General features: G+C 41.9%; 45 protein-coding genes, 3 tRNA genes and 1 other annotated feature (1 of these 49 running past the window's edge). Of the genes, 19 read left to right on the forward strand and 29 right to left on the reverse strand.

Features of this window, described 5'->3' with window-relative positions:
• Positions 1-735: 735 nt before the first annotated feature.
• The 5 genes from rsmA to RMY00_RS26025 all read left to right on the forward strand — a co-directional run bounded on the left by rsmA (position 736) and on the right by RMY00_RS26025 (position 4170).
• Positions 736-1560: a 16S rRNA (adenine(1518)-N(6)/adenine(1519)-N(6))-dimethyltransferase RsmA gene (rsmA, locus tag RMY00_RS26005; RefSeq protein ID WP_322650312.1), complete on the forward strand. Its 825-nt coding sequence runs from the start codon at positions 736-738 to the stop codon at positions 1558-1560.
• Between the two features lie 67 nt (positions 1561-1627).
• Positions 1628-2581, forward strand: a complete 954-nt coding sequence (ispE, locus tag RMY00_RS26010; protein ID WP_322650313.1) for a 4-(cytidine 5'-diphospho)-2-C-methyl-D-erythritol kinase — start codon at positions 1628-1630, stop codon at positions 2579-2581.
• An 83-nt stretch (positions 2582-2664) separates the two neighbouring features.
• On the forward strand, positions 2665-2994 hold the full coding sequence (locus RMY00_RS26015) for a DUF3082 domain-containing protein (RefSeq protein ID WP_322650314.1): 330 nt from the start codon (positions 2665-2667) through the stop codon (positions 2992-2994).
• Between the two features lie 330 nt (positions 2995-3324).
• Entirely contained in the window at positions 3325-3930 is a 606-nt protein-coding gene (locus tag RMY00_RS26020) for a sporulation/spore germination protein (RefSeq protein WP_322650315.1), read from the forward strand.
• 168 nt (positions 3931-4098) lie between these two features.
• Positions 4099-4170: transfer RNA gene (locus RMY00_RS26025), tRNA-Gly, on the forward strand.
• A gap of 1028 nt (positions 4171-5198) precedes the next feature.
• Here RMY00_RS26025 and RMY00_RS26030 read toward each other — a convergent pair.
• Complete coding sequence (locus RMY00_RS26030; RefSeq protein ID WP_322650316.1) at positions 5199-5684, reverse strand: IS982 family transposase; 486 nt, start codon at positions 5682-5684, stop codon at positions 5199-5201.
• A 254-nt stretch (positions 5685-5938) separates the two neighbouring features.
• Between RMY00_RS26030 and RMY00_RS26035 the strand changes: the two genes are divergently transcribed.
• The 3 genes from RMY00_RS26035 (at position 5939) to RMY00_RS26045 (ending at position 7689) form a co-directional block, all read left to right on the forward strand.
• Entirely contained in the window at positions 5939-6826 is an 888-nt protein-coding gene (locus RMY00_RS26035) for a class I SAM-dependent methyltransferase (RefSeq protein ID WP_322650317.1), read from the forward strand.
• Positions 6823-7551 (forward strand): HAD family phosphatase, encoded by a 729-nt coding sequence (locus RMY00_RS26040; protein WP_322650318.1) that lies wholly within the window; start codon positions 6823-6825, stop codon positions 7549-7551. Before RMY00_RS26035 ends, RMY00_RS26040 begins: the two co-directional genes overlap by 4 nt.
• A gap of 65 nt (positions 7552-7616) precedes the next feature.
• A tRNA-Ala gene (locus tag RMY00_RS26045) sits at positions 7617-7689 on the forward strand.
• Positions 7690-7807: 118 nt separating this feature from the next.
• On the opposite strand, the gene rplL is transcribed toward RMY00_RS26045, so the two are convergent.
• The 8 genes from rplL to rplS all read right to left on the reverse strand — a co-directional run bounded on the left by rplL (position 7808) and on the right by rplS (position 12076).
• A complete protein-coding gene (gene rplL / locus RMY00_RS26050) occupies positions 7808-8203 on the reverse strand; it encodes a 50S ribosomal protein L7/L12 (protein WP_322650319.1) in 396 nt (131 codons plus the stop codon).
• Between the two features lie 89 nt (positions 8204-8292).
• A complete protein-coding gene (rplJ, locus tag RMY00_RS26055; protein WP_322650320.1) occupies positions 8293-8877 on the reverse strand; it encodes a 50S ribosomal protein L10 in 585 nt (194 codons plus the stop codon).
• 63 nt (positions 8878-8940) lie between these two features.
• Positions 8941-9110: a sequence feature (ribosomal protein L10 leader region), on the reverse strand.
• Positions 9111-9179: 69 nt separating this feature from the next.
• Positions 9180-9893, reverse strand: a complete 714-nt coding sequence (gene rplA, locus RMY00_RS26060) for a 50S ribosomal protein L1 (protein ID WP_322650321.1) — start codon at positions 9891-9893, stop codon at positions 9180-9182.
• Positions 9894-10021: 128 nt separating this feature from the next.
• Positions 10022-10447 (reverse strand): 50S ribosomal protein L11, encoded by a 426-nt coding sequence (gene rplK / locus RMY00_RS26065; RefSeq protein ID WP_100898684.1) that lies wholly within the window; start codon positions 10445-10447, stop codon positions 10022-10024.
• A 6-nt stretch (positions 10448-10453) separates the two neighbouring features.
• On the reverse strand, positions 10454-11095 hold the full coding sequence (nusG, locus tag RMY00_RS26070) for a transcription termination/antitermination protein NusG (RefSeq protein WP_322650322.1): 642 nt from the start codon (positions 11093-11095) through the stop codon (positions 10454-10456).
• Positions 11095-11316: a preprotein translocase subunit SecE gene (secE, locus tag RMY00_RS26075; RefSeq protein ID WP_104904953.1), complete on the reverse strand. Its 222-nt coding sequence runs from the start codon at positions 11314-11316 to the stop codon at positions 11095-11097. Before secE ends, nusG begins: the two co-directional genes overlap by 1 nt.
• Positions 11317-11496: 180 nt before the next feature.
• A tRNA-Trp gene (locus RMY00_RS26080) sits at positions 11497-11569 on the reverse strand.
• A gap of 144 nt (positions 11570-11713) precedes the next feature.
• A complete protein-coding gene (gene rplS, locus RMY00_RS26085; protein WP_322650323.1) occupies positions 11714-12076 on the reverse strand; it encodes a 50S ribosomal protein L19 in 363 nt (120 codons plus the stop codon).
• A gap of 154 nt (positions 12077-12230) precedes the next feature.
• On the opposite strand from rplS, the gene RMY00_RS26090 reads away from it, so the two are divergent.
• Positions 12231-13175, forward strand: a complete 945-nt coding sequence (locus tag RMY00_RS26090) for a glycosyltransferase family 2 protein (RefSeq protein WP_322650324.1) — start codon at positions 12231-12233, stop codon at positions 13173-13175.
• A 227-nt stretch (positions 13176-13402) separates the two neighbouring features.
• Here the strand turns inward: RMY00_RS26090 and RMY00_RS26095 are convergent, their stop codons facing one another.
• Positions 13403-17668, reverse strand: a complete 4266-nt coding sequence (locus tag RMY00_RS26095) for a DUF4347 domain-containing protein (RefSeq protein ID WP_322650325.1) — start codon at positions 17666-17668, stop codon at positions 13403-13405.
• A 421-nt stretch (positions 17669-18089) separates the two neighbouring features.
• On the opposite strand from RMY00_RS26095, the gene RMY00_RS26100 reads away from it, so the two are divergent.
• Entirely contained in the window at positions 18090-19157 is a 1068-nt protein-coding gene (locus RMY00_RS26100) for a glycosyltransferase family 4 protein (protein ID WP_322650326.1), read from the forward strand.
• Here the strand turns inward: RMY00_RS26100 and RMY00_RS26105 are convergent.
• The 3 genes from RMY00_RS26105 to RMY00_RS26115 all read right to left on the reverse strand — a co-directional run bounded on the left by RMY00_RS26105 (position 19154) and on the right by RMY00_RS26115 (position 25040).
• Positions 19154-19816 (reverse strand): hypothetical protein, encoded by a 663-nt coding sequence (locus RMY00_RS26105; protein WP_322650327.1) that lies wholly within the window; start codon positions 19814-19816, stop codon positions 19154-19156. The genes RMY00_RS26100 and RMY00_RS26105 overlap by 4 nt on opposite strands.
• A gap of 375 nt (positions 19817-20191) precedes the next feature.
• Complete coding sequence (locus RMY00_RS26110) at positions 20192-23482, reverse strand: efflux RND transporter permease subunit (RefSeq protein WP_322650328.1); 3291 nt, start codon at positions 23480-23482, stop codon at positions 20192-20194.
• Between the two features lie 253 nt (positions 23483-23735).
• Positions 23736-25040 (reverse strand): efflux RND transporter periplasmic adaptor subunit, encoded by a 1305-nt coding sequence (locus RMY00_RS26115; protein ID WP_416212106.1) that lies wholly within the window; start codon positions 25038-25040, stop codon positions 23736-23738.
• A gap of 842 nt (positions 25041-25882) precedes the next feature.
• Here RMY00_RS26115 and RMY00_RS26120 point away from each other — a divergent pair.
• The 4 genes from RMY00_RS26120 (at position 25883) to RMY00_RS26135 (ending at position 30356) form a co-directional block, all read left to right on the forward strand.
• Positions 25883-26422: a phycobiliprotein lyase gene (locus tag RMY00_RS26120; RefSeq protein WP_322650330.1), complete on the forward strand. Its 540-nt coding sequence runs from the start codon at positions 25883-25885 to the stop codon at positions 26420-26422.
• A gap of 245 nt (positions 26423-26667) precedes the next feature.
• Entirely contained in the window at positions 26668-26985 is a 318-nt protein-coding gene (locus RMY00_RS26125) for an RNA-binding protein (RefSeq protein ID WP_322650331.1), read from the forward strand.
• Between the two features lie 895 nt (positions 26986-27880).
• Entirely contained in the window at positions 27881-28714 is an 834-nt protein-coding gene (locus RMY00_RS26130) for a CHAT domain-containing protein (RefSeq protein ID WP_322650332.1), read from the forward strand.
• A gap of 22 nt (positions 28715-28736) precedes the next feature.
• On the forward strand, positions 28737-30356 hold the full coding sequence (locus tag RMY00_RS26135; protein ID WP_322650333.1) for a hypothetical protein: 1620 nt from the start codon (positions 28737-28739) through the stop codon (positions 30354-30356).
• 86 nt (positions 30357-30442) lie between these two features.
• Here the strand turns inward: RMY00_RS26135 and RMY00_RS26140 are convergent, their stop codons facing one another.
• The 3 genes from RMY00_RS26140 to RMY00_RS26150 form a co-directional block, all read right to left on the reverse strand.
• Complete coding sequence (locus RMY00_RS26140) at positions 30443-31858, reverse strand: extracellular solute-binding protein (protein ID WP_322650334.1); 1416 nt, start codon at positions 31856-31858, stop codon at positions 30443-30445.
• Positions 31859-32174: 316 nt separating this feature from the next.
• Positions 32175-33887, reverse strand: a complete 1713-nt coding sequence (locus tag RMY00_RS26145) for a diflavin flavoprotein (protein WP_322650335.1) — start codon at positions 33885-33887, stop codon at positions 32175-32177.
• Between the two features lie 152 nt (positions 33888-34039).
• Entirely contained in the window at positions 34040-35764 is a 1725-nt protein-coding gene (locus RMY00_RS26150; RefSeq protein WP_322650336.1) for a diflavin flavoprotein, read from the reverse strand.
• A gap of 110 nt (positions 35765-35874) precedes the next feature.
• On the opposite strand from RMY00_RS26150, the gene RMY00_RS26155 reads away from it, so the two are divergent.
• Positions 35875-36693: a pantothenate kinase gene (locus RMY00_RS26155; RefSeq protein WP_322650337.1), complete on the forward strand. Its 819-nt coding sequence runs from the start codon at positions 35875-35877 to the stop codon at positions 36691-36693.
• A 26-nt stretch (positions 36694-36719) separates the two neighbouring features.
• Here the strand turns inward: RMY00_RS26155 and RMY00_RS26160 are convergent, their stop codons facing one another.
• The 4 genes from RMY00_RS26160 to RMY00_RS26175 form a co-directional block, all read right to left on the reverse strand.
• Positions 36720-38174, reverse strand: coding sequence for an amidohydrolase (locus tag RMY00_RS26160; protein ID WP_322650338.1), 1455 nt, complete (start codon positions 38172-38174; stop codon positions 36720-36722).
• A 436-nt stretch (positions 38175-38610) separates the two neighbouring features.
• On the reverse strand, positions 38611-39165 hold the full coding sequence (locus tag RMY00_RS26165) for a PEP-CTERM sorting domain-containing protein (RefSeq protein WP_322650339.1): 555 nt from the start codon (positions 39163-39165) through the stop codon (positions 38611-38613).
• A 154-nt stretch (positions 39166-39319) separates the two neighbouring features.
• Positions 39320-40132 (reverse strand): alpha/beta hydrolase, encoded by an 813-nt coding sequence (locus tag RMY00_RS26170; RefSeq protein WP_322650340.1) that lies wholly within the window; start codon positions 40130-40132, stop codon positions 39320-39322.
• 192 nt (positions 40133-40324) lie between these two features.
• On the reverse strand, positions 40325-40819 hold the full coding sequence (locus RMY00_RS26175) for an NUDIX hydrolase (RefSeq protein WP_322650341.1): 495 nt from the start codon (positions 40817-40819) through the stop codon (positions 40325-40327).
• 804 nt (positions 40820-41623) lie between these two features.
• On the opposite strand from RMY00_RS26175, the gene RMY00_RS26180 reads away from it, so the two are divergent.
• Positions 41624-41788 (forward strand): hypothetical protein, encoded by a 165-nt coding sequence (locus RMY00_RS26180; RefSeq protein WP_167407613.1) that lies wholly within the window; start codon positions 41624-41626, stop codon positions 41786-41788.
• A gap of 268 nt (positions 41789-42056) precedes the next feature.
• On the opposite strand, the gene argH is transcribed toward RMY00_RS26180, so the two are convergent.
• From argH to trmD, 7 genes are all read right to left on the reverse strand, one after another.
• Positions 42057-43442 carry an argininosuccinate lyase gene (gene argH, locus RMY00_RS26185; protein ID WP_322650342.1) on the reverse strand — a complete coding sequence of 462 codons (1386 nt, stop codon included), beginning with the start codon at positions 43440-43442 and terminating at the stop codon, positions 42057-42059.
• Positions 43443-43533: 91 nt separating this feature from the next.
• Positions 43534-43743: a hypothetical protein gene (locus RMY00_RS26190; protein WP_322650343.1), complete on the reverse strand. Its 210-nt coding sequence runs from the start codon at positions 43741-43743 to the stop codon at positions 43534-43536.
• Between the two features lie 106 nt (positions 43744-43849).
• The gene (gene larB / locus RMY00_RS26195) at positions 43850-44638 is read right to left on the reverse strand and encodes a nickel pincer cofactor biosynthesis protein LarB (protein WP_322650344.1); all 789 of its coding nucleotides are present in this window, start codon (positions 44636-44638) and stop codon (positions 43850-43852) included.
• A 72-nt stretch (positions 44639-44710) separates the two neighbouring features.
• Positions 44711-46528, reverse strand: a complete 1818-nt coding sequence (locus RMY00_RS26200; protein ID WP_322650345.1) for an ABC transporter substrate-binding protein — start codon at positions 46526-46528, stop codon at positions 44711-44713.
• Positions 46529-46708: 180 nt separating this feature from the next.
• The gene (locus tag RMY00_RS26205) at positions 46709-48508 is read right to left on the reverse strand and encodes an ABC transporter substrate-binding protein (RefSeq protein ID WP_322650346.1); all 1800 of its coding nucleotides are present in this window, start codon (positions 48506-48508) and stop codon (positions 46709-46711) included.
• Between the two features lie 5 nt (positions 48509-48513).
• Positions 48514-48996, reverse strand: coding sequence for a 2-C-methyl-D-erythritol 2,4-cyclodiphosphate synthase (gene ispF / locus RMY00_RS26210; protein WP_322650347.1), 483 nt, complete (start codon positions 48994-48996; stop codon positions 48514-48516).
• Between the two features lie 17 nt (positions 48997-49013).
• Positions 49014-49787, reverse strand: coding sequence for a tRNA (guanosine(37)-N1)-methyltransferase TrmD (gene trmD, locus RMY00_RS26215; RefSeq protein ID WP_322650348.1), 774 nt, complete (start codon positions 49785-49787; stop codon positions 49014-49016).
• A gap of 584 nt (positions 49788-50371) precedes the next feature.
• On the opposite strand from trmD, the gene RMY00_RS26220 reads away from it, so the two are divergent.
• Complete coding sequence (locus RMY00_RS26220; protein ID WP_100898664.1) at positions 50372-51235, forward strand: cyanophycinase; 864 nt, start codon at positions 50372-50374, stop codon at positions 51233-51235.
• Between the two features lie 412 nt (positions 51236-51647).
• The gene (gene cphA, locus RMY00_RS26225) at positions 51648-54353 is read left to right on the forward strand and encodes a cyanophycin synthetase (RefSeq protein WP_322650398.1); all 2706 of its coding nucleotides are present in this window, start codon (positions 51648-51650) and stop codon (positions 54351-54353) included.
• 45 nt (positions 54354-54398) lie between these two features.
• Here cphA and tatA read toward each other — a convergent pair whose 3' ends face one another.
• Entirely contained in the window at positions 54399-54572 is a 174-nt protein-coding gene (gene tatA / locus RMY00_RS26230; protein ID WP_100902930.1) for a twin-arginine translocase TatA/TatE family subunit, read from the reverse strand.
• A gap of 475 nt (positions 54573-55047) precedes the next feature.
• Between tatA and RMY00_RS26235 the strand changes: the two genes are divergently transcribed.
• Entirely contained in the window at positions 55048-56103 is a 1056-nt protein-coding gene (locus RMY00_RS26235) for an NAD(P)-dependent alcohol dehydrogenase (RefSeq protein ID WP_322650349.1), read from the forward strand.
• 239 nt (positions 56104-56342) lie between these two features.
• Here RMY00_RS26235 and RMY00_RS26240 read toward each other — a convergent pair whose 3' ends face one another.
• A protein-coding gene (locus RMY00_RS26240) for a serine/threonine-protein kinase (RefSeq protein WP_322650350.1) crosses the window boundary here: on the reverse strand, positions 56343-57671 show its 3' portion. 117 nt of this gene lie beyond the right edge of the window; only the last 1329 of its 1446 coding nucleotides appear in the window; the start codon falls outside the window, past its right edge — the gene reads right to left on this strand; the stop codon is at positions 56343-56345.

Genomic DNA, 57671 nt, shown 5'->3' on the forward strand with positions numbered 1-57671 from the left:
GTGTTAAGCATACCGCCAGCGTTCATCCTGAGCCAGGATCAAACTCTCCGTTTTGTTGTGTTTCGAGTTTGTGGCTCCGAAAAAAATATTTCCCGGAATCCTAGTTCTTAATTTTGACTATCCTTTTGAGAAATCCCAAAAGTAAAATCTTTTGACGAGGATTGGTTTTTTCTTAAGCTTTCAAAGTATTATTTTTTTCAGGTTCAGCGGTGGTTGGCTGTCTTTCGCTTTTCCACTTAACTAGAATAACTAGTCATCCCCTAGTTTGTCAAGGGGTAAATTTATTTTTTTTCTAAAAGGGCAAATCGTTTGACTGGACTTGCTTTCAGGTTAATGAGTTAAGCAACAGAAGCAAGTAGCTAAACCTGACTGTGTGAATAATGGATGTTGCTTGTCTCTAAATAGGATCTGATGCAGGTTGAGTGATTATAGTAATGATTATAAAAAACGGCAGGAGGTAGTCTTGCTGGAGCGATTTGTCCTAAATCCAAATACTCAAACTAACGATATATATGTAAGAGCATAGTTGTTGCAGAGCTTGCGGTTTAAGACTTCCATTCTATAGGTGACGTTTATTGTATGGGACATTTACGCGATCACCACCGTTACGTTCACGGAGTGTTTGGAAGAGAAGATAGGCGTTACAGTGAGTCTAGCGCTGTATGTAGAGGGACTTAAAAATTTATAATGAGTTTTTGAGAAAAAGCTAAAAACTAGACTAGGCAAAAAATACAGATGATCCGACCTCGTAAGGTCTTTGCTCAACATTGGCTCAAAAGTGAAAAGGCGCTCGACGCAATTATTAAAGCAGCAGACTGTACAAAAAGCGATCACGCCCTGGAAATTGGTCCGGGAACCGGGATTCTGACTCGTCGTTTATTACCTTTAGTGCAATCTCTAGTTGCAGTTGAAATAGACCGCAACTTATGCCAACTGTTGTCAAAGCAGCTTGGTAAGACTGAAAATTTTTTACTGCTGCAAGGCGATTTTCTTACTCTAGATTTACCATCTTATCTGGCAGCCTTTCCTAATTTCCACAAGCCGAATAAGATAGTAGCCAATATTCCTTACAACATTACAGGGCCAATCATTGAGAAACTACTGGGTACGATCGCTAACCCCAATCCCGAACCATTTGATTCAATAGTGTTGCTGGTACAAAAAGAAGTAGCAGAAAGATTATATGCTAAACCAGGCTCAAAAACCTTTGGGGCGTTGAGTGTGCGGGTACAGTATTTGGCGGAGTGTGAGTTAATCTGCACAGTACCAGCGGCCGCATTCCATCCACCGCCAAAAGTCGATTCAGCAGTGGTGCGGTTGCATCCCCGGAAAATAGAAATACCAGCGCTTAATCCCCGACAATTAGAGAATTTCTTAAGGTTGGGGTTTAGTTCCAAGCGCAAAATGTTACGAAATAATTTGCAATCAGTTATAGAACGTGATCGCTTGAGCCACTTACTGGAACAATTAAAAATAAATCCCCAAGCTAGAGCCGAAGACCTCGGTGTTCAGCAATGGGTAATTCTAGCAAACGAATTGGGAGTGGGAAGTAGGGAGTAGGAATAAGGCAAATTTTTTCCCATTCTCGATTTCCCATTCCCTATTCTCCATTCCTCATTCCTAGAAAATGCATTCCTACAGCCTAATTGCCCCTGCCAAAATCAACTTGTATCTGGAAATCATTGGCGATCGCCCCGATGGCTATCATGAGTTAGTCATGATACTTCAAAGTATTGGACTTGTAGACCAAGTTGATGTGCGTTCCATCAGCACTGATAGCATCCGTGTCCACTGCAACCACCCACAAGTACCGACAGATAAAAGTAATCTGGCTTACCGTGCAGCAGAATTAATGGTGATGCAATTTCCCGAAGCCTTCGCTCAATATGGGGGTGTGGAGATTAGCATAAACAAGCAAATTCCTGTAGCGGCTGGGTTGGCTGGAGGTTCGACAAATGCAGCAGCTGTGTTGCTAGGGATAGATTTATTATGGAAATTGGGATTAACTCAGCCAGAATTAGAGGAGTTGGGAGGTACACTTGGTTCAGATGTACCGTTTTGTGTAGCGGGTGGAACTGCGATCGCGACAGGTAGGGGTGATCAACTTTCTCCCCTGCCGAGTTTAGATAATATATACATAATATTGGGGAAATACCGCAGTCTGGAAGTTTCCACGCCTTGGGCATACAAAACCTATCGAGAGCAGTTTGGTGATTCTTATATTAGAGATAGCGAAAACTTGGCAGCGCGTGCTAATGCAGTTCATTCAGGAGCAATGGTAAAAGCTGTCGTGGATAAAGATTCGGGAGAAATTGCCCAAAAACTGCACAATGATTTGGAGCGCGTGGTATTGCCAGCCTATCCCCAAGTATTACGACTGCGAGAAATTTTTGCAAATCAAGAAGGCGTTTTAGGAACAATGATGTCTGGCTCTGGGCCAACAGTATTTGCTCTTTTTGAGTCTCAACAGCAGGCAGAACTAGTTTTGCTGCAAATGAGAGAAGCAATTATTGATGAGGACTTAGAATTGTTTGTAACTCGAACAATCACACATGGAATTAAAGTGATATCGTCTGTTTAAATAATTTTTTTGTTAATAAAACATAAGGGATAGACATGAATTATTCCTAATGAGCCAATCCAAAATATAAAATCCAAAATCCTATGAGTGATCAAAATTTAACACCACAAACAGATACTAAAATACAGGCAACAGCAAGTCCTTTACGCTGTTTAACTGGGGCTATGATTTCTGGAGGAATGGGATATGCAATGTATTCGCTGATGATTGCGATCGCTACAAATTTTGCTACTAAACCTCTTCATTCAATTAATCCATTAGTAATTAAGATTTCTTCTGCTGTTAGGACTCTGGTTGTTGGTGTAGTTGCTTTAGGAAGCGGAATATTTGGTATAGTAGCAATTGGTTTGTTGGCTTTGGGAGTGCAATTATTAGTGCAGGAGTTGAGCAAGCAGAAAAGTAGTGAAAACTAGTAATTTGCTTTTAATCAAGGTTCAGCATATTTTTGTTGCCTGCACCTCTGTTTTTTCTGTGGTTAAGCTTTTTGGAATTGGCGTAGACGCATTAGCGAAGCGGTAGCGACGTTCGCGTAGCGTTTCGTAGAGAAGGAGCGTCAGCCGCTGGTTGCCAGAGATCGCTCATTGAACAGCTGATGTTGTAATTTTGGTGTATGGTATAGCCCTTAACTTGAACAGTTTTCGGGTTGACACTTTATAAACTGGCTCAATATTCATAAATTTATGTGGAATTGATACCAGCTACACTGAAGTTGATAGCAGCAACATCATTATATAAGCAAAATTATGAGTATAACCAAGAGATATTTTTTACCCTTTATTTTTGTGACAATTGTTGTCAGCCTCAGCAGTTGTAGTTCTAACCCTACCGCTCGTAATATTAACAGTCGAACGCCATCCTTTACCACAACACCCACGAATAAAGCATCATCTCAGACTCCCAGCCAAATTCCTAGCGTAGCTCAATTAAGAGAAAAATCTTCTAATCAAGAATTTCCTAAGGAAAATACGCCTTCCTCATCAACTCCTAAAGCTGCCACTAGCAAAACTACCAACGTCACGATGTATACAAGTGATACCCAATGTCAAGAACTCATTCCACAAAAGGTTTCAGTACCAGATGAGGAACCAGTAACAAATGTAGTAAGTAAAATTTTAGAAAAACGAGATACAAGCGACTTTAGCTTGTCTGGGTATCGTGTCAACATCAAAAATGGCATTGCTACAGTTGATTTGCGAATATCCCCTAATTCAAAGCGACAAATAGCTTCTCTTTCTAGTTGTGAACAGTTTGCTTTATTTGGCAGCCTCCGCAAAACCCTAACAAGTAATGCTCAATGGAATATTAAAGAGGTTCGCTTCACCTCGCTCGGTGAGGACATTATTCTTTAGTTAAATATAGTAGTCAGTCTTGTCATTAGCTAGCTAAAAGATTTCCAATATGAATAGCCGCAAGACTTATGTATCAGCACTTGCAAAAACAGTGAATGTTTTAGTCAGTTTCAAACAGCTGTAAATAGTGGTATTATTGATTTTAGCCCTAGTTTATAGTGGTAATTTGCGGGTGTAATTCAGTGGTAGAATGTCACCTTCCCATGGTGAACGTCGTGGGTTCGAGTCCCATCGCCCGCTTTAAAATTGCTGTACATTTGCAGATTATATGTCGCGATTCGCAAATTAGTGTCGTTTTTCGCAAGTTAATGTCGATCGGGCTATTTTTTAGAGTCAATTTAATTATGCTAGTTTTTTGCAAATTAATGTCGTATTAGATTATGCTCTAATTAGCACACTAGCTTCTATATTAAACTTAATTAAACTTGCTCACCAATATTCTGCTAAACCAAGTTTCAATGGGTAAATTTTCCTACTCCGTTCTCAGGACTACCCTTACCCATTAAACATAATTATGATGAAGCAACTAATCAGTGAAAGTAACTGGTAGCATATTGTCTTTACAAGAAAATACTCATTTATTTCAACCTTCCATTAGCCAGTATGGATTTTGACACTTTATATGATTTCCAGAATAAAAATTACCACTCAACATCATTCCATCGTAGAAGAGAACGGCTGTTGGCTCTTTTAATCGGTAAATTCTTTCTTGTAAATCACCTTAGTATTGGGAAGATGACATTCCTTTTAACCCTCTTAAACAACTTTTAGACGAGATGCTTCTTGAGCATCAATAGCTAGTACTAATTGGAACAGACGCAAATACTTTAAACCCACCCCTAGCCAGGATGGTTATTGAAACCACAAATGCCCAGCACCCAACGCTGTTTGTTTTAGAGAGCCTTTCAACCCACCCCTAGCCGGGATGGTTGTTGAAACTCTTACTTCCCTCACTTATTTCAAATGTTCAGCTAACTTTCAACCCACCCCTAGTGTACATTTGCAAATTAGGTCGTTTTTCGTAAATTAGTGACGGTTAGGCTATTTTCCAGGATCAATTGAATTAACGTGAGTTAGTGGGACTTAGACAAAAAGTAGCCCAAAAAAAACATCAAACGTATATACAGAGAGACTTTGACATCGTTTTGCCTAGTTTATTGATATATCTGGGTTTCAAGGATTTTTAAGCCTTTGGTGTATTTCTCTTGCCCTGCATGGGTTTGAGGCTTGTTTCTACCTCAAAAATGTTTAAGTCCCGTTAGACGGAACTAAAAAATGGTAGGAGGTAGTGCAGGTAAATCATTTGGGTAAATGTCAATCGAGGGTTTTTTAGGCAAGTAGGTATAAGCAGCTAAACCAGCCATAAAATTAACTAAAAAGTTAAATGGGCTACGATGATAAAAGTGTTCGATTTGACATATATTTTTCAGATGGTCATTGATCGATTCAATTACAGCACGTTTGTGTAACAAAATCTTATCAATCAGTTTTATTAAACGATTTTTCATTTTCTTCTTAGATTTTGTAACTAACTGCAACCCTCGCTCATATAACTCCTCAAATAGTTTTTGAGAGATGTATCCTCTATCACCAAATAATTTATCAATTAAGTCTTTAGTCATATCTGGGACTGGTTTTCGGTCATCCACATTCGCTGGAGTTATTGAAAATGCAAGTAATTCTCCGCAATCATTAATAATCAAATGTAGTTTACTTCCATTGTGCCACCCAACAGAATTTTTGCCCCATTTCACTAGTGATCTATTTTATAAGTTCTGATTGATTAGTTTGTTACCAAAACCCTGTAGAGACGCGAAATTTTGCGAGGTTAGAATGGAAACAGAGAGTTGAGCGATCGCAAGAAGTACTACTTGTAATATTGGTGTAACAAAATAAATTATAAGCGTCAACCTGACACTACAGAGTGAAAGCAGATGTTTAGCAAATGTATTAAAATTTGTAAAGAAAATTACTTTGTTTAAATATCCCCTTAGACTTCTGACACAATATGGCAGTGCGTCAAGATACAATCTGGGAACGTTTCTTATCCCCTGTAGTGCGTCTTTTGATTAATGAAGACGGGTTACGGCGTTACGCTGATAGTATTGACTGGGAGAAAGAGTGCGATCGCTATCGACGAGATGATGTGATAATTCCGGCGTACTACAGCAGTCAAAACTTTCACGGTATTACAGGCGGATATCTGAATTACAGTGCAGCAGTTAGTTACGATCCGATTACCCAATATGTTGTGCCGCCAAATGAAACTATTGTCCGTCAGGCTTTAATTGATGCCGTTAAGGTAAAACCACGACGCATACTCGATTTAGGCTGTGGTACAGGTTCCACTACTTTAATGCTAAAGCAAGCTTTTCCCGAAGCGGAAGTTATTGGTTTGGATTTATCTCCCTATATGCTGGTAAGGGCAGAAGATAAAGCTAGAAGTGCTGGCTTAGATATAGTTTGGCGACACGGGAATGCTGAAAAAACTGGTTTCAGAGATGCAACATTTGACTTAGTGACAGCTTCTTTGCTATTCCATGAAACACCAGATGCCGTCTCGCTAGCAATTCTGCAAGAAAGCTTCCGGTTGCTGGTAGCTGGAGGGCAAGTATTAATTTTAGATGGAAATCAAAAGACTCTGCGTCAGTTAGAATGGCTTAATGATGTTTTTGAGGAACCATCTATTCGTGAGTATGTTGCTGGTAGTGTAGAGGCGAATATGGGTGCAGCCGGATTTGAAGCTGTGCGATCGCACGATGTATGGTGGATCAATCAGGTAACTAGTGGCGTTAAACCAATAGCAACCGAAAATATCCGTTATTATACTCCCACATCAATAGATAATAATGATTTGGAGGGACTTGGATCTCCAGCATTTGGCATAAGGGCATGAGTTTAAAGGCAGTTCTCTTTGATTTTAATGGTGTCATCATTAACGATGAGCCAATCCACCTGCAACTGATAGATGAGATTCTCATTCAAGAAAATCTCCAACCCCAGCGGGTGAGTGAGCGTCAAGCTTCTTTAGGGCGCACTGACCGCGCTTGTTTTGGGCAACTACTTGCTAATCGTGGTAGAGTAGGCGATGAAAACTATTTAACTCAGTTGCTGTACCGCAAAGCCCAAGCCTATGTGGTGGAACTAGAGAAAATCGAAAAACTGCCTTTATATCCAGGCGTAGAAGACTTAATATTTCAGGTGCGATCGCGGAATCTGAAACTAGGATTAGTTAGTGGCGCGATTCGCCAAGAAATAAAATTGGTACTCAATCGAGCTAAACTAGCCGAACATTTTAAAATTATCGTCGCAGGTGATGACATTACTACCAGTAAACCAGAACCCGACGGTTATCTACTGGCAGTGAAACGCCTAAATAAAGAATATCCTGAATTGAATCTGCAACCACACGAGTGTCTGGCAATTGAAGATACTCCAGCCGGGATCGAAGCGGCGAAGCGATCGCACATGCAAGTTGTTGGTGTAGCGAATACTTACCCATTCCACATGCTCCAGCGCTGCTGTAACTGGACTGTTGATTATCTCAGTGATTTGGAACTCGAACGGGTACAGAAGATTTATTCTCAAAAACAGCCTCAGCCATCGGCAACTGAATGTTAGAATACTCTATGGTGATAGTGTATTGAGTTAATGAGTAATATTACTCTTGACTTCGCAGAAATTTTGGGGAATTAGCTCAGTTGGTAGAGCGCTGCGATCGCACCGCAGAGGCCATCGGTTCAAATCCGTTATTCTCCATTTGTACATGTACATTGTAGTTCTACTGGTTGACTGAAAATCATACTTAATTTGACTAAAAACAAAAAAGGAGCCTAACTTAGGCTCCTTAATAATAAAACTGGTAATAAAATTGTGACTACTTAATAGTCACCTTACCACCAGCTTCTTCGATGCGCTTCTTCGCATCTTCAGCAGCATCCTTAGCAAGACCTTCTTTAACTGCCTTGGGCGCAGCTTCTACTAAGTCTTTTGCTTCTTTCAGACCTAAACCGGTCAATTCCCGGACAATCTTCAGCACGGCAATCTTCTTATCAGCTGGGACTGATTCAAGAATCACTTCAAACTCGGTTTGCTCAACAGCTTCCTCAGCAGGAGCAGCACCACCACCACCGCCAGGCATCATCATCATGCCACCGACGGGTGCAGCAGCACTTACGCCAAAAGCTTCTTCAATTTGCTTGACTAACTCAGAAGCTTCCAACAAAGAAAGGGTTTTTAGTTGTTCTAAAATTTGATCGGTTGCAGCAGACATTGATATAACTCCTGTAATTTTGATTATTTATTAGTCATTAGTCTTTAACTATGGACTTTTGACTTTTGACTGATGAACTACAAAGTCGTCTACTCAGCAGCAGTTTCGGTGCTGCTATCAGCTTCAGTAGCGGTTTCACCACTACCACCACTTTGCTCTTGGTCAGACACAGCCTGCAAAGCACGAGCCAGTGAACCAGGGACTTCGTTGATACCCACAGCAATCTTGGTAGCCAAGGCGTTGATAGCTCCAGCGATTTGTGCAATGAGTTGCTCTTTAGATGGCAAGTCTCCTAGAGCTTTAACATCCGGTTCTTTGAGTAGACGACCTTCCATGACACCGCCACGAAGTTCTGTCTTCTTAGTGGCTTTTTGGAAGTCTTGGTAAGCCTTAATTGCAGATGAAAAATCTTCTTTGACTAACAAAAAGGCTGAAGAACCTTTGAGTAGTTCTGACAATGGCTGCCATTTTTCCTCGTCTCTAATAGCAATACCCATCAAAGTATTTTTAGTGACTTTGCAGACAGCGCCACTCGGACGTAGCCGCCGCCGTAAATCGCTAATTTCAGCAACTGTCAGTCCCTGATACTCTATTACTAGTGCCAGACTTGATTTACTCAAAGTTTCTTTGAGGTCAGCTACTATCTCTTTTTTATTTTCTAGTGTTCTACCCATTCCAATCTCACCTCCTTAAAATAATCGGGGAAGTGCCCTACTTGTACGTTTCTTCTAAATCTGAACCCAAACAACAAACCCCAGCTAATCTAGCCGGGGTCGAGTATTAAGACTCTTGACGCCATAGTTATCACACCTTTAAGGGTGGTAATTTCTGACTATTAGAGTTTTAACCTCGGCAGGATATTTAAGCTATTAGCACCTGCTGTCTCCGGCTTTGCCTATTTAATTTTGTCATTTGTCCTTTGTCCTTTGTTTTTGTCTTTACAAATGACAAATAATTAATGACTAATGACTCAAAACTAACCTGCTTCGCTCAGTTTTAAATCTCGTAGGGCGGTAACATCAATTTTAATTGATGGCCCCATTGTGGCTGACACATAAAATGTGCGCCAATAACGACCCTTAGCTCCTGAAGGACGGTTACGGTCAATCGTCTCCTGCAATGCCTTCAGGTTGACTAGCAAATCTTCCGGCGAGAATGTTGTCTTACCAAACATAACATGGACAATGCCAGTTCGGTCAGCTCGGAATTCTAGTTTACCAGCTTTGAATTCTGCGATCGCACTTCCTAAATCAAATGTTACGGTTCCACCTTTAGGCGACGGCATTAAACCACGCGGCCCAAGCAACTTACCCAGCTTTGCCACCTGTGGCATCACATCGGGTGTGGCAATCAGCTTGTCAAAATCCATTCTACCTTTTTGGATTTCGTCAATCAGTTCTTCAGAACCGACTATATCAGCACCAGCGTTGCTTGCTTCGTTGACTTTTTCGCCTCTGGCTATCACCGCCACCCGGACGATTTGTCCTGTACCTTTGGGCAGTGCTACCGTTGTCCGCAACTGTTGGTCTGTATACTTAGGGTCAATTCCCAACCGGACATGCGCTTCCGCAGCTTCGGTAAATTTAGCTGTTGCTGTCTCTTTGAGAAGGGCTAAAGCCTCTAAAGGATGATAATCTTTAGCTTCTACTTTTGCTTGCAGTCCTTGCAAACGACGCGATATTTTTGGCATTTTTCTCTCCTGGGGTAATTCCGAAGCCTTGCCTCTCCCCCGATAATTTATTATTTGTCGTTTGTCATTTGTCCTTTGTCCTTTGTTAGTCGTTTATTTTCTCCTAACCAATGACTAATGACTAATGACTAATCCGTGATTGTTACACCCATATTTTTAGCCGTTCCTGCCACAATCTTCATTGCCGCGTCTATGTCGTTGGCATTGAGGTCGGGGAGTTTCGTTTGGGCTATTTCTTGCAATTGGGCTTTGCTAATTGACCCAACCTTCTTTTTGTTGGGTTCATTCGACCCTTTTTCAACTTTCGCCGCTTTGCGAATCAGCACTGATGCTGGTGGCGTTTTGAGGACAAATGTAAAACTCCGGTCTTCAAAAACCGAGATTTCTACAGGTATCACCATTCCAGCTTGGTCTGCTGTTTTGGCGTTGTACTCTTTGCAGAACATCATGATGTTAACGCCATGTTGACCCAAGGCGGGCCCAACTGGCGGTGCTGGGTTGGCTTTTCCAGCATTCAGGGCCAGTTTAATGACCGCCACTACTTTCTTCGCCATTTGTATTTAACTCTGTTTCTCTACCTGATTAAATTCCAGTTCTACTGGTGTATCCCTGCCGAAAATTGAGAGCAAGGCTTTAAGTTTACTCCGTTCTGGAGAAACTTCAATTACCTCGCCTTCAAAATCTTTAAATGGGCCAGAAAGCACCATTATCTTATCACCAGTAGCCATGTCAATTTTAAGAACCGGCTCTTGTTCGCTGGTTTGTTTGAATATGCGTTCGACTTCTGAAGAACTCAGTGGTATGGGGTTCACATGACCGCGACCCTTACTGCTACCACGCTTTTGTTCTGCACCAACAAAATTAATTACATGGGAGGTATTTCGTACTACCTGCCAGGTATCATCATCCATCATCATCCGCACCAGCACATAGCCAGGGAAAACTTTTTCTTCTGTATGCTGGCGACTACCATCTTTGCGGATTTTCACCGCCGGCGTTTGTGGAATTTCTACCTGAACAATTTTGTCGGCTACATCAAAAGTTTGAATGCGTTGCTCTAAGTTAGTCTTTACACGCTTTTCACAGCCTGAGGCTACTTGCACTGCATACCAGCGTGCTTCTTTTGACGCTGCTTCTGCTGTTTCTCCTGTTTCCTCCGACTGGAACGTGGAGTTGCGAGGTTCGTCTGTTGCAAAAGTCATCAGAACACCTGTTGTGCTGCCCAACGAAACAATCCATCGACCAAGTATATCAAAGATGCGGAGAGTGCAACCATTAACAAAACAGCTGCGGATTCACTCACTATCTGTTTCCGACTGGGCCAAACTACTTTTTCAAGTTCTTCTTTGGTTCCCTGTATGAAGTTGTTGAAGCTAAACCCATTTGTGGTTTCTGGCAATTCTGCTTCACTTTTTTTGGCCACGACCCTTAATTCTCCCGTTTGTCACTCAATTTTGGTCATCCAGGTTTGCAGTTTCGACTCTATTTCACTTAACTGAAAGCAAAACAACTACAAATACAATAAGTTTACCCGAAATTATTATCGCTAACTGCTAATATAGCAACTGCGTAATTATTTCGGGCTTTGTTTTTTGCTCTTGAGCGCGCCCTGGAGGACTTGAACCCCCGACATCAGGTTTTGGAGACCTGCGTTCTACCAACTGAACTAAGAGCGCACAAGCTGTTTTTGATTCAGTTATTGCGCTGAACTAAATTTCAGTTAACGCAACACGCAATTTTTATCATACCTTAATTTCGTCGAGAAAACAAGTTAGCGGCAGATGCCGCTTAAGATTTCTCTCATACTTCTGAAGGACGAATCACAAAGGGCGGTCAAACCGTTGCTTGATTCGGGTTGCCTTGCCTACGCGATCGCGGAGATAATACAGTTTAGCACGGCGTACTTTACCACGACGTAATACTTTGATGCTGTCAATCCGGGGAGAATGCAACAGAAACACCCGCTCAACGCCCACACCTTGAAAAACTTTACGGACTGTAATTGTTTCGTTGATGCCACCGTTGCGTTTGGCAATCACTACTCCCTCATAGGGTTGTACGCGGTATTTTTCGCCTTCCTTGATTTTCACTCCGACTTTTACGGTGTCGCCTACATAAATGTCGGGTACATTTGATTTTAGTTGTTCCGCTTCAATGGAGCGGATAATCTCTTGAGCGTTCATAGTCTTTGGTGTCTGCTTAAAAAAATCTCACGATCATCAATGATAAATCGATAATCCTGTTTCAGTCTACTTGTTAGGATTAATAATTTTACTGATACAACAGCCTCAAGTTCAAAGCTATATTGCAGAATGCCGTAACACAGGGGTGAAATTTATGAAATTTAGTGTCGTCATCAGTACCTATAATCGCTTAAATTTGCTGCAAAGAGCAATTGATTCGGCTCGTAACCAAACAATGGAGTGTGAGGTGGTTGTTGCCGATGACTGTTCTTCTGACGATACCCAAACCTATATTAAAAGTTTAGGGGACAAGGTTGTTTACCATCGTAATGAAGTGAACCAGGGTCATGCAGCAACGGTAAATGCTGGAGTTGCCAAAGCTAGCGGCGACTGGATTAAGTTTTTAGATGATGACGACTATTTAGCACCTAACTGCATAGAGGAAATGGCTAAGGCGATCGCACTTCGTCCCGATGCTGTAATCTGCTCTTGTGTGGCGGCTCAGGTGGATGGTAATGAAGTTGAACTCAGTCGTACTCCCCAAGTTGGCCCCGGTTCAGCTTTTTATATCCCACAAGCTGATATTCACTACGGTATGCTCTTAGAGCTTGTACCATTTGGTACGCCTGTACAAGTAGCTTCCCGACGTGATGCTTTTTTGCAAACTGGTGGTTGGGACTCTACACTTGATGCTAACTGTGATGATATCGATTCGTGGATTCGGATTGCCCAGTTTGGCGATGCTATTTTCCTTAATCAGTGTCTGGCTTACCGCACTATTTGGCCAGGTGCTTATAATCAAAAGTTTTCTTTGTCTCAACGTTTAGCTACAAATATTTTGATGAAGGAAAAAATTTACGCCTTGGTAAATGAGCAACATCGCTCAAAGATTCCTCATCTTCAGGATATAAAAAATTACCTGAAACTTCATTGGATTTTAGTAGCACTGAAGCAAAAAAATATCAAGAGTTTTCTTTCAATGATAGATATTTCTATAATTTCTCCTCAGTCTTGGAAGTTTTTGCTAAGTGCTGTCTCATCACGCCGTTCTCAAGGAAACAATTCTCAGATTCGTAAACTTGTGTTAATTGAGTCGTAACTTATTAAGTGACGATGGTTTTTACTGTTCAAAACTTAGCATTTACAAAAATTTCGTAAATTTGTGACAAATTAAGAGTTGAAATTGAAATAAACCGAGAAATCTGAGCAGCAGCTTTTACTGCTCAGATTTCAGGGAGGATGCAGAGTCTGTTTTCGTCAATTTGCTATGAACTTATGCAATTTATTACTGGCATGTGCATCGCCATACTATGCTAAATCTGATCGCTAGACGATGACGTTACTACCAACTACCAGATTTGTCGCGGTGAAATTATCCAAAGTTGCGAAGGTACTAAAAGAAGAATAACCAGGATAATAAGAAATAAGGACTTCAACTAGTGTAGAAGTACCCGATTGCACAAATTTTAGGTGGCCATCACCGATGGGATTGCTGCTACTGTAGCCCTGACTCTTAAACAGGTTAGTGAAGACTAGCTTATCCTGGCTCTGCTTAAAGTCAGTGATTGTACTATTGTTATTGCTTAAGATTTGGTAGATGAACTGGTCATTACCGCTACCGCCAGTCAAGGTATCGGAACCTCCACCACCAAGCAAAATGTCATCACCAGCACCGCCGATGAGGCTATCATTACCTAGACTACCAACCAGGGTATCATTACCTTCACTACCAAGTAGGGTGTCGTTACCTTCACCACCCCGCAATAGGTCGTTACCACTTAAGCCGTCGATGCGGTCATCGCCCCCTTCACCATTAATAACATCACCTGAGTTTTCAAAGCCATTGACATTGTTGTTTAGGTTATTAAGAAAGGTGACTGTATTTTTGTTGAAGATGCTGGTTTGGGTGGAGTTGGCATCGAAGACATCAAAGCTGTCACGAATGCTGCTTTGCCCATCAAACAAGATATTACCCAGTGTCCATAGGTTGTCTAGGTTTTCCAGGGTAAAGTTTTGCAGGATAATTTTGTCATCAGCTACCCCTTCAAAAGTAACTTCTAAATTGTTCCCATTCTTGGTGAGTAGCAGATTTTGGGCTGTCAATCCACTACCTTGGAATTTCAGGGTATCCAATTCGCTAATAACTGCTGCCGATGGATTTGAGCCTTTACCTAACCCACCAAAATCGGTGATGGTATCAACACCGTCGCCTAAATTGTAAATAAATTTATCTTTGCCACCGCCACCAGTTAGGATGTCATTGCCTTGATTACCTGTGATGGTATCGTTTCCAGCTTGAGCGTTAATTATGTCACTGTAGTTCTTGCCTACTAAATTATCAGCGCCATTGCTTCCATTCAGCCCGTTAAACTCTAATGCACCAATATCAACTGTACCCTGAGATATTCTGTCAAATCCAGTGCCGCGCTGGTCAGTGGTAATACCTGGTGGAATCAGGGCATTATTGCCTGCGTTAATGGCAGGACTATTCCCAATTAAGGCATTAGTCAACGTTGTACCACCGTTATTTTGCAGGGGGCTGAGTTTTGGGTCAATAGGGTTGGTTCTGGTGCCGACGAGGGTGCTAGTAGTAAGGCCAGTGCTAGCAGTGTTATCGCCAATTAGGTTATTTCCAGCGTCTGTGAACTTGCCGGAAACGTCGCGGGAATAACCGGAAAGGTCATAGGGATAATCAGGCTCGACATTGAAGAAGTTGCCTGCAATGATGGTATTGCCAACGATAACAGTGCCGCCATTACTGACAACGCCCCCACCGTTGCCAATCTCACCCACATAGCCCTCTGCTGTGTTACTGGTAATGGTGTCATTGGTAAGTGTGAGAGCGCCACTGTTCAAGATGCCGCCGCCTGTATAATATACACTATTATCAGAGACAGTGCTGTTAATAAGGCTAAAAGTACCTGAGTTAGAGATGCCACCGCCGTCTGCCGCACTATTATTAGAGACGGTGCTGCGAGTGATATCGACGCTGCCTGAGTTATAAATGCCACCACCAGAGGATGGATAAGGGTTAGGCCCGATGCCGTGACTTTCTCCATTGGCGAAAGCGCTATTATTAGAGATAGTGCTGTCAGTTATATTGAGGTTGCCTGTATTGAATATGCCGCCCCCATAGGCAGTGTTGGAAAAGACGTATGCACTATTATTAGAGACATTGCTGTTAGTTAGGCTAAAGTTGCCTTTGTTAAAGATGCCTCCGCCTAATGATGACCCACTATTACCAGAGACAGTGGTGTTAGTTAGGCTGAGAGTGCCTTTGTTAAATATGCCGCCTACTAACCCCGTATTGTCAGAGACAGTGCTTCCCGTCAGGCTAAGGCTGGTATTGGTATTAAGCAAAATACTGCCCAAGGGGTCATTAGCATTAGCAATCTTTAAACCATCAATGCTGGCATCTGTGCCTGTGCCGGATATCTCGAATACGCCTGAGAGATTATTGCCGCTAATGGTGAGGTTAGATGCTCCAGTTCCTAAAATCGTAATATCATCGGTAATCGTTAATTTTCCAGAGGTGAGGGTGATGATATCCGGTGTGGCATCCGTGAACACGCCCGCAAAGGTAATCGTATCCGCCCCAAGAGTCGCATTGGCATTGAGGATAGCCTGCCGCAATGACCCTGCCCCAGAATCATTAGTATTATTCACTACAAATGTATCAGTGTTAACAACAGGTGGGTTAGTTGTGGGGGTCTGGACTTCATAAGCACCAATATCAACAACACCATTAAATATCCGGCGGAATCCAGCGCCGCGTTGGTCAGTAGTGATGCGAGCAGGTGTTAGAGAATTCTTGCCAGCATCAATAGCGGGGCTACCCGCAAGTAAGGCCTGGGTAAAGGTTGCACCACCGTTATTTTGCAGCAGTCCGAGTTTGGGGTCAATGGGGCTAGCACTTGTGCCGACGAGGGTGCTAGTGGTAAAAGCAGTGCTACCAGTATTATTGCCAATCAGGTTATTGCCGGAGTCAATCAGTCCACCACGCACGTCGGGGTCTATATCACCGGAGGTGGAGTTGTCTAAGTTGCCTGCAATGATGGTGTTATTAACTTTGACGTGATAAGAAGAATCACGGAAGTAACTAAAAACACCTCCACCATTACCAGCACCATCACCATCTGAGTCAGCTGTGTTGTTATTAATTGTGTTGTTGATTAGGGTCAGCCTGTTGTCACTGGTGTAGGCCAATCCATTGTATATGCCACCACCATCATTTAACGCTGTATTGCCAGAGATGGTGGCGTTAATTAAAATAGCTGATCCGGCATCATAATCTACACCTGCGTTATAAATGCCACCGCCATCCTCTAACGCTGTATTGCCAGAGACAGTGCTATTGGTTAGCCTGAGAGTACCACCACTATAGATACCACCGCCGAAGTATGCCGTATTGCCAGAAACACTGCTGTCAATTAGGCTGAGAGTACCAATATTACCATTAGAACCGTCATTATAAATGCCGCCTCCCCGATTATCTTCCCAGGAATTTCCATAAACACTGCTTCCCGTTAGGGTAAGACTACCAAGATTATAGATACCGCCTTGCGTATTACCAAAGACGCTGGTGTTAGCAAGACTGAGGATGCCGCTATTAGAGATGCCACTTTCTGCTGTATTACCAGACACACTGGTGTTTGCTAGGCTGAGAATGGAGTTTCTATTAACCTTTATACCGCCACTAGCGATCGCCAATCCATTTATACTGACACCTGTCGCTAGTCCCGATATCTCGAATACTGTAGAGGCATTATTTCCACCACTCACAGTTAGATTGGATATTCCAGTCCCCAAGATAGTGACATCATCGGTAATTGTCAGTTGTCCAGAGGTAAGGGTAATAGTATCTGGGGTGGTATCTGTGAATATTCTTCCAAAAGCGATCGCATCATCTCCAGCAGTAGCATTGGCTAAGTTAATTGCCTCTCGGAGTGTTGTGATACCGTTGTTAGCATCGCCATCATCTGTGTCTCCAGTATCATTCACTGTGAATGTCGCCAGTACTCCTGCGTAGGCTTTTTGCGTCGTTTCTGCAAATGCTAGAGTCACTTCCATTTGGGCAGTACGTACTTCCAGTTCCCAGTTTCCGCCTAATGCTGCACTGCCTATCAGCTGACGGGAAGCGGCAATATTCGCTCCTGTAAGTTGGTGCAATTTGGCAATAAATTCTGCGCCCACATCACTAAAAGCTACATTGCAACCATAAATGAGTAAGTTCCTGGGGTTATCTTTAGTAGAGGCGGAAAATATCTTTTGCCATTGCTGGAGTTGCTGACTATGATCTTCAAGGGTATCTAGTCCTAAGTGAGCATTGCCCAGTTGTAAGTTACCAGGAGTACCGTGGCAAACAATATGAATGCTGTTAATATTTTGGTCAGCGCGAGTTGCTAAAATTTCCGTAATTTGCTCAACACCGTTCTTTGTTGAGTCAAGAACAAATATTTCGGTCTGGGAGATAACACCATTAATTAAACTCTGATAGTCTGCAACTGCCGTGTCAATAAAAACTAAGCTATGGGTATATGAGGCGGGAATTACAGAATTTAATTGGAAGTGTGGAGTGTGTAAGGTTGCCATTTTGTTACTTCAAGCTAAGATTTTGAATTCAATTAAAACTGACTGAAGCTTTGTCATTTAAGGGTTTTCATTTACTTATTAAGAATAACGGCAAATTATTTTTTACTATTGCTTTCCTTTTTTATCATCAGACAAATTGCTACTCTTGTAAAGCCAGAAGAGCATTTCAGGAGAGTAAAGAAGGCTGTAGCAACTGAAATAGGGGATTAGTCTTGAGAATTTTGGATTTTTACCCCGATTTATCCAGCTATTAATGAATAAGTCTTTAAGCTAAGTAATTAGTTATAAGCGCTGTCGGTCAGTAGCAAGTGTTAATTTTATGCACTACTGACTACTTTTGAGTTGTCATTAAACACCTCAAGAATTAGGTTAATTTCCACTCAGCCACTTATCTTAATTTTTTATACATATCTCCAAAATTATGCGAATCATCCATATTTTGAACCACGTTCAAGAAATAGGTAACGGTATTGTAAATGTGGCTGTGGATTTGGCTTGTTTACAGGCTAAATCTGGTCACGAGGTAGCAGTTATTTCATCTGGTGGTGAATATGAGAAATTACTAAGCATATTTTGTGTCAAACACTACCAATTAGATCAAACTAGGAAACCGATAAGTATTATTAAAGCAGGTGTGCGTTACCTGGCGATCGCAGCAGAATTTCAGCCGGATATTGTTCACGCCCACATGATGACGGGAGTCATCCTAGCCCGCATTTTTAAAGGACATAAATATGCTTTAGTTTCCACAGTCCACAACGAATTTCAGCGTTCTAGTTTGTTGATGGGTTTAGCTGACAGAGTAATTGCCGTCAGTAAGGCTGTACGAGATTCTATGGCACGGCGCGGTATTTCAGAAAACAAGCTGCGGGTAGTATGCAATGGAACTTTGGGGAGTCCCCGCACGCGACAAATACAAAATTATCAACCTTTACCATTGCAACGTCCAGCGATCGCAACTGTAGCCGGGATGTATCAACGCAAGGGAATTGCTGAGTTAATCGCTGCCTTTGAACAAATTGCCTCAGATTTTCCCCAAGCGCATCTCTATTTGGTAGGAAATGGTCCTGATAAACAGCTATTTGAGGCACAGGCAGAAGCAACTTCTGTAAAAGAACGCATCCATTTTGAAGGCTTCCAGGCAGAACCTCAACGCTATCTGATATCTTGTGACATATTTGTGTTAGCTTCTCACCGCGATCCTTGTCCCCTGGTGCTTTCAGAAGCTAGGGAAGCTGGAACTGCGATCATTGGCACTCAAGTAGACGGAATTCCTGAAGCTTTGGACAATGGGCAAGCAGGACTTTTAGTGCCAGCAAAAGATAGTAATGCGTTGGCTGGAGTTTTAGTGCAATTACTGAGTAATGCCGATATGTTGCACGAATGGAAAAACCGGGCAAATCAAAACCTACAATGGCTGAGTGTTGCCCGCGTCCATCAGGAAATATTAGCGGTGTATCGTGAATTAATTACAGAGTCAGAGCGTTAACAGTGTAGCGATCGCTTTACTTGGAAAGCTACACCTAAAGCGCCAAAGACTAGTACACCCAAAATATTAGTTGATTCAGGAACAGCAGTGTAATAACTAGCCACTCTGATCGGCCCATCTTTATCGACTTGCTCTGCTGGCACTGGTGGAATGATTCCAGCACCTGGCGATACATTGGGGCTAGTAGCAAATGGATTGTAAAACAGGGTTCCTTTGGGAATTACGCCACCACTAAAAGTGATGATGTTATCTTTTATGGTAATGTCTGAAAAAATATCCTTTAGATCGGGGTTATTAGAGTAACCAATCTTGCCATCTCCATTAACATCTCCCCACTGCACTGGCTCGTTATTAAACGCGGGAGTAGAATCTGGATTACTATAGGCAAGCGTTTTTAAATCAAAGACCAAGCTTTCTATATCGTACCCAGTGTTATTTAGAAAGTTATTAGCTACATCTGAGACACCATATTCTATTACTTGTCCCGGTTGAAACTCTGGCCCAAGAGTTCTTGGCTTTTTCGCTTCAAGTACTTCTTCATTTTGAGTTGTCACGATGGGTTCTACCAAGATGAAGGCTCTCGCTGGTGTCAAAGACAATAAACTAATTCCTGCTGCTCCTAAAACAGATAAGGCTATTTTGGTTGGTATTGTAGTCATATTTCTGTCCTTTTTATATTGATTGAGAGAATACTATACCGTGTGGGTTAAATCAAACAGCAAAAGCTCACTTTTGAACCGCTATCTACCTGCTAGATAAATAGCGGTTAATGTGTGCCTGCTCAGTGGATTTATATTTATTCATAGGTTGATTTATAAAACAATTCTTGTAATGCTTTATCAAAATAACTAGTAATTTTACCCAATCTTTATAAAAAATCTAAATTAGAACTTATGCGTTGACAGATTAGCCAATATGTGGATTTGAAAAAATTTGAGTTCAACGTGATCTACCAAGAAGTTTTTTCGTTGGCAAATCACGTTAATTTAAATTCCAGCGTAGAACGTGTTGAAAATTGAATCCCTATCAGGGATTTAAATCAATTTTTTTGTAAATCCACGCAACCAAATTAATACTGGCTTCGCCCAATTACCACCGAGCAAATCGTGTAGCAGAATATAAAAACAGGGGATGATAAATAGTGTCAGCATTGTTGCGATCGCCATCCCGAAGAAAACTACAATTCCTAAAGGCTGCAAAAACTCAGAACCTTCGCCAATGCCCAATGCCAAAGGAAACAGTCCCAAAATAGTGGTGACTGTAGTCATGATAATTGGGCGCAAGCGTTGAGGAGCAGCTTTCATGATCGCAATTTGGCGAGTACAACCAATTTCATCCCGAATTTGGTTCGCCAGTTCAACCATTAGAATCCCTGCGTTTACCACAATTCCCACCAGCAAGACGACACCAACAATTACAGTTGCGCCAATTGCAGTTTGGGTAATGTAAAGTCCAAAAAGTCCCCCAGCTAATGCCAGTGGTACGGTGAACATAATTACCAATGGGTCAATCAGCGAATTGTATTGTACCGCCATGACTACAAAGATTAAGAACGTTGCCAACGCCCCTAAAGTTTTTAAAGCATCCTGAAGTTGCTGATTAGTTTCTTGGGCAGAACTAGGTACAATTGAAACGCCATCAGGTAAGTCTACATCTTGAAGTACCTGGTTGACTTCTGCGATCGCTTCACCAAGACTAGCTCCCTCGGTGAGATTGCCTGCCACAATAAAAGCTTGACGCTGATTAATCCGTTGCACTTCACCAGGCGCTTGACCTTCTTGAATGTTTGCAACATCTGAAAGCCGGATTAGTTGATTATTTTCTGTAAATAGTGGTAATTGCTCTAGCTGGGAAGGACGCGCAATTGCTTCCTTATTTAACTGCACCCGCACATCAACTAAACGATTACCGCGTTGAATTTGCGTAGGAACTGAGCCTTCAATTGCTGTTTGAACTGTTGCACCAATTTGCCCGGCGCTCAACCCTAATGCCGAAACTCGTTCCCAGTCGGGGCGAATTTGTATTTCTGGTTGCCGGGGGTCGGCATCTGGTCGGAATGTCGCTAATTTTGCCCTATCTTGCAATGCTTGCAACACTTGCGCGCCTGCTTGCGTTAAGTTTTCTTCATTCTCACCTTGCAAAATCACGTCAACTTCTGACCCTTGCACTGGAGAATTACTCAAGATTAAACCCCGCACCTGACCAGGATTGAGGCGCAGCAGAATTCCTGCTAAGTTGAGTTTGTTAAATTCTTGAGTTACTTTTTTGACGAAAGCTTCGACATCTGTACCTGGTTTTAGATTGATAGTGCTACTAGCACGTAAAGGATTTTCTGTAGTATTGCTACCAAACAAAGAACCACCCACAGTTGTGAAAGCAGACTCTGTTTCTGGTTGTTTGAGCAAAATGTCATCGACAATTTGCATAACTTTTTCAGAAGTTGCTAAAGGTGTACCGGGAGGAAACTGCGCTCTCAAGGTAGCTTGACCAGTACTGATGCGGGGTAAAATTTCTTGGGGAATTTGACCAAACATAAAGAAGCTACTGCCGCCTAAAATTACCAAAGCAGCAATAACAACGAGGAGCCGATAGCGTAAAACTTTGGTTAAAAAATTACTGTATCCTCGTGTAGCATCTTCAAATCGGTGATTAAACTGTCTTAGCAACCAAAATTCACCGATCCGACTAGACCAGCGAATTCCCAAGAGTCGAGAAGACAGCATCGGTACTATTGTAATGGCGACGACAAGGGATGCTGCGACTGCGAAGCTAATTGTCAGAATCAGTTCATTAAATAGCAGTGCAATAAAACCGCCAATTAACAGGAATGGTACTACAGAAACTAAGTTAGCACCTGTAGCAGCAACTAAAGCAGATTCCACTTCTTGAGAAGCATTAATGGCATTGTCAATAAAGAATTTTGAATTTCTCCCCTTCCCCTCTGCTCCCCTGCTCCTCTGCTCCCCTACCTCCATCTCTTTCTGATTGGGAGTCATCCCCACTTTTTCGGAAATATTCTCCAAAATTACAACCGATGTATCAATTGCTTGACCGACTCCTAATGTCAGACCTGCTAAACTGAATACATTCAAAGTCAAGCCAAAGATTTTCATCAGAGCGATCGCTGCTAGAGTACACAACGGAATCGTCAAACTGATAATCAATGTTTGCCTGAATGATCCCAAAAATAACAACACTGCTGCTGCTGCTAACAATGCCCCAGAAATCCCCGAAAAGATGACATCATTTAAAGAATTGCGGATAAAAATAGATTCATCTGTGGTGGGACTCAAAGTCATGTCTGCTGGAATTAAACCCGATTGTCTTAATTGTTCAATTCGCCGTTTCACAGCATCTACAACGGTAATTGTATTGGCTTCAGGCTGCTTTTGAATTGAAAATTTCACCGCAGGCTGACGATTCAGGTAGACAAATACTCGCTGGTCTTCTGTATCATCAATTACCTCCGCAAAGTCTCGTAAATAAACGCGGCGAGAAGGTGCAGGGGAGGTAGGGAAAGCGGAGGAAGCAGGAGAGACAGGAGAGGAAACTTCCAAGGAGAGGTTTTCAATTTCCCTAGCATTTTGGAAACGTCCTACAGTCCGAGTCAATGGCTCGGAATTTTGCCCTAGAATCCGACCACCAGAAGTATCTTGGTTACGGGCTGTTAATTCATCTAAGACATCATTTAACCCGACACCCAAAGCTTGCAATCGGTTTAAGTCAACAAGTACTCGTACTTCTTCCTCAGCACCACCAGATACATCGACTGAAGCAACTCCCGGCACGACACTGAGTTCACGGGTTAACTCTTCATCAGCAAATACGCGTAAATCTTTACCTGGCAACGAATCAGATGTTAGTGCCAATTCATAAATCGGCAATTGGGAGGGATCGAGTTTAAATAATCGCGGCTCCTCTATCGTATCTGGCAGTTGTCCTCGCCCTCGGTTAAAAGCAGCAGTAGCATCGTTTAGGGCTTGGTCAATATTGCCCCCTGGTTGGAAGTATAAATCGAGGCTTACCTGCCCTTCACGGGTGCGGGAAAAAACTTGCACTACATTCTCGGTTGCTCGTAAAGCTTCTTCTAACGGCCTGGTGATTTCATCTACTGCTACTTCTGGTGAAATACCAGGGGCTTCTAGTCGGACACTAACTCGTGGATAGGTAATTGACGGTAGGAGATCGACTTGAATCGTGGTGAGAAAAAATACCCCAATGACAATTACTGCCACGGTAAGCATGAGTGTGCCAATGTGTTGGCGAATAGCGATCGCACTAAGACTAAATCCGCTATTGCCATTATTATTGTTCGCCTGTTGCATGATACGTAAGTGATAAGTGCTGACTACTAAGTACTTTTTTCCTTGGTATGGTGGTTATCAAAATAGAATTCAGAAGTCAGGAGCCAGAATTCAGAGTTGAATTCTGTGTGATTGGCAGATAAATAAATGGGTTTAATATCCCCACTAAATCGAAGATTTGGTGGTCTTCAATTAGTAGTGGTTTTGAATCCCTCACTTTCTTGTTCTGACTCCTGAATTCTGACTTCTGAATTCTTCTTCAATGCTCACCGTACTATTGCTTTTCTGAAAGAATTGAAAGACTTACAGTGTCACCTTCTTTTAAGGGCTTACCACTACGAACAACATAGCGCTCTCCTGTTTGCAAACCGGATAAAATTTCCACTTTCCCATCAGCTCTTTTTCCCAACATTACGGCTCGTGCTGTTACCTTGGTTTTGCCTTCTGTGTCTTTAACGACAAATATTTCCCCACTTCGGTCTTGTGAATTTGCTTTTGCTATCCCAGATGTGTTAGCTGGGGAAGACTGCTGTACATTTGTTTGCGTCTCCCCTGTAGCCTTGGAGTTCTTAGTGCCTGCTTGTTTTTGAATAGCTGTTTGCTGCACGACTACTCGTTGTTGTGTCTGGTTTTCAAAATTGACTCGCGCCAGCAATCCACTGCCAATCTTCCCTTGAGTGTTGGGAATCACTACTTCTACAGGTATCAAGCGAGCTGTGGCATCGGCAGCTGGAGAAATGCGGGTAACTCTGCCAATTAATGTTTCCTTGGGGAAGGCATCTAAACGGACTTGTACAGACTGTCCAACCTGAATTTGTGCCAGTTCTAATTCGGAAACTTGCACCACGACTTTGACACGGTTAAAGTCGCCAATTTTTAAGACTTCGTTACCTGCTTGCAGAAGGTTGCCTGGTTCTGTCACCTTTTCTGTGACTATGCCAGCGATGGGGGATATCAGTTGAGCGTAAGACCTGCGCTCTTTAGTTTGAGCAACCAATGCCTGCTGGGCTAATACTCTACCTTGGGCAGCAGCGACGGCTTGCTGTTCTGTACGAACCTGCTCTTGGGCTGCCCGGAGTGCCTGGGCTGCTGTTTGTGCCTGGGTACGTGCTTGTTGGGCAGTTTGTTCAGCGATCGCTCCAGCTTTGAACAACCTTTGCTGCCGTTGGGAGTCTGCCTGGGCTTGTACCACTTCTAACCGCGCCCGTTCAACTTCTGCACGGGCATTGCTTACCTGATTGGTTGCTCTAGCTACTTCTGATTTAAGGGCTGCTAGTTCTGCTTCTGCTTGCTTTAATTCGGTTGAAAGTATGGCATCATCTAACTGCCCAACCTTTTGCCCAAGCTTTACCGTATCGCCCACATCAAGGTTCAAAGCCAACAACCGAGCTTCTACTTGCGATCGCACTGATACAATCCGAAAGGGTGTTGTGTTACCTGTATATTCTGGTTGTTTTTCCAGTAAGTCAGTTCGAGCGATCGCCACATCTACAGGTGTTGCACCGCCACGTTCTTTACTACCAGGACTCTGAGATTGTGCATCTGCTGACTCTTTGGGCGACGAGCCGCAACTTGCCATCAGCAGCCCTATACCTAGCAAACAAGAAATTAATAAACTTCTTACAGATTTGGAGGAAAGTAAATAATTTTCTTTTTTACCTTTTTTACCTGTTGCACTAGTGCTGTTTGCAAGAAGTCTACTCTTTAAATCTGCGTAGGCATAGCCCGCCCCTGCCATCGTTATCTCAGTCTTTACAACTGAATTTAACTGGATATTAATGAGCTGGTTGGCGGCTACCGGATCTGTAATTTTCACCTGCTTGTGCGGCTTATTCATATCCAAAATCATTTATTTTTCTCTTATTGGGGAGCTTTTGGGGTTAAACAGCCGTGTTTTACCAAGTAATTTTGAGAGATTTAATTAACAAAAAACGGCGAGAATCTTTAAGCTGTTTTACAGTAATTTTCTGTATCAGAAATTACTGTTTTCCCATAAAAATCCAAAACTTCTCACCGCTCTACTTCTTACGCAGAGGTAGAAAATCTTCTTGCAGATAATAAATTATAAACAAAGTATAAATATTTGTTAGCTTTCTGAAATCTACCTATAGGAGAAACCTGGGTTTTTTTATAGATATGAAACTTTTTGCCGCACATCCTAACATGGGCAGTATTACAATAATGACCCTTGTTTTTACATATTATTTTTATTTTGGCATAAGTAATTGTACTTACAAAAGTTATTTTATTAAGAATATTAAATATTTATTGCTTTTTTAAGTTTATAATGTACTAGAAGACAGTATTTTTCTTACCCCCCTTGCGTAATATGGCAAGAACAGGGCGATAAATACCATAAATAACAGCAAGAATGAAGTTTTTTGCCAGAAATATATTTGCATTAGGTAAGGAAGGTAAGGCGTGACATCATTGCTCAGAATCGTAAAAACTACTGATGAATCCCAGATTTCCGAATTTTTCCAGGAATCAGCAGGGAAATGGCGATCGCAACGACGCTACTACACCCTACCGGCGGGAGAAACTAAGGAGATTGAAAGTATCGTTACGATTAGTTTTTTAGAGCAGGGCTGTGATGAATTGCAAAAGCTAGCTCAGATGCACGATTTGTCTGATGCAGGTAGTTTAATCTGTGGTGCAGCAGTTGTATGGGAAAGTACAGATGTGCTAAAGACAAAGAAAGAATCGCAAGGTTCAACAATATTTGGGGTGATGGGAAACATTTTGTATCGCGATCGCGGTTTTGCCATATCCAAACCAGTCACCGCCCAGTATTATTTCTCCAACCCAAAAACACTGTGTTTGCGAACTGAATACAACGGTTCAGTGTTTGAGGAAGAATTAAAGCTAATTGGCAGCAAATACCGCACCAGACAGACAATCATCTCTCGTGCTGGTGAGCAATTGATGATTGGCCAATATTTAGAAAATAGAATTGATTAGCTTTTTCTCCACTCCCTATCTACGCAAATACTTTCAAAAATCAAAGCGGACTGCTATATAAATTTTTATAACAGTTTTGAAAACTTCCCCCAGAAAGTTAGTTGCTATGTCATCATGGGAAGTGAAATGAGAATTAATTCGGCGACAGTGTTTGATTTTAGTATTGACAGGCTTTTTCCTTTTGGTATTACAGACTTCTCTCCGAAATCTAAATCTCTACAAACTTATGATTTTGGAGACATTTAATGTCAATTTACGTTGGTAACCTCTCCTATGAAGTTACACAAGATGCGCTGAGTGCTGTATTTGCAGAATATGGTGCTGTAAAGCGTGTTCAGCTACCTACTGACCGTGAAACAGGTCGTTTACGCGGCTTTGCTTTCGTGGAAATGAGTTCAGAAGATGAAGAAACCAAAGCCATTGAAGCCCTTGATGGTGCTGAATGGCTGGGTCGTGACCTTAAAGTGAATAAGGCCAAGCCCAGAGAAGACCGAGGTGGAGGTGGTTCCTTCGGTGGTAATCGTGGCGGTGGTGGCGGCGGCTACAACCGTAATCGCTACTAAATTAAGTAGGCGAAAGTTATTTAGTTGAATCTAGAAAGGCTCAAGCATTGCTGCTTGAGCCTTTTTTATGCAAAACTTTAACTATGAATAATCTCAATAGTGCCCTTACTCCAAAACAAAAGCCTCATTTACAAAGTTTTTAGTAACCTCGGTTGCCCACCTTTTTTGCTATTCGGGATTGAGGAGAATTTGTATATTACTAGTCATCCATCATTTATGTTTATTAGGTTTTATACTATAGAAATCCGGTTTGATTCCTGAATTTACTTGCGTGGGCAGGGAACGGAGAATAGGGAATAGGTAACAGGAAAGAAGGCATAGATCCGTACTGAATCTTGTTCAAAAATCAAATAGGAGTCCTATAGTAGAAATACAAATTTAATAATTTATTTAAATTTAATAATTTTATGTCAATCTCTTTTGAGAAAAGGATTTTGATTATAATCCTCAAGAAGTTTTAAGAGAATTTTTGAAACAAAATTCTACAAAAATATTTCATACTCATTAGTTACATATTATATATGGAATAAATTATTTCACTGGATTATTGGTAGTACTTAGGACTTACGCACTGTACAAACAAATCATCTTGTGTACTAACGTAAATACGTCGTTTCAGCCTTTTAAAAACCATGCTTTGTTAGTTGCGATCGCAAAAAGGTAGCTGAAAAACCTTCCATGCCCGTTGTCACTATCGAAATGTGGTTATGTTAGTACAAGAACACAATTCATATCATTTCTAGTCATGGCAACAATACCAAAATTATTGGTCTGGTGGTTGTATTACTTAAATAAAACAATTTTTATAACTCAAATCAATTTTTCCAACAAAGCTAACTTTTGCGAAAAAGCCGATAAAAAAGTTTAGTTCTTAAATATAACCTGTCTTAACTATATGACCGACAATATGCTCGTAAAAAAAGTCCTGATTCTGGCAGCCAATCCAAAAGAAACATTACCCCTGCGCCTAGATGAAGAGGTGCGTAACATTCAAGAGGCAATACGTTTAGCCAAAAAACGCGATCGCTTTATCATAGAACAGCGTTGGGCAGTACGTCCTAGAGATGTTCAACAAGCGATGTTAGATGTAGAACCGCAGATTGTTCACTTTTCTGGACATGGTGTTGCGGATAAGGGACTTGCGCTGGAGGACTCAACCGGGAACCCAAAGCTCGTGAATGCAAAAGCGCTGGCAGAATTATTTCGTTTGTTTGCAGAGAAACTGGAATGTGTAATTCTCAATGCTTGCTATTCAGAGGTTCAAGCTGAGGCTATCGTTCAACATATTAGCTGTGTGATTGGTACGAACCAAGCAATTGGAGATAAAGCTGCAATTATATTTGCCGAGGGTTTTTATCGTGCTATAGGCGCTGGTAGTTCTGTTGAACGTGCCTACGAATTCGGTCGCAATGCCATTCAATTAGAGGGGTTTTCAGAAGATATAACCTTAGTAATTAAGAGGAACCCTAATTTATCCTCTTTCTCCAAACCTTCACCTACTAGAGTCGGGTTAACAGACGGAAAACGTCGTCGAGCAGAGGAGAGATTGAAGGCATTTGAGAAAGATTGGAATTTACGGAACGACAAAATCGGGCGATTGCGTACTGCTTTGGCAATTGAAGTGAGCGAAGCAATTAAGTTTCAGTTAGAGCAACAAATTGAAAATGAAAAAAGTCATTTGGGACATCTTGAAGAGGAGATATCCAAGATTGAGCATGAGCTGCAATAAATTCAGGGTGAGGAACTGAGCTATGACCTTTAATCAGCAACCGCCTAATAAAATTGAGAGGCTAAGGCGAGAACATAACACGCTTAACAAACTATGGAACCTATACCATCAAAAATGGACAAAGTTGGGTGAGGATTTAGCAATTGAAAATGATACAGCCACCAAGAATAAATTAGAAAAGCAAATCAAGGATGCAAAAACGGAATTGAATGATATTGAGATCCAGTTATCCAATATCGAGTCGATGCTTCCGCAACGTCAAATAACGCAAAGCCGGGATGATGCAATTCTACAGGAGTCGTCCAACAGGGAAATACCTGAAATTGATCAGGAGATTGAACAGGTTAAAGAAGAATTACGCAAGGTTAGGAAACGTCCAAGAATAAGTAACCTTTGGTCATATCTGAAAGATTTAAGAATCAAAGTTTGTACTCGCAAAAACAGGCTAATTATTTTGTTTGTATTGGTTCTATGTAGTGGTGGTGCGGTATTTTTACCTTACATCTTGATAAACTTTAATCCAGATGTCTGCCAATTGCCTGCTGCTGATGTGAGCAATATAGACTTTAGTCCTGATGGAAAATATTTAGCTACAGCAAGTCTAGATAAAACAGTACGAATATTAAAAGTATCTGAAACCATCACTGACCAAAAAACTAAATTAGTAGTTGCTTGTCAAGAACATACAGAAAGCGTAGTGGCTGTTAAATTCAGCCCTGATAGAGAGTATTTAGCCACAGCTACCTTGGATTCAGCATACCTATGGAAGGTGAATGATAATCATGGTATCATTACCTTGTCGAAAATCCAAGATTTAAGCCACGTTGATACACCCCCTAATAATAAACTACAGTACAGGAATCCTGTAGTTGCAATTGACTTTAGTAGTCAGGATGGAAAGTACCTAGCTACGGCTAGTGCTGACGGCAAGATAAAAGTGTGGATCACAAAGACAACTGAAGCAAAGGTTTTACCAACACCTCCAGGACAAGCAAAAGCTTATATAGTATCTGTCAGCTTTAGCCATGATGGAAACTACATAGCTACAACCGACGTCAACGAGATAGCAAATGTGTGGGAGTTAAAAGCAGATGATGGCACCCTCACCCCTCGATCGTTGCTAAGCATCCCTAACGTTACAGACGTTGCATTTAATTTGAAAAATAAAGAAAATAATATATATTTTGCTACAGCTCGTGCTGATGGAACTGTACAGGTAAGGGACATTTCTAACCTTAACCAGCCTATTCCCTCCCTTAACCATAATACTTACGTTGTGGATGTTAGTTTTAGTCCAGGGGGGAAGTTTATAGCTGCGATTGGCTTAGATAAAAAAGTGTCTGTGTGGGATAGGGAAACTAAGAATTCGGCTATACCCTTGCTGACACAAGAAAGCTTAAAGAAAAACACAAATGTAGCAGCTATTGCCTTCAGTTTAGATGACGAATATTTGGCTGTAGCTCACACTGATGGCAAAGTCAGTGTATGGAACACAATTAACAGAACAGAAGAAGACTCGTTGACGCCACAAGTGAAGGGCCTAGTGACCCTTGCCTTTAGCTCAACAACCAATGGAGAGTATCTTCTTGCTATGGCTGGTGTGGATGGACAGATAGAGATGAAGAAGTTCAAACGGAAATAATTTAAATTCATGAACCAAAGCTTCGACTTTCTCTCACCTCTGTATATACCTTAATTAATGTGAAAACAGGTATTACTTTTTTGCTATTAGCATTTGAGCATTTCTTGTGGTGATAATTTTTGTGTCTCCCTATCAAGTAGTTCTCGTGTTTTCTGAGCTGCTTCACCCATTGCTTTGTCAGGAGGTAGATATCCATTACTAGGATTTAGAGCTTTCCTGAGATACTTTTGTAAAATACAGGATGCCTTTGTGTATTGAGGGATACGTGGGCGTGCGATCCATTCGTCCTTCTTTTCTTTCCTGTCTATTAAAGCTAACAGCTTTGGATAGTGTCTATATCTAGCAACAATTTGAGGATCAAAAAACAGTCTTCGACGACTTGGCAAAGAACTATAATTCAAAGCGAACTGGCGTTGAATTGCAGCACTGCTAAAGAATCTAATAGCTTCTATAGCTTCATGTGGATATTTTGTTTTTTCGGCAACTCCAAATCCCCAACCCCCTTTGCTAGCACCACTAGTATTACCTTCTGCGTGAACCATAGGAATAAAATCAATCTTGCCATTGCCACTAAATTTAGGTTCAGCTTCATAAGCTTTAGCCCATGTGAATGGCCAATTACGCATGAAAACGGCATCAGGCTCTGCTAGGAATATTTTAAGGATATCTGTGTCTGGGTCTGTAAACGAGAGGAGGTCGGAGGGAGAAATTTTAGAGTCATAAATCGTGTCATATAAGAATTGGACTGCTTGTATTGCCTGTGGCTCATCAAGTCCTACTACTTTACACTTGTCAGGTTGTTTAGGATTATTACCTTGGCACTGTTCATCGTGGTCTACAACTTTTTCTTTCCTTATCCAATCCTTTTTAATCCAGTAGCCACCATAGCCGTGGAGTACCTCAGTAAACATTGCAACAAGTGCTTCTCCCTGACCCTGCCAAAGATATCCCCAAAAATTTTTGTCTAGTTTCGGCTCATTTGTCTGATAACGTTTAACAATCTTTTTCAAGTCATCAAACGTTTCCGGTGGTTTCGCTTGAATTTTTGCTAGCAAGTCTTTTCGGTAATAAAGCAAGCCTATGTCAGTCCGAAAGGGAACGCGATATAGCTTGCCATCATCACAACCTTTTTTACCTCCATAACAGCCATTGTCAACCTCACTAAATAGAAATTCCTTCTTCAAATCTTTGGGTGGAAACTCTTTAGTGAGATCCTTGAGCCAACCTTGCTCGACAAATTCAGGAACCCAGATGATGTCTAAATAGAGAAGGTCATAAGGTTTCTTGTCCTTGTCTGTGAAGGCAGATATCAAGGCTTCTTTTGATCGATCAGTACCTTTTCGGGAATCTTGTTTAAGAACATCAGGTCTAATGATGATATTTGGATGTTTAGCATTAAACTGAGCGATTAGTGGGTTCCAAACTTCGGTTTCATCATCTTTTACTATAAAAGAAAGAGGGACTGGCTGAGAAGAACAACCAGAAATCAACTGAATGCTCATAATACAGATTATTAAAAGCACTAATAATCGTATAACTCTAAATTTCTGCAACAAATCTCGAAGTGTACGAAACTGATACTTATTCTCCATAGTGAAGATCCTGATGTTCTATATTACTAAAGTGTTCTACCGCCACTGGAGATATTTTTTCATTATGTTGCAATAAGAATTCAAATGAAGTATGACTTACACCAATTTGATATGAGAGTGCATAGAACTGTAGAATAAAGAGAGAAAAAAGACCAGAAGTGAAAGATGGCAAGAAGGGAAGTTACAGTAGGTCTTTCCCCTGTGCCTATTTGCCTCTTATGCCCAATTAATAATGAGTTGCCGATTTGCGATGATGCACGGCTGTCACGCCATCAGTATCTAACAATTTGCCATTTTCGACAGTGGCATAAACTAGCCAATGGTCGCCAGATTCCATGCGGTTTTGTACGGAACATTCAAGATATGCTAGGGCATTTGTCAGTATGGGAGAACCATTTTCAGCTTCTTCAGTAGCGACATCAGCAAATCGGTCTTGTCCTGGGCCGAATGGTTTGAGGAAGTGCTTCATCAATCCCAAATGATTGCCTTCTTTAAGAATGTTGAGGACAAATTTGTTTCCTGTATGCGTCAGTGTTTCTACTGCGCGTTCTTTGGCAACGGCTATAGTTAAGCCAGGGGGACTAAAGCTAGCTTGAGATACCCAAGAAGCTAACATGGCACTGGAGCGATCGCCTTCTTTTGCTGTGAGAACACAAAGAGAACCGACAATCCGACCAACTGCTTGTTCTACAGTTGTTGCAGGAAGACGTTGCGATCGCACTTTTCTAGCTTTCTTCAAAGCTTGGGCAAAGTCGGTTCCGGCTTCTTCACATAATTGTAAGGTGGTATCGTCGGGTTTAAATTTTACGCGGATGGTGTCAAAACCAAACCGATAGCCAGCATCTTTCAACTTACCTTCAATTAAATCAACTGCTTCCCCACTCCAGCCAAAGGAACCAAAAACACCAGCGAGTTTATTGTTAGTAGCGGTGGATAGAACAATTCCTAAAGCTGTTTGCACGGGTGTGGGTGCATGACCGCCGAGGGTTGGAGAACCGATAATGAAACCACCGGCTTTCTCTACAGCCGCCCGGATTTCTTCTGGTTCAGTAAATTCACAGTTAATCGATTCTACAGCAACGCCAGCTTTTGTAACCCCACGAGCGATCGCTTGGGCTAATGTGGCTGTATTCCCATAAGCTGATGCATAAATCAACACTACTGTCAAGTCCGCAGAAGTTTGCTGTTGACTCCATTCTCGATAAGCTTTGGTCAGGTCAATTAAGCCATAGCGTACCAAAGGCCCGTGTCCAGTGGCATACATTCTCACCGGAAAATCAGCTAGTTTCTCCAGCGCTGTTTCAACTTGACGAGCGTGGGGAGCCATGAGGCAATCAAAATAATAGCGCCGATCTTCGTTATATACTTCCCAACCTTCATCAAATACCTGATCTCCACAAACATGCGCCCCAAATAACTTATCTGAGTACAAAATTTCTGTTTGCGGATCGTAGGTGCAAAGTTGATCTGCATAGCGGGGATTGGGTGTGGGAATAAATTGTAAATTATGCCCGTTGCCTAAATCTAGGGTTTCTTCGCCCCGCATCACAAGAATTTGCAAATCTGGATTTTCCAGCGCTGCACGTAAATTTATCGCGCCAGGATTAGAACAAACAAAAGTGATTTGCGGGGCAAGTTCCAATAAAGCTTTTAAAGTTGCAGCGCGGTTGGGGTTGACGTGTGCCAAAATTACATAATCTAAGTCTTCGAGATGAAAACGTTGTTGCAACGCTTTTAAATAAATTTCTGTAAACGTTTCCCCTGGAGGATCAATAATTGCAGTTTTCTTGCTTTCTATTAAATAAGAATTAGCAGTTGTACCCTTAGCAAGAGCATATTCAATTTCAAACCTAAGCCTTGACCAACTGCGCGATCGCAGTATTCTTGTGTCTGTGGCTATTGGATAAACTTGAACATCACGAGGTTTATTTTTTGACATAGGGAGTAGGGAGTGGGGAGTGGGGAATAAGAAGTCGGGATCACCACTTCCTATTCTTTTTTTAATAATGCTTTCCGACACGACTTTTGGGGTAATGAGGAATCAAGAAGTAGGAAACACCACTCCCTACTCCCTACTCCCCACTCCCCCTCTTAATAATGATTACCAACTTTGCGGTGATGCACAGCAGTTAAAGCATCTGGCTTAGAAACTCGTCCGGCGTAGACGGTGCTGTATACTGCCCAATGGTCGCCGCAATCCATTCTACTGACGACTTCGCACTCCATGTAGGCCAGGGCGTCGTTAAGGATAGGCGCACCGTTTTCGGCTGGCTGAGTTCTCACTCCTTCAAAGCGATCGGCACCAGGGGCGAACCGTTTCAAAAAGTGCTTCATGAGTGGTTGGAAATTGCCTTCTTCTAAGACATTAAGAACAAAGCGATCGCCTACTTGCATGAGTGATTCAATAGCCCGATCTTTGGCTACTGCAATGGAAAATCCCAAGGGTTTGAAACTAGCTTGAGCAACCCAAGAAGCTAGCATGGCACTGGATACATTGCCTTTTTTGGCAGTAATAATATATAACCCACCACTAATTCTACCTAATGCTTTATCTAAGTCAGCACCAAGGGATTTCATGGCTTTGATACTGCGATCGCGTGTTACCCATTGAGCTAAGTCTGTACCCGCTTCTTCACACAGCTTGTAAGTATTTTCTGTGGGTGTTTGTTTAATCCGAATTGCTGGAAAAACCGTTGTCAACCCCAAATTGCGGAATTTACTCAGCAAAGGATCTATCGGCTCATCATCGCCACCGCCGCTTTCAAATAGGCCAATAGCCTGCTTTTCTTTGGCAGATCCTAAAACTGTGCTGAGTGCAGCTTGAATGCTAGCAGCCCCAGAAGCCGGAGGTAGACCAACGATTAGCCCAGCACAACGGCTAACTAGTTCCCGCAGTTCTTGTAAATCGACTTCAGATCCCAAATCGACAATTTCTACGGCGACACCAGTTTTGCCGATACCATTGGCAATTGCTTGCACGAGGCGATCGCTATAACCGTATTCGGAAACGTAAAATATCCCAACTACCGTTTCTGGCTTGGCTTGCGTTTGGCTCCAAGTGCGGTAACGTCCAACTAGTTCCTCAACATTGTGAGATAATAATGGCCCGTGTCCTGTGGCAATCATGTCGATGGTTTTTAGTTCACCCATTCGTTTCAGGGCAGATAAAACTGATCGGGCATTCGGCCCCATCAAGCAATCGTAGTAGTAATGAAAGTCTTCTTCGATAGCCGCCAAATCTTCATCAAAGGTGCTATCTGAGCAATAGTGCAACCCAAAGGCATCGCAGGTATAGAGAATTTTGGTTTTGTGGTCGAAGCTGAAAATGGTATCCGGCCAGTGTAAATTTGGGGCAATTACGAATTCAAATTCATGACCATTACCTAAATCTAAGCGATCGCCATTTTTCACAATCCGCCGTTTGAATGGCTGATGTACGAAATCTTCAAGAAACTGAATCGCCACTTTAGAACCGACAACGGTTATTTCTGGAGCCATAAGCAGCAAATCTTTAACTAAACCGCTATGGTCTGGCTCGGTGTGGCTGATAATCAAATAATCAATCTCTGTTGGCTTGATTAGTCCGGTGAGCGTATCGAAGTATAGTTGACGAAACTTTTCGTGGGAGGTATCAACTAAGGCAGTCTGCTCCCCACGGATGAGAAACGAGTTATAGGTGGTACCATTTTGCAGACCAAACTCAATATCGAAGCGATCGCGATCCCAATCCAGAGAGCGAATAGCCGTCGTCTCTTGAGCGATTTCTACAGTCTGTATGGTGAGCCGTTTTTCAGTTTTTTCGGTGAGTGCTACCATAACTCCCCTCCTTAACACAATGAGTATTTGTTCCTCTTGCTTTATTGTGACACGGGATGAATGTTAATTTTTATTAAAAAACATATAACTGACTTAAAAAACTTAAAAGTGTGAAACCGCATAAGCACCCAGAACACAGAGATAATATTTGGCTAGCTTTGGAAATTGGGAATTCCCGCCTGCATTGGGCGTTGTTTATTGGCAAGACGCTTTACTCAGCTTGGGATACTGACCATCTACCTGAGTCTGTTGTACAACACCTGGCTGAATGTCAAACCCTGAATGATTTACTAGAGAAAATTTTTCCACAAGGTGAATCTCTAATAAACACTCTGCCTCTTTGTCCTCTTCTCATAGCCTCTGTAGTTCCCAGGCAAACTGCTATTTGGCAAACTTACCCAAATACTCGCGTTATTACCTTAAACCAAGTACCGCTCAAAGGTATGTATACCACATTAGGAATTGACCGCGCTTTAGCTTTGTGGGGTGCGGGAAAAACTTGGGGTTTTCCAATGTTGGTAATTGATGCTGGGACAGCGCTAACTTTTACAGCTGCGGATGCTAATCAGTGTCTAGTTGGAGGTGCAATTTTGCCAGGATTAGGTTTGCAATTTGCAACTCTCAGTCAACAAACAGGACAATTACCATTAGTAGAAATACAAAATCTTCCGTCTTTACCACCACGTTTTGCACTTAATACTACAGGAGCTATTCAAAGTGGGGTAGTTTATACAATATTAGCTGGAATTAAAGATTTTATTGAGGCGTGGTTGCAATTATTTCCTAATGGAAGAATTGCGATTAAAGGGGGCGATCGCACTTTATTACTAAACTGTCTGCAAGCCTTATATCCTGAAATTGTAGCACGCTTAATTGTGGAGCAAAATTTGATTTTTTGGGGAATGCGAGAAATAGTAAAACTGCTCTAAGTCAGACCCAGAGCAGCTTAGATTAATCAATTAGAAGGTCGGAATTGAGCTTTGATTCTCTGAGCGATGGAAGTAGCTTCACGGCGAATCCTCTCAGGGTCAAGCGTGAGCATCCTACGTTTTTCCATTAAAACTTGTCCATTTACAATTACAGTATCAACATCTTGGGCATCTGCTGCATAAACAAGATGTGAGATGACATTGTAAAGCGGGAGCAAGTGTGGTTCTTTAAGCTGGACTTGAATTAGGTCGGCTTGAAGTCCCACCTTAATCGCGCCAATTTTATCTGATAAGCCGAGTGCTTCTGCACCACCAAGTGTTGCCATACGCAAAACTGTCTTAGCTGGTACAGCAGTCGGGTCAAGGGTAGTCCCTTTATGGATGAGGGCAGTGAGGCGGATTGCCTTCCACATATCAAGAACGTTGTTCGATGCGGCTCCATCCGTACCTAAACCAACCTTAACTCCTGCTTTCAGCATCGCCGGAATCGGTGCAAAGCCAGAAGCTAGTTTCAAATTCGAGTCAGGATTGTGGATAACACCAACACCGCGTTTAGCCAGCAGGGCGATTTCACTTGCGTTAGGCCAGACAACGTGTGCGGCAAATACACGCGGTTCTAGGAAACCGAGATTTTCTAGATGTTTTACTGGAGTTGCATTATAACGTTGCTGGACATCTTTTACTTCAGTTTGTGTCTCTGCCAAGTGAATTGTCAGTGGAACATCGTAATGACGCGCAGCCTGAATAGCCTGGACAAGATGCTCTGGTGAGACAGTGTAGGGAGCGTGTGCAGCAAGAGCTGGTATGATACGTTCGCTCTTGCCTTTCCAACCTTTCAGAAAATTTATTGCCGAGGCAAAAGCATCATCCCATCCTCGGAAACCAGGGCTGGGAAAATCTATTGAAGAGGGTGCAATAATGGCGCGTAAGCCGCATTCACTAACGACTTTGGCAGCGACATCTGGCTGAAAGTACATATCAACAAAGGTTGTTGTACCACCGCGTATCATCTCCCAGCAAGCAAGCTGTTCGCCAACGCGGACAAAATTTTCATCAACGAACTTCCCTTCTGCTGGGAAAATGTAATTCTGGAGCCAATCTTGCAACGCTAAGTCGTCCGCAAGACCACGAAACAGAACCATTGCTGAGTGAGAATGACCGTTGACCAGACCCGGCATCAGCACCAGACCGTCACCTGGCAGCGTCCTGTCGGCTCTATAAGATGCCATGATTTTGTATTGTGTGTCTACCGCAACAATTTTGCCGTCCCTAATGGCGATCGCTCCATTCTGGATGACGGGTTGTGCCTCGTTCATCGTTACGATAAAATCACCACCTACAATCAGTTGTACTCTTTGCTTCCCTTGAGCGACTAGATTATAGTTACTTTGAGCAACAACTATCTGACCAAAAAAGATGAGCAACGTCGTACAGACAAAAAGAACTAATAGTTTATAGTATTTTGTCAGATGATATTTCACACTAAAATATCCTTGTTGAATTTTTGTCGTGACTTTATCATCCGTCTAATTGCTACTAGTTTCACAATTAAGAATTGTGATTTATACCAATTTATCTGTAACTATTCTTTACTAATTGTTAGCCTTGAATAGCACTCTTTAATCATTCCTTAATCACTTTCATTAAAGAAAAATAATTGTTGTTATATAATCCTTTTGTTAAAAAATAATTAGCTAGACTCATAATATTAGAAAATAAACCTTCAAATCTAGTTATTGTTTAAGTTTTAAAAATCGCTCTTGAATTTTCTTTTACCAAAATTATTAAAGCTGGTCATAGACGCTTTGGATGTCCGTGGCCAGCTTTCATCAATCTTGGAATTAAGGAAATTTTAATATTTTAGCCAACGAAAAATTAAAGTTTTATCAAAGTAGTCCAAGATGGTTAAGCTTTGGCTTACTGAGCAGTAACTTGTCTACGCTTCATCAACCAACCGATACTAGCAGTCAGAACTGTGCCACCCGTTGTTAACGGTTCAGGGACTGGGGTAGTAGAGGTAATATTAATTAATCCATTGTTTTGATCTATTGTTCCCTCAGTAGGATTTCTCAGGCTAAGTCCTAAACCAACAGTTCCGAACAGATAATAATCTGTACTTTGGGCATTATCCTGACCTACATCAAAGTACCCAAACAAAGATTTTGTGGATGTATCGTAGTTAAAATCTAAAAAATCATAAACAATACTCTTATTACTAATGGGAGCAAAACTATTCAACAATTTTTTACTTGGGCCAAAAAAAGAAACTTCCAGGTATTGAAGTTTTGAATTGTCTATGGTTGTGTAACTTTGAGTTTCATCATAGGAAAACGAGCCTTTAGCTGAATACCCTGCATTACCAGTCCAATCAAAGTTGAGTGTAACTGCGTGGACTGGGACAGCTTTTAGTAAACCCAGGCTCATCACTACCCCAAAAGTAGTAGCGATACAAAGCTTTTGAGTTAATTTCATCAGAAAAATTTTTCCAAATTAATAATCTGTATGAAGCCGCTCTGGGCTTAGTATAGATTATTGCATTTCTTTGTTAAAAAATAATTTTAATACCAACTCTTTGTAAAGTTGCATACTTTACGATTGCTTCCAGCAAGACGATAAGTCCAAATGCTCAATTTCCTTTAATAAACTCCCGAATCTCAACCGCCACAACCCCAGCACAAGATTCTGGTAAGTCATTTCCGGCATGGGAAATCATTTTCAACTCAACTTTCGGCATCAGTTGAGCATAAACCTGGCTCTTGGCTAAAGCATCTGGTGTGTCTTGACCACCTTGTAAAATCAAAACCGGGACATCTATCATGTAAAGCCGCTTTTGCACTAATTCTGCTTCAATTTCTGCTTGTTGCCTTTTGAAGAGTAACTGGCAAGCTATGGGGTAACGCAACAATTCCTGATGTAATTGCAAATCCTGGGCAATTTTTTCAGACCAACTCAGAATTTTAGTGAAAGGAGTTAGCGATCGCAACAATTTAACTACTAGCGGTGGATAATTCAACAATCGCCGCATCTTCTGGCAATACTCTTCTTGTCCTGCTATCTCTACACCCTCTGGTGAAAGCAGTACCACGCCATCCACTTTTTCTGGATACTTTAAAGCATAACTAGCAGCAATCCAACCCCCAAGAGAATGCCCTACTAAATATACTTTTTCTAGCTTGACAGCTTGCAAAAACTCAGCCAAACACTCTACTTGTAAATCTATCGAATGATGAATATTCGGATTTTCTGATTCACCAAATCCCAACAAATCAAGTGCAAAGCAATGAAAATCTTGTGTAAGGGAATTCATTACAGATAACCATTGACTGCTCTCATTCCAAGCACCATGTAAAAAAATTATAGGAGTTTTTTCACCGACTTCACGCCAGAATATCAGCCCTTGAGAGAGCTTTATTCGGGAGTTACGGAATAGTGTATTCATTTTAATTTAGTAGTTAACTTTTAGCACCATAATAAGTAGTCATTGGTCATTAGTCATTAATCAATTAGTAATTAGTTTTGAACAAATTACAAACAGATAAATGTGAGCCGAACGCGAATTTATCTCTTAGAGAAGCTTCCTTAGATCATATACTTAGGCGACAAATGACAAATGACAAACGACTAAATATTGCTATGCCAATGTTGTCAAGCCATTCAAGTAGTCTTGCAACTGCCGAGTATGGTCGTGAGACATTTGTCCTGAAGGTAGCAAATTGGGAGAGAAAGCTTGGATTTCCAAGACTTCCAAAGTATCCTGAATTTTCATTGTCCCATGTACTTCGGCTTCAACCACAACACAAATTGAATGGATTCTGGGATCGCGGTCTGGTGCAGAGTAAACTCCTACTAAACGATTAATTTTCACTAATTCTAGCCCGGTTTCTTCAATCAATTCCCGGCGGACTGTATTAGGAATATCTTCTCCCCAATCCACCATCCCTCCAGGCAATGACCAAAGACCATCATCACGCCGCCGAATCAGTACAATTCTACCATCGGGTAAAATTGGGATGATACTAGTGCCAGTAATGGGATGACGAAATATAATACCCAATACTGTTTGTCCAATACGCCATAAGCTACGTGTGGACTGGACAGCTGCCGGAAAAAAAGCAATAAGGTTCAATCTTCAAAATTTTTGTGTTGTATTCTATAGCTCTCAACCACTTACATAAACTCAACTAATTAAATTTTTTATTGAGTTTTGCTTTATACATGAATGTTTGCGGTTTGAGATTTTATTCTTACGATTTACGTAGAATATTATTGATTCTAACATCAAGTTTCAACAGAAGCACTGTATTCATATATACATAAGGTTTGTTTACTCAAAAAAAATCTCAGTTTAAAACTAACATTAGCCTTGCCAAAACTAGCTATTATTAATATTTTTCAGCACACATAAAATAATCTGAATGATAAGTTTGAATTCAAAATTAGAAGAGACATTTAAGCGGGGTTTGAGACCTTTACCTAATTCTTAATAATATTGATTACTTTGTTTGTTATTAAGAACAACAACTAGTACCGCAAGGTGGAAGTTAAAATGAGCCGATGGGTTACGCGGGTTAAAAACGTTGTACCCCTTCTCTTCAGCAAGCTACGCGCAAGCAGCGTCTAAAGGGAAAGTCTAGCACCTGCCGTAGGATGCCCGAACGCGAACAGCATCTGCTTTAGGAGAAGGGCTGTAGGGAGAAGCAACTAGCTCTCAAAAGTTACGCATAATTGTTATTCCAGGCTTTTCGTCTAGCTAGTGGAGATAAATTTAAATTATTATTGACAGAGCTAGGTTGAATGCGATAGACTAGTACACTGTTTAAAGCGTATTTATTGCTGCACTAGGCTAAAAGTATATCAATAACATTGGTAACTGATATTGCCTACGTGATGCCTAGTTGCTACTTTTTTGTTGTTTATTAATGAGGTGAACATGGCCAAGCGCCGTAACCCGAAAAAAGAAAAGGCGCTACGGAACCAGGCGTATGCCAGAAAGTTTCGTAAACGGACTACTACAGGAAGAATGCAGAGAAGGTTCCAACAAAGACCACCAAAGAGTGAAGAAGAAGAAGGAGCAGCAGCAGCTGATACTGAATAAGCTGTCTGCTGAAATCCTTGTTATTTAGATTATTTATCTTTTAGGGCGTACAAATGTGCGTCCTTATTTATTGTTGGGTATTGGACAATTAAATTTTGGATTTTGGATTAAATTTCAATCTAATACCAATTAAATTAATGATTGCAACACATCTTTGGTAAAGACGCGATGAATCGCGTCTCTACAAATGGTCTATTTGTCGCATTCTTTTTTCAAATTGGTATAAAATTCAAAATCTAAAATCTAAAATCTAAAATCCTCAGTTCCTCTATTGAGCCAATTGAGCGCGGGCAGCGATGAGTGCTTTGCGAACCTGTACAAAGCCAGTGCCACCGTAACTGTTGCGGGCTGCCACAACTTGACGGGGGGATATTGCCTCATAAATATCTGCTGCAAATGCTGGATGTAGTTCTTGCCACTCTTCCAATTTCAAATCTTTTAGGAGTTTACCTGCGGCAATACTAGTTTTTACGACCTTACCGACGAGATTGTAAGCTTCCCGAAAAGGAACACCCCGCGCTGCTAGATAATCTGCTACATCGGTAGCGTTAGAAAAATCTTCCGCTACAGCTTCTGCTAATCGCTGGGTACGAAATTCTAAACCTTCCCTGAGCAAAATCGTCATCGCTTCGAGAGAAGCTTTGATTGTATTGACGCTATCAAATAAACCTTCTTTATCTTCTTGCAGGTCTTTGTTATACGCCAAGGGTAGCCCCTTCATAATCACCAACATCGCCTGGAGATGACCGAATACACGCCCTGTTTTCCCTCGCACGAGTTCTGGTACATCGGGGTTTTTCTTTTGGGGCATGATACTAGAACCTGTGGCACAGCTATCTTTGAGTGTGACAAAGCGGAATTCTTCTGATGACCAAAGAATGACTTCTTCTGCAAGGCGGCTGAGGTGAACCATAATCAAGCTAGCGGCACACAAGAATTCGATCGCAAAATCGCGATCGCTCACTCCATCGAGGCTATTAGCATAAACATCGTCAAAATTCAATAGTTTGGCTGTGTAGTGGCGGTCGATGGGGAAAGTAGTTCCGGCTAAAGCACCGCACCCCAAAGGTGAGATATTCACGCGGTGAGAAACGTCTCCTAAGCGTTCCCAGTCGCGTTGGGCCATTTGAAAGTATGCCAAGAGGTGATGAGCTAAACTCAAGGGTTGGGCGCGTTGTAGGTGCGTATAGCCAGGAATCAGAGTTTCAACGTGCTTTTCAGCTATATCCAGTAAAACCCCTTGAAACTCTCGCAATTCTCCTTTGATTTGTTGGATTTGGTCGCGGAGGTAGAGTCTAGTATCTGTACCAACTTGGTCATTACGCGATCGCGCCGTATGCACCTTTTTACCTACATCGCCGACAATTTCTGTCAGTCGGCGTTCAACTGCAAAATGTACGTCTTCAGCATCGATACCAGGCTGAAATTTACCGTGGCGGTACTCTTGGCGAATTTGTTCTAAACCTGCAACCAGTTTTTCTCCTTCTTCTGGGGAGATAATGCCCGTGTGAGCGAGCATTTTGACATGGGCTTGAGAACCAGTCAGGTCATATTCAATTAATTCAATATCAAAACCTATACTGGCATTAAAACGAGCGATCGCTGGATGCAATGCTGATTCAAACCTCTGGCTCCAAGTTTCTTCTTTGGTCATAAATATTATGAAGGGAGGGGCATCAATTTTGGATTTTAGATTTTAGATTTTGGATTAATCTAAAATCTAAAATCCAAAATCTAAAATTTTTTTAACCGTAGCTAGTTAGATTCCGAATCATATAGCCAATGACTAAACCAATCAACAATGCCCATACTTGACCTGTTTGTATAAAGTGACGCCAAGATTTTTCAATCTGACCCAGCAAGTCTGGATCGGTAATTGTTTGTGCTAGTAGTGCTGTCAAATTTACAGGCAAATGCCAATATAACCGAGATATCAAATCGCTGTAATAGCTCATATTTGCTGATTAAGAGGTTGTAGGTGGCAAATTTCAGCATCAGTTTATTTTTTCGATAAATTCCTGAGATTTACTGAAATATTGCATATAACCTCAATGTCTTAACTCAAGATGTAGAAGATGCCAACCGCAATTTCTCGGCAGTCCGCAAAATTTGCCCCGCTAAAACTGCTGCACCAAAACCATTATCGATATTTACTACCCCTACTCCCGCAGCACAAGAGTTAAGCATTGTCAATAAAGGTGCTAATCCACCAAAACTCGCACCATAACCGATGCTGGTGGGTACGGCAATCACAGGACAACTCGCTAAACCCGCAACAACGCTAGGTAAAGCGCCTTCCATCCCCGCTACGACAATCAATACCGATGCCGACTCAATCAGGTGGCGGTTACTTAATAAACGGTGAATCCCGGCAACGCCAACATCCCAGAGGCGCTGTACCCGGAAACCAGAAAGTTCAGCAGTGACAGCAGCTTCTTCTGCAACAGGTAAATCGGCAGTACCAGCAGAAAGAATGCCAATTTCACCTGCAAATTGTGGTTCGATGGTAGGAGGAGCGATCGCACAAATTCGCGCCGATTGGTAATATCGCAAACCGCTAACTTTTGATTCCAGTGCTGCATAAACTGCTGGTTCAATGCGGGTTGCCATCACCACCGGGTTGCGGAGACGCATCACCTCGATAATTTGAGCAATTTGATCGGGTGTTTTACCGGGCCCCCAGATCACCTCTGGGAAACCAGTTCTTAGCTGGCGATGATGGTCGATTTTGGCAAACTCGCCTACAGATTCATAAGTTAAATCTTTGAGTGAGTCGAATGCCGTATCTGGCGTAACTTTACCATTGGCAACCGCTTCGAGGAGCGATCGCAAAGTTTCATTTTGAGACACTGGTCTGTTGTTTAAATTTTATAAATGTTCCCAAACGTGCCACTAAGGGCGGAGACTTTAATACTTTAAACTCTATTGTGTGACTTTCAGTTCATATTTGTTCCATAACGTTCCTTTTTGAGAACCAAGTGCAGAGAATTTAACGTTTTGGATGCGATCGCGCACTGCTATCAAAGATAAAGGATTCACTAAATAAATGTAAGGCAAATATTCCTGAGAGATACGTTGCGTTTTTGCGTAAATCTCTTTGCGCTTTACTTCGTCTAACTCTCGTGCTGCTTGAATATAAAGACGACCAATTTCCGCCTCCCAATCTGTAACTTGCCAACCAATAAGTGGTTCTTGTCCTGCTTGCAGCTTCTGATTGAAGGTGTGTAGTCCACCTTCTGGCAACCAAACATTAGCCCCATCATTTGGTTCAATCCCTCCAACAAAACCTAAAATATAACATTCCCAATCGAGGGAATTAGAAAGCTTGTCTGTAAGGGTATTGAAAGCAATTGGATTAAAATCAACTTGAATGCCAATTTTACTCAAATCTTGCTTAATTTGCGCTCCCATTAACACACGGGTTTTATTTTCGGCATTTGTCAATAAACTGAAGCGCACCCGATTTCCATCAGCATCTAGTAATTGTTTCTTGTCATTATATTTAAAACCTGCATTTAATAATAACTTTTTAGCTTTTTCTTGATTATATTCATAAACTTGAAGACCTTTTTCTGGAGAAAAATAGTAAGGGCTTTGAATTTCTATCGGCGAATTTTGTAACACACCAATTCCCCGAAAAACGTTATTTAGCATTGTTTGACGGTCGATTGCATAGGCAACTGCTTGTCTAAAAGCAAGGGTATTAAACCAACGAGATTTAATTGAGTCAACTACAGGCTGTCCGTTTTGCCGCCGACCTTTGTTGAGATTAAATGAAATATAAGTATTGGTGAATTCTGGGCCTCCATTGTAGATAGTAAACTTTCCTCGTTTTTCTTCGCGCTTAAGTAGTGAAAAGTTTTCAGGAGAAACAGTAACTGTATCTAATCCTCCAGAGCGAAATTGAAGAATTATTGTATCTGTAGATTCAATAATTTGCCAAACAATACGTTCAACATAAGGTAACTGATTTTCTTGGCTATCTTTGCGCCAGTAATAAGGATTGCGCCGAAATACTACACGCTGACTAGGAGTATAACTTTCTATTTTATAAGCACCGTTGACAATAATTTTACTGGGTTCTGTATCTGTTCCCCAAGTAGATAGAAATTTGGGATTACCTTTAGCATCTTTAGATTTGAATGATTCAAATAAAGCATGTTTTGGTAAAATACCAACTGAATTTGTTGATGCTCCGGTTGTGGTATAAAGGAAAGGAGCAAAAGGCTCAGGTAGAATAAATTCAATTTGGCGATCGCCTATTCTTCTGATTTTAGGAAAACTACTACTAGAACCAATTTTCAGGCCATCTTTCCAATCGGTAGGAATCTGTGGATTGAAAATCACATCTTCATAGGTAAAAATAACATCATCTACGGTAAGCGGTTCGCCATCTGACCATTTTAAGTTTTCTCGTAAAGTAAAAGCGATTCGCTTTTTATCCTCAGAAATATCCCACGATTCCGCTAAAGCTGGCTCAATTTTGCCTGTCATCCCATTGAGGGTAGTTAGTCCTTCAGTGGTGAACAGAAAAACATGAGGATATTCCTGATTGAAGGCGTAATTAAAAGTTTTCGGGTCGCCAATAGTGCTTGTAACCCATTGCGATACTTGCGCCGCTTTACTCTTAAAATTAGTTGGGTTGCAACTGATAAGAGCTATCTGACAAATTAAGAATAGACTGAATATTGCTAAAACCACAAACCCACGGTGGCGGTTAGGCAAGAGGGCAAAAATCATAGAACTGAAAGACTAAACTGTTTGCATAATACACCTCATGTTCTGCCTTGATTGCATAAAGGGAAGTGAGGAATGAGGAAAGCACAGGGAAGGGAACAAGGGGGAGAAAAATTACCTCTTATCTTTCCCCTCTGCTCCCTGCTCCCTGCCCCTCTGCCTCTTACCCATGCCCATAAAATATTAACTAGCTTTTTTATCTTCTACTACTTTGAGTTCATAAAGATTCCAATTGTAACTTCCTATCGCTGAGTATTTTACGTTCTCAATAGTATTACGCACGGCTACTAAAGCTAGGGAATTGAATAAGTGAATAAAAGGCAGATACTCTTGTGAAAGTTGTTGTGTTTCTGCATAAATAGCTTTGCGTTTTGTTTCATCGAACTCTCTTGCACCTTGAATGTAGAGGTCTTCAATTTTCTGCTCCCAATCGGTAGCTTTCCAACCTACCGTTGGGGATTGTCCGGCTTGAGCTTTCTGATTAAATACATGAAAGTTACCTTCTACAGACCAGACATTGAAACCATCTTGTGGTTCAATACCACCAGTAATAGCTCCATACCAACATTCCCAATCTAGGGTGTTAGAGATTTTTTCTCCAATAATACTGAAGTCAAGAAATTGTAAATCAACTTTAATACCTATCTTGCCAAGATCCTGTTGAATTTTTGGTGTGATTGTCGGTCTATTACCAGCAACAGCCATCATTGTGAAACGGACTCGATTACCATCCACGTCCAACAATTGACCTTTATCATCGTATTTAAATCCTGCTCCTAGTAAAAGTTGTTTAGCTTTTTCTGGATTATAGTTATATGTTTTTAAACCTTCTTTTGGAGAGAAATAATAGGGACTGGGAACAGAAATCGGAGAGTCTTGTGGTTCACCCAATCCTCGCAAAGTGTTGTTGATCATCGTTTGGCGATCGATAGCGTAGGCGACAGCCTGTCTAAAAGCAACGTTGTTAAAAATGCGGGACTTAATAGGATCTACAACAGGCTTCCCATTGCGGCTACCTTTGTTGAGATTGAAAGTTATAAAACTTGTCCCAGAATCAGGCCCAGCATTTTTAATAGTGAAATTACCTTGCTTTTCCTGACGCTTGAGCAATTGAAAATTTCCAGGGCCAATTTCTAGTAAATCTAACCCTCCAGAACGAAATTGCAGCAAAGCTGTATCAGGCGATTCCACAATTTGCCAAATTATACGCTCAATATATGGCAGTTGTTTTCCTTGTGCATCTTTTTGACGCCAGTAGTAAGGATTGCGCCGAAATGTTACGCGTTGATTGGTTGAATAACTCTCGATTGCATAAGGGCCATTAACAATAATTTTTTTCGGGTCTGTGTCGGTTCCCCAAGTGGACATAAACACAGGCTTCCCGTCAGAATTTTTGGCTTCCACTGCTGCACGCAGGGCGTGTTCTGGTAATATTCCTACCCCTGCTGCAATTGATCGCAAGAAAGGAGAAAACGGTTCTGGCAGAATAAATTCTACCCGGCGTTCATCTATTTTGCGGACTTTGAGAAAAGCCTTACTGATACCAATGCGGAGAGCATCTTGGGTATAAGTGGGAATGCGCTTGTTCATGTAGATGTCATTGAAAGAAAAAACGACATCATCGGCTGTTAATGGTTGACCATCCGACCACTTCAATCCTTCTCGCAAGGTAAAGACAAACCGTAGTTTGTCTGGGGAAAGTTCCCAAGATTCAGCCAAAGCTGGCTCAATTTCCTTAGTTATTCCGTTTTGAGTGGCTAATGCCTCATAAGTGAAACCAGAAATATTGGGAGATTCTTGGATGAGGGCTAAGTTAAAGGTTTTAGGGTCGCTCGTAGTAGAAAGAATCAACTGGGGAACTTGTGCAGCTGCGGTTTTAAAGTTAGATGGATTGCAGGCGGTAATTGTAATTGCTGTTGCCAAAATCAGAATTATTGGTAAGAAAAAACGTTTAATTATGTGAAAAATTGGAGAAAATTTCATAACTTTTATTCTTTCAACAGCAAAACAACAGCATAAGCACAGATGCCTTCTTCACGTCCTACAGGGCCTAATTTTTCGTTGGTGGTAGCTTTGATGCCGATTTGATTCGGTTCCAATTCTAAAACTGCCGCTAATTTGTCGCGCATATTGTGAATATGCGGTTTTAATTTCGGGCGTTCTGCTACTACCACCGAGTCAATATTTCCCACCTGCCAACCTTGATCCCGAATCAGTTTATGTACTTGATTTAATAGTACTAAACTATCTGCTCCCGCCCATTGGGGATCGCTAGGCGGAAAATAATGACCAATATCCCCCAAAGATAATGCCCCAAGCATGGCATCCATAATCGCGTGTGTTAACACATCAGCGTCACTGTGCCCCAATAAACCCAGTTCATGGGGAATTTGAATTCCACCTAAAATCAAAGCGCGATCGCTCACCAATTGATGAATATCGTAGCCGTTACCAATACGAATTTTAGTCATTTGTCATTTGTCATTGGTCATTTGTCATTAGTTAGGAATTGGGAGTTAGGAGTTGGGAGTTGGGAGTTAGGAATTATTATTCTCTCCTGCTCCCCCTGCCCCCCTGCCCCCTGCTTCAATTTCTCCAAAAGATCAGGGCGGCGATCGCGGGTTCTTTGAATTTGTTGCTCGTAACGCCACCGAGCGATCGCAGCGTGATTCCCACTGAGCAAGACATCAGGCACTTTCAAACCGCGAAAATTAGCAGGACGAGTATATTGAGGATAGTCTAATAACCCCTCTTCAAAACTTTCTGCTGTGAGGGACTCCGTTTTAGCTACGGTTCCTGGGATCAACCGCACTACGCCATTAATCAAAGCCATTGCTGGAATTTCCCCGCCAGTCAGAATAAAATCTCCTAAAGATACTTCACGAGTTACCAAATGTATCACCCTCTCATCCACTCCTTCGTAATGCCCACAAATAACTACTAACTGGTCGTAATTTGTCACCAATTCTTTTAAAAGAGGTTGATTAATTGTTTGACCCTGTGGACTCATCAAAATTATTTCTCTTCGGGGTAGAGTTGGCAGCGACTCCACAGCGTTAAAAATAGGTTCTGGCTTCATTAACATCCCAACGCCGCCGCCGTAGGGTTCATCATCCACCTTCCGGTGCTTATCAGTGGTAAAGTCCCGTGGGTTAACCAGATGCACTTCGGCAATCTGTTTGGCTAAGGCTTTACCTAGCAAACCAGAGTTGAGAACAGAGTTAAAACAGTCAGGAAAAAGCGTAACTATATCAAAGCGCACAGTTATTCGTATTCAAGGACACTAATCTTAAATTTGAATGTCTAGCAAACATCAACAAGCTAAAGTCAGGTCAAACTCCAGTTAAACTTTATCAATAGTATCTAAAACTACCAGACCTCTTGGATTTTAGATGGGATTAAAAGTTTTTCTAATTACTTAATTTATGTTTAAATGTTGTCACAAGTACATTTAAATTAATAATCTTATCAAGTTAACAACTTCCAGGATGCATCAAGCCAGCCTCAGAAAAAAGCGTAGTTTTAACTGCTCGTCCTCAACCCCAAAGCGGGAATTTAGCCCCATAAAGACTATTTTGCCCTGCTGCAAATGGACAGGTGAAAAACAAGGCACTGGCTTTGAGGAATAGGAACGAACACGTTTAAACTGAGGCAACGCGAGCGTTAAGCGAAAATTTGGAGAGTAGCTTACCCAGTTCCAAACTTCCAAAAAGTGTCCTCTCAAAAGTTGCAAAGCGCAAAAATCATGGCTGCAACTGAACCTTGTTAAATTCACACGCCATTCGCCACAAGCCGGGGAACCCGTCCAAGGCGATGGCTCCTGAAGTTGTTGACAGGAGAAACACAATGCCGCAATTACAAGCTAAATCGCTAGAAATGAGGACACCCCAAGCAACTAAAACCGCCGTTCTGGTTATCGGAGGTGCAGAAGATAAAGTTCATGGACGCGAAATCCTACGAACTTTTTTTGGACGCGCCGGTGCTAGTAAGGCTTATATTACAATTATTCCATCTGCCTCCCGCGAACCGGCCATCATTGGTGGTAGGTATATTCGCATTTTTGAAGAAATGGGTGCTCAGAAGGTAGAGATTTTAGACATCCGCGAACGGGAACAGTGTGAATCCTCCCAGATTAAAGCATCCTTAGAAGCCTGTAGTGGGGTATTTTTGACAGGAGGCGACCAGCTGCGTCTCTGTGGTGTATTGGCAGATACGCCAGCAATGGAAATTATTCGGCAACGGGTGAGGGCGGGGCAACTTACCTTAGCAGGCACAAGTGCAGGAGCAGCAGTGATGGGGCATCACATGATTGCTGGTGGTGGTAGTGGAGAATCGCCAAATCGTTCCCTAGTTGATATGGCAACGGGTTTAGGGTTTATTCCTGAAGTCATCGTTGACCAACACTTTCACAATCGTAATCGCATGGGGCGGCTGATAAGTGCGATCGCAGCTCACCCCGATCGCTTAGGTATTGGCATTGACGAAGATACTTGTGCAGTATTTGAACGTGATGGTTGGTTACAAGTTATGGGTAAAGGCAGTGTCACCATTGTTGATCCCACTGAAGCCACCCACACCAATGAACCCCATGTTGGTGCTAATGAGCCATTAACAGTACATAATTTACGTCTCCATATCCTCAGCTACGGCGATCGCTTCCACTTGTACCAGCGTACTGTATTGCCTGCTGTACACCGGATCTCCAGCTGACGGGATAAAGTATCTGAGGTTACACTGAGTTGGTCACAGATTTTGGATTTTGCAAAAAGTTGTAAGGAAAGTTTACCGACCTAGCAACATTTTCAAGAAGGATTCTAGATTAAAAGAGCTTTTTGGCAGATACCGCCGAATGGGCGAAACAAATCTAAAAAAACATCAAGGACTCGTTAAGCCTTTGCGATCGTAAATCTAAATAAGAGAGCTAAGTACCCTAATTGTCTCTTTTAATCCAAAATCATAAATCTAAAATCCTGTTAGAGGTTGACCGCACATTTATTCCTTGTTGTAGAAAAATGATGAGAATAGTATGTAAAAAGAAAAAACTGTTTGCAACGAACAGTTTAGCGGTCAATTCCAGTAAGAAACTAGAATTTTGGTTCCGAATCTCCATCTACCTATTCCCATGAGAATCCTCAAGATCCAGACCTTACGCGGCCCAAACTATTGGAGCATTCGACGCCACAAGCTGATCGTCATGCGCCTCGATTTAGAAAACCTTGCCGAGACGCCCTCGAATGAAATCCCTGGCTTTTATGAAGGACTAGTTGAGGCGCTGCCGAGTCTGGAGGGTCATTATTGTTCTCCTGGCTGTCGTGGTGGTTTTCTGATGCGAGTCAAAGAAGGCACTATGATTGGTCATATCGTAGAACACGTAGCCCTAGAACTCCAGGAATTAGCAGGTATGCATGTCGGCTTTGGTCGCACCCGCGAAACTGCCACACCCGGAATTTATCAAGTAGTGATCGAGTATCAGACTGAGGAAGCGGGACGCTACGCTGGACGAGCCGCAGTACGGCTGTGCCAGAGTATCGTTGATCGAGGCCGTTATCCCAAAGCAGAACTAGAGCAAGATATCCAAGACCTGAAAGACTTCATTCGTGATGCTTCCTTAGGCCCCTCAACTGAAGCGATCATCAAAGAAGCAGAAAAAAGAGGTATTCCCTGGATGTCTCTGGAAGCCCGCTTTTTGATTCAACTGGGCTACGGCGTGAATCAGAAGCGGATGCAGGCCACAATGACCGACAACACCAGCATTCTAGGCGTAGAACTAGCTTGCGATAAAGAAGCTACTAAACGCATCCTCGCTGCTGCTGGTGCGCCAGTACCCAGAGGTACAGTGATCAACTTCTTAGACGATTTGGAACAAGCCATTGAATTCGTTGGCGGCTATCCTATCGTTATTAAGCCCCTGGATGGCAATCATGGACGGGGGATCACCATTGATATTAGAACTTGGGAAGAAGCTGAAGCAGGATACGAAGCCGCTAGACAGGTTTCCCGGTCAATTATTGTTGAAAGGTATTATGTTGGACGCGACCATAGGGTACTAGTAGTAAATGGCAAAGTAGTAGCAGTAGCCGAACGCGTCCCGGCTCATGTGATTGGTAACGGCAGATCAACCATCGCCGAACTGATTGAGGAAACAAACCTTGACCCAAATCGCGGTGAAGGACATGATAATGTCCTAACCAAGATTGAACTAGACCGCACCAGCTACCAACTCTTAGAAAGGCAAGGCTATACGCTAAATAGTGTGCCACCCAAGGGGACTATTTGTTATCTCAGAGCAACCGCAAACTTAAGCACAGGTGGTAGTGCCGTAGACCGTACCGATGAAATTCACCCAGAAAACCGTTGGCTAGCACAACGGGTAGTCAAGATTATTGGTTTGGATATCGCCGGACTCGATATCGTCACCACGGATATTAGCCGTCCACTGCGGGAAGTTGATGGCGTGATTGTCGAAGTTAACGCCGCTCCCGGCTTCCGAATGCACGTTGCTCCAAGCGTGGGTATTCCCCGCAACGTTGCTGGCGCAGTAATGGATATGCTGTTCCCCAACGAGCAATCTGGACAAATTCCTATCCTTAGTATTACTGGTACTAACGGCAAAACTACTACAACCCGACTATTAGCACATATTTATAAACAGACGGGCAAAGTAGTTGGTTATACTACTACTGATGGAACATATATCGGTGATTACCTAGTAGAAGCAGGCGATAACACAGGCCCTCAAAGTGCCCACGTTATCCTCCAAGACCCCACAGTAGAAGTAGCGGTACTGGAAACGGCTCGCGGTGGCATTCTCCGCTCTGGATTGGGTTTTGAAGCCGCAAATGTGGGAGTAGTATTAAATGTAGCCGCAGACCATTTAGGAATCGGCGATATAGATACCATTGAGCAGTTAGCTAACCTCAAGAGTGTAGTAGCAGAAGCCATATTCCCCGATGGCTATGCGGTACTTAATGCCGACGATCGCCGCGTCGCCGCCATGTCAGAAAAAACTAAGGCTAATATTGCTTACTTCACAATGAACCCCGACTCGGAATTGGTGCGAAAGCATATCCAAAAGGGTGGAGTAGCAGCAGTATATGAAAATGGCTATTTGTCAATTGTTAAAGGTGATTGGACACACCGTATAGAAAGAGCAGAAAATATACCTTTAACAATGGGTGGTCGGGCGCCGTTTATGATTGCCAACGCTTTAGCAGCAAGTTTGGCAGCATTCGTGCAAAACGTCACAATTGAGCAGATTCGTGCTGGTTTGAAGAGCTTCCGGGCTTCAGTTAGTCAAACCCCAGGACGGATGAATTTATTTAATTTAGGCAACTACCACGCTTTAGTAGATTATGCCCACAACGCAGCCAGTTACGAAGCTGTAGGTTCCTTTGTTCGGAACTGGACTACAGGGCAACGGATTGGCGTAATTGGTGGCCCAGGCGATCGCCGCGACGAAGACTTTGTTACTTTGGGCAAATTAGCAGCACAAATTTTTGATTACATCATTGTCAAAGAAGACGATGACACAAGGGGACGCCTACGGGGTTCAGCCGCCCAATTGATTATTCAAGGCATCACCGAAGTTAAACCTGATAGCCGCTATGAATCAATTCTGGATGAAACCCAAGCCATAAATAAAGGTTTAGACATGGCTCCTGATAACAGTTTGGTGGTAATTTTACCAGAAAGCGTTAGTCGCGCTATTAAGTTAATTAAGCTGCGTGGTTTAGCTAAAGAAGAGACACATCAACAAAATACTGGCACAACTGTCATCGATTCTCAAAATGGAATAGCACCTTCTTCTGTTGTTAATACCCTGCTGTAGTCAGGAGGAGTCAGTGCGCTGACTCCTGTATTCTGATTACTTTTATTATTGTTTTTCTTCTTCCTGATTGGTTTCGTCACTGGGAGTTTTCATCTCTTCCTTAAATCCTCGTAGGGTTTTGCCCAGTGCGGTTCCCAGTTCGGGAATTTTTTTTGGGCCAAAAATTAATACAGCGACTATGGTAATTACAGCTATTTCTGGCCATCCCAGTCCAAACATATAAATTTCCTCTAAGGCTTCTGTAATTAAATATAGACATTGATGGCGCAAATCCCATAAGTTCTGCTATCTTAAAAAAATTTTGCTAAACAACATAGCATAAGCGGTTTAGGGAATTCAAAAAATTAAATTACTCAATTTTTCCATCCAACACGACTAGTAGAATTTTTTTTCCTGCTCCCCCTACTTCGTCTACTGTCTCATACTTATGATGGTGACTCAGACCAGTCTGACTTCTTTATACTCATTTTCATGGAGCTATCAAAGCCGGAATCATCAGGGGCATTGTTCGGGAAATATCAAGACGAATCTGGGCAGAGGAGGGTCACTCCCTGTCCTAGCATTTAATACTGAGTAGAAACAACTTTGGTCTGTTAATTGCGAAGTATATGAGCAGTTTCGAGGAACTAAGTCAGAAAACTTTGAATAAGGTTCATAAAACCTATGAAACAACTTAGTAAAAAGGAGATCATCTGTGATTAAGAGTGTTGGATACGCAGCCCAAAGTGCAAGTACACCACTAGGCTTGTTCACTTTTGAGCGACGAGAGTTAGGCTCGCACGACGTACAAATCGAGATCCTTTACTGTGGCGTGTGTCACTCGGATCTGCATACAGTCGCTAATGAGTGGAAAAATACGGTTTACCCTGTCGTACCTGGACATGAGATCGTTGGTCGTGTAGTGAAGATTGGTGAGCAGGTTTCCAAGTTCAAGGTAGGCGAGACTGCGGGCGTTGGTTGTATGGTAGATTCTTGTCGCACCTGTCCAAACTGCCGTGAGAGTTTTGAGCAGTACTGTGATAACGAAATTATCTTCACCTACAACAGCCCAGAGAAGCAGACAGGGAAAACGACTTATGGAGGTTATTCAAACCAGATAGTTGTGGATGAAAATTACGTGCTACGGGTTTCAGAAAAACTGGATCTCGCTGGCGTTGCACCCCTGTTGTGCGCGGGGATCACGACGTACTCGCCTTTGCGCTACTGGAATGTTGGCAAAGGCGATAAGGTAGGTATTGTTGGACTTGGTGGGTTAGGACACATGGGGCTAAAATTAGCCCACGCTTTTGGTGCTTACACTGTGCTGTTCACAACATCGTCAAGTAAGACCGAAGATGCCAAGCGCCTTGGAGCCGATGAGGTTGTCATTTCAAAAAACAGCGATGAGATGAACAAGCATCTCAACAGCTTCGACTTTATTCTCAACACGGTTTCGGTATCGCACAATCTAGACGCATACACTGAGTTGCTTAAGCGTGGTGGTACGCTGTGCTTGCTTGGTGTACCGGAAAATCCGCACCCATCACCTAGCATCAGTAACTTGATTTTTAAGCGCCGAGTAATTGCCGGTTCGATGATCGGCGGGATTCAGGAGACACAAGAAATGCTCGACTTCTGTGCTGAACACAATATCGTCAGTGACATCGAACTTATCCCAATTCAGAAGATTAACCAAGCATACGAGCGAATGCTAAAAAGCGATGTGAAGTACCGCTTTGTAATTGACATGGCATCGCTGAAGGAAGAATGACAGTAAAAAAATGCCATTGTCGTTTTTGATGAAAAGTCCTGAATCCTTTGCCTTTTAGGGTGTAAGAAAAACGAATAAAAAAAGTCTGAGTGTTGGTTTTGTTTTCGGCGCTCAGACTTTTTAATTAAGAATTAAATTAAATTATTACTTTAAATTATACCAATTCAATTAATGATTGCAACACATCTTTGGGTAAAGACGCGATTCATCGCGTCTCTACAAATGGTCTATTTGTCGGATTATTTTTTAAAATTGGTATTACTTCCCATTGGATTGGTAATTGGCAAACCTAACCACTCACTTAATTCATGAGCTAACCATTCAAGTTCTACTTCGGATTTAATACCGACATCGTTTCCACTAATTTGGTATTTTTGTAATCCTGAGCAAATATATAATTGTGCTGGAACAGCAACTCTAGTATCTTCAGAGCCTTTAGTAAAGTGTTTTGGAATGTAAACCAACTTATTAACACTTTGCCTTGCGGATGGTCGTGGACGCTCAAACTTCCAACTGAACAACTCTCTGCTTAGGGCAATTTGTTCTGCATTCAAGCGTAAGCAGATGCGTCCAAACAAATTAAAGATAAATTTATACAGCATAGAACAGCCAGCAACCGAAAAAGGAAGTGAGAACAAGGCAAAGGGGATGTTGGCAGGAAAAGGGGCCGAGAGTGCGCCAATTGTCCAAAAGAGGATAAATGAATTCCAGGCGATCGCAAAGAAACCTGTGAATACTATGGATGGATGGAAACCAGCTGGTGGAATGATAATTTCTAAAGAATCCCAATTTTTGGTTAGTTGAATCTTACTCCCGTGTGGTTTGCTGGTAACTAAAGCAGGTAATGTCACTTGTGGTTTCTCTAAGGCTGCGATCGCATCAGCAGCAGAACTAAAACGCCCTTCTAAACTGGGTTCAATCATCCACTTTAGCCACTTGCTAAAGCTGGGACTCACATTAGCTGCTTGTTCAAACTGAATGCGAAAATCCTTTTGCGGTAAATCGGCTGGGTGATTACCCGTCATTAAATAAATTAAGGTTGCGCCTAAACTATAAAGGTCAGATGCTGCAACAGTACGTCCACCAAATTGCTCTGGTGGCATATAGCCATAAGTTCCTACTACAGTTCTTGTTCCAGTTTCTGTGGCGAGGATTGTCTGAACTGAGCCAAAATCTACCAAATAAACTTGACCAACACTATTACCAGAACGCTCCCCTAATAAAATATTGCTAGGCTTAATATCACGGTGAATTACAGGCGGATACAACCCATGTAGGTAAATAAGAATCTCTAAAAGTGCTTTGGCTATCTGTTTGACTTCAGCTTCTGTAAAAGTTCGCCCACTTTGTAAGTATTGTTCTAAAGTTTTTGCTCTTATATAAGTTTGTACAAGCGCAAATCCTTTGATAGTTGGTAAATTTACCTCAAAATAGTTTAAATATTGAGGGATTAAGGGATGTGACAAAGATTTTAAAGTTTCAGCTTCTCGCTCAAACAGTTTGAGTGAATCCCATTCAAAGTCATCACCAAAAGAGAGTAACTTAATGACAACTAATTCTTGAGTTTG

It is taken from the genome of Nostoc sp. ChiVER01, from assembly GCF_034531155.1.
Lineage (GTDB): Bacteria > Cyanobacteriota > Cyanobacteriia > Cyanobacteriales > Nostocaceae > Nostoc.

Coding starts and splice junctions, on each gene's coding strand:
- RMY00_RS26110 (WP_322650328.1), bottom strand. CDS start 23,482: ATGCAACAGGCGAACAATAATAATGGCAATAGCGGATTTAGTCTTAGT.
- RMY00_RS26145 (WP_322650335.1), bottom strand. CDS start 33,887: ATGTCAAAAAATAAACCTCGTGATGTTCAAGTTTATCCAATAGCCACA.
- RMY00_RS26130 (WP_322650332.1), top strand. CDS start 27,881: ATGACCGACAATATGCTCGTAAAAAAAGTCCTGATTCTGGCAGCCAAT.
- rplL (WP_322650319.1), bottom strand. CDS start 8,203: ATGTCTGCTGCAACCGATCAAATTTTAGAACAACTAAAAACCCTTTCT.
- RMY00_RS26170 (WP_322650340.1), bottom strand. CDS start 40,132: ATGAATACACTATTCCGTAACTCCCGAATAAAGCTCTCTCAAGGGCTG.
- rplJ (WP_322650320.1), bottom strand. CDS start 8,877: ATGGGTAGAACACTAGAAAATAAAAAAGAGATAGTAGCTGACCTCAAA.
- nusG (WP_322650322.1), bottom strand. CDS start 11,095: ATGACTTTTGCAACAGACGAACCTCGCAACTCCACGTTCCAGTCGGAG.
- RMY00_RS26040 (WP_322650318.1), top strand. CDS start 6,823: ATGAGTTTAAAGGCAGTTCTCTTTGATTTTAATGGTGTCATCATTAAC.
- ispF (WP_322650347.1), bottom strand. CDS start 48,996: ATGACTAAAATTCGTATTGGTAACGGCTACGATATTCATCAATTGGTG.
- RMY00_RS26115 (WP_416212106.1), bottom strand. CDS start 25,040: ATGGCAAGTTGCGGCTCGTCGCCCAAAGAGTCAGCAGATGCACAATCT.
- argH (WP_322650342.1), bottom strand. CDS start 43,442: ATGACCAAAGAAGAAACTTGGAGCCAGAGGTTTGAATCAGCATTGCAT.
- RMY00_RS26165 (WP_322650339.1), bottom strand. CDS start 39,165: ATGAAATTAACTCAAAAGCTTTGTATCGCTACTACTTTTGGGGTAGTG.
- rplA (WP_322650321.1), bottom strand. CDS start 9,893: ATGCCAAAAATATCGCGTCGTTTGCAAGGACTGCAAGCAAAAGTAGAA.
- RMY00_RS26200 (WP_322650345.1), bottom strand. CDS start 46,528: ATGATTTTTGCCCTCTTGCCTAACCGCCACCGTGGGTTTGTGGTTTTA.
- RMY00_RS26095 (WP_322650325.1), bottom strand. CDS start 17,668: ATGGCAACCTTACACACTCCACACTTCCAATTAAATTCTGTAATTCCC.
- RMY00_RS26190 (WP_322650343.1), bottom strand. CDS start 43,743: ATGAGCTATTACAGCGATTTGATATCTCGGTTATATTGGCATTTGCCT.
- RMY00_RS26140 (WP_322650334.1), bottom strand. CDS start 31,858: ATGAGCATTCAGTTGATTTCTGGTTGTTCTTCTCAGCCAGTCCCTCTT.
- RMY00_RS26180 (WP_167407613.1), top strand. CDS start 41,624: ATGGCCAAGCGCCGTAACCCGAAAAAAGAAAAGGCGCTACGGAACCAG.
- tatA (WP_100902930.1), bottom strand. CDS start 54,572: ATGTTTGGACTGGGATGGCCAGAAATAGCTGTAATTACCATAGTCGCT.
- rsmA (WP_322650312.1), top strand. CDS start 736: ATGATCCGACCTCGTAAGGTCTTTGCTCAACATTGGCTCAAAAGTGAA.
- RMY00_RS26125 (WP_322650331.1), top strand. CDS start 26,668: ATGTCAATTTACGTTGGTAACCTCTCCTATGAAGTTACACAAGATGCG.
- RMY00_RS26105 (WP_322650327.1), bottom strand. CDS start 19,816: ATGACTACAATACCAACCAAAATAGCCTTATCTGTTTTAGGAGCAGCA.
- rplS (WP_322650323.1), bottom strand. CDS start 12,076: ATGAACGCTCAAGAGATTATCCGCTCCATTGAAGCGGAACAACTAAAA.
- RMY00_RS26135 (WP_322650333.1), top strand. CDS start 28,737: ATGACCTTTAATCAGCAACCGCCTAATAAAATTGAGAGGCTAAGGCGA.
- rplK (WP_100898684.1), bottom strand. CDS start 10,447: ATGGCGAAGAAAGTAGTGGCGGTCATTAAACTGGCCCTGAATGCTGGA.
- RMY00_RS26150 (WP_322650336.1), bottom strand. CDS start 35,764: ATGGTAGCACTCACCGAAAAAACTGAAAAACGGCTCACCATACAGACT.
- RMY00_RS26090 (WP_322650324.1), top strand. CDS start 12,231: ATGAAATTTAGTGTCGTCATCAGTACCTATAATCGCTTAAATTTGCTG.
- RMY00_RS26220 (WP_100898664.1), top strand. CDS start 50,372: ATGCCGCAATTACAAGCTAAATCGCTAGAAATGAGGACACCCCAAGCA.
- ispE (WP_322650313.1), top strand. CDS start 1,628: ATGCATTCCTACAGCCTAATTGCCCCTGCCAAAATCAACTTGTATCTG.
- cphA (WP_322650398.1), top strand. CDS start 51,648: ATGAGAATCCTCAAGATCCAGACCTTACGCGGCCCAAACTATTGGAGC.
- RMY00_RS26015 (WP_322650314.1), top strand. CDS start 2,665: ATGAGTGATCAAAATTTAACACCACAAACAGATACTAAAATACAGGCA.
- RMY00_RS26100 (WP_322650326.1), top strand. CDS start 18,090: ATGCGAATCATCCATATTTTGAACCACGTTCAAGAAATAGGTAACGGT.
- RMY00_RS26205 (WP_322650346.1), bottom strand. CDS start 48,508: ATGAAATTTTCTCCAATTTTTCACATAATTAAACGTTTTTTCTTACCA.
- RMY00_RS26020 (WP_322650315.1), top strand. CDS start 3,325: ATGAGTATAACCAAGAGATATTTTTTACCCTTTATTTTTGTGACAATT.
- RMY00_RS26035 (WP_322650317.1), top strand. CDS start 5,939: ATGGCAGTGCGTCAAGATACAATCTGGGAACGTTTCTTATCCCCTGTA.